Source organism: Bacillus infantis (assembly GCF_008180445.1).
Taxonomy (GTDB): domain Bacteria; phylum Bacillota; class Bacilli; order Bacillales; family Cytobacillaceae; genus Bacillus_AB; species Bacillus_AB infantis_B.
This window is the reverse complement of the sequence record NZ_VTER01000007.1, coordinates 344,344-402,014: the sequence shown is the minus strand read 5'-3', so window position 1 is coordinate 402,014 and position 57,671 is coordinate 344,344. Positions and strand designations below refer to the sequence as shown.

Here is a 57,671-nt window from a genome sequence, read left to right as displayed (position 1 = left end):
CTTCCAGAAGCTTATTTGCTTCAACACGGCTTTGTTCAGCCGCGCCGATTTCATTGGCAATATGCTCTTCACGCTGTTTCATGATGCCCATTAAAGGACCCCATGCAAATTTCTTGAGCAATGCCAACAAAATGATAAACATAGCCAGCTGGAATAAGATATCCCCGCCGTTGAATGCTGTATGTGCTGCGCCTTCTGCAGCGCCTAATACTAAATTGCTTGCTAACACCCTCGATTCACTCCCTTCAAGAGTCTTCCACTTTCCCTATCAACAAGTTAACGAATTTCATCATATGAATTCGGTTCTTTCAGATTCAAAAAGCCAGTTTGCATCCGCCTGCACAGGCTAAGCGGACCTCCAAGATTAAGGCGCATCCGCACCTGGGCATAAAGGAATGGCGAAGGGTCACATCCATGATCTTCGCCATTATGTGTTCTGCTTATAATTATTGACCAATAACCATGAACGCGATAACAACTGCGATGATCGGCACGGCCTCAACTAACGCTACCCCGATGAACATAGTTGTTTGAAGCATTCCGCGAGCTTCCGGCTGACGGGCAATCCCCTCAACTGTACGTGATACGATAAGACCGTTACCAATACCGGCACCTAGTGCTGCCAAACCAATTGCAATTGCTGCTGCTAAAAGACCCATTATAAATTTCCTCCTTAGGATTGTATAAATTAATATAGTGTTTGATGTTTTGTTCATAGAATGAACAGGTATATATTAATGGTCAGAGCTCACTTTATGAGAGAGATAAACCATTGTTAACATACAGAAAATAAATGCCTGGATTGCGCCGACAAATATTGAGAACCCTTGCCATGCAAGCATTGGTACAATCGCGGCCAGATGTCCAACCCATCCTGATGCCAGGCTTCCGGCAATCAGTGTCAGCAGGATTTCACCCGCATAGATGTTACCATAAAGACGAAGGCCGAGTGTAAGCGTGTTGGCAAACTCCTCGATGATCTTGATCGGGAACATGAACCAGAATGGACGGAAAAATTCTTTTCCGTATTCCCCTACTCCCCGAAGCTTTACACCGTAATAGTGCGATAATCCAACTACCATAACTGCCAAAGTCAGCGTTACGGCAGGGTCTGCTGTAGGCGATTTCCACCATAATTGGTCATTGATGACCACGGAGAACGGAAGCCCCAGCATATTTGAAACAAAAACATACATAATAATGGTGATTCCAAGGATATGGAATCTTCCGCCATCTTTCCAGTCCATCGTACTGTTGATGATGTTTTTTACAAAATCCATGATCCATTCGAAAAAGTTCTGCATTCCGGTTGGTTTCATGGCGAGCGTACGAGTGGAAAGAACAGCGATGATGAAAACAATGGCACTGGCAACTGTAATCATCAACATGTTTGCCAAGTTGAAGTTCAAACCAAGAAATTCAACTATAGGTGCTTCATGATGCACAGTATTCACCTCTCTTCCCGGCTATTTACGTAAAACAAAAAGTTGAAGAAAATAATCTATCATAATGACAATATATGATGTCATTAATCCCAGAACTACGCTGATCAGGTGCACCTCATCCGGGTACTTCATGCTGATCATGACGGCAAGCACTGCCGTCGCCATCCTCGACAGCATCCCGAGCGACCGCATCCTTTGGCCATTGGCTGCCGCTTCCCCAAGCTGGTCCGTCTTCCTTACCATCAGCCATAAATTGAACAGGCTCAGGCTTGTCCCCAATATCAGCCCCATAAAAATAGATTGATAAGAGGTGAACCCCCAGCCGAGCACATAGACTGACAGCAGTAGGAATATGTATTTGCACTGCCGTATAAACATTGTTTTGAGGTCTGGCATAGGCTGTTAGTCTCCTGTAAAGAAACGTCTGACCAGGTGAAGCATGGCATAAGTCCCTGCGGCCAATCCTATAAGCAATCCGACTATCAGGAATAACGGCTCGGTTCCAATCACATCATCAAGCCATCTTCCAAGGAAGATGCCGATCAGGACGGAGCCTACTAATTGGGAAAGGATGGCGGACATTAAAGCCATGGCTTGAAACGGGTGGCGGTCTTTTCGACGCATGATAACGCATCCTCCACACTGGAAATGTATTCCTTTGACGAATTTAAGTCTTGAGAATGCAGGATTTCCTGCTAGTGAAAAGAGAATGGTGTTTGAATTGAGGTAAGTGTTTTCATTGTTGATATCATGCAGATTGAGGTAATTTTCTTCCGCATGAAATCTGTGAAAACCCTATCATTTTATACCCTTTGTAAGCATACAATAGGCATCTGTCAATGTCAATGCATTCGGAGTGAAAAAGTTCACAATCTCCCGTAACGGAAAAGTCTTTGTTCACACTATTTTCGGATTTTTTTTCGAATAATAACTTGCAATTGGAGCGAGGCATTATCTCGCTCCAATCGCACCCTCATCTTCTTCTTTTTTTACCTCCAGATAGGCCTCAATCATATCCTGCCTGCCGGCTTTCCTTGCAAACACCTGAGCAATGTAGACACCGTCCGGAGGCAGATCATCGGTTGCTAATTCCTTGCGGATCTGCCCTTTGCCTGCTCCCCTCTTCCAGTCAAGGAATTGAATGAACCGGAGTGTATCAGGATCAAACAGCGCAATCCCGAATTCTTCCGCCCCGCCAGGAAGGTAGACTTCATAACGATAGCTCCCTCCGTTATCTCCCCTGCCAAAATCGAACCCCATTACTCGCGGGTAGTCCGGCTCCTCGAGGACATACAAATACGGGATGCTGACTTTCCTGCTTCCGGCGTTCAGGACAAGCCGCCCATCATGAATTTTCTGTTTGAACTCTTCCGGGTCTATTCTCATCTTGATAGCGACCTTCTTTTGCCCCCCGGGTTCAAGGCGAAAGGCGAGCGGCATCTCCCATTCAATCCCCCTTATATTAGCGGGTACAGCGAATGAATACGATTCTGTTCGACTGCCTGTATTTTCAACAGTCAGATACCGTACATGCTCATTTTCGCGGCCGGCTATCTTGAACTTGCCAAACTGAAGTGAACCAGGCGTCACTAAGGCAGGGGTCTTCACCGCTTCTTCGACCTGGATTCGGCCTGCCCCTTGTTCATAGGTCCTGTACAGCATGCCTTCTTCATTATAAAGAGGCAGAGCCGTATTCATGAGCGAAGCTTTGATTTCTTCCGGACTCCAATCAGGATGGGCCTGTTTAATCAGCGCACATGCACCTGCCACATGGGGTGAGGCCATGCTCGTTCCCTGCAATGGCAGATATCCCCCGGGAACCGTACTGCTGATAGCCACACCCGGGGCAAGTACATCTGGCTTGATTTCCCAAGTATCGGTCACAGGTCCGCGGGAGCTGAAATCGGCAAGAATATCCTTTTCTTCTATTATATATGTCCGGGCCAGCACCGTTTCTTCCTGCAGGCGCTTTCTCAACTGCTCCCCATCCTGCTTAGAGAGCGACACAACTGGCAGGCCTGCATCCTCCTCTAGATTGCCTGCAAAGCTTCCGTCTGTATTATTGTAGATAATGACTGCAATCGCGCCTGCCTGCCTGGCATTTTTGGCTTTTTGTGAAAAGGTAAGGCCTCCCCTCTGAATGAGGGCAATTTTACCTTTTGTCTGCATTAGCTCTTCTGGTTTGCCAAGCCCGCCGAATGCCAGCTCATAGGAGCGGTCTAAACTCCAGAGAGAAGAGCCTTGTAGGGGATTCAGTTTCACTTTCTTTCCGCTTCCGAAATCAAGATATGGAATCCGCAGCTTTGGTGTAGAGGCGCCTACCGATATCGCTTTGGAGGCAGTACCCGGCGAGCCGACCGTCCAGGTGTTCGGTCCTGAATTTCCAGATGAAGTGACAGCGGTAATGCCCTTATCGACTGCTTTATTCAAAGCAAGGCTGATGGGCAGATCCGGACCATTGACACTGTTGCCGAGCGATAGATTCAATATATCGACCTTATCCTTGATGGCCTGTTCAACGGCAGCAATCACCTGCTCCGTTGTACCCGCACCGCCAGGACCGAGCGCCCGGTAGGCAATGATCTTTGCATCAGGCGCCACTCCCCTCATTTTGCCATTGGCTGCAATCACTCCCGCCACATGTGTTCCGTGAAAAGTATCCTCTCCTGCCGTCCTGACCGTTTCCATCGGATCATTATCCTGGTCCACCAGGTCGCGCCCGCCGGCGTAATTCCTCCGCAGGTCTGGATGATTATAATCAATTCCCGTATCAATAACACCGATGGTGACACCCTTCCCCGACAGCCGCTCCCCCTTCTCATCAAACAGCCCCCTGACTGTATGGCTGCCAATCAGGCTGATGCCATCCTCATTTTCTGCCTGATAAGTGACCAACTGGGATATGGTCAGGACTTCCTCTTCTTCGGCAAGCCGGTCCAGCGTTTTGATTGGCCCCTTTACTGAAAAACCGTTCAATGCCTCCTGGAAACTTTGCCTAAGATGTAATTCAGGGTATTTCCGGAGAAGGATGTTCCGGTCCTGTTCGGTTTGCCCTTCTTTCATCAGGACAATCGCCACACGCTCTGCATCCTCCGGTTCAGCCGGAAGCGGCGGGATCTGCAGTGTCCTTGCATTCACTTGGGTACTGAGCATGACCGCAAACAGACTGATGATGAGGAAAATTTTTTTCATGTGAGGCTCCTTTCGGCATTTTTCCTTAGGGTTTGTTTTGCCGGGCTGGAGTATTCAAGAGGTTTTCAAGGTCCTCCCAGTTCTCTTCAGAGGGTGAGTGGTATAGGCGGTTTTTTGTGGTGCCGGAGGATTGGAAGTTGAGGGCGGATAAGAATTTATGAGTATTCTTTTTGGAACCATATAATAAGAAATTCCTGCATTTCCGGCTGGTGATCGAGTTGTCCAGCAGTAGAAAATAGTCGAGAATAGCGCGGATATGAGCGTTTTTCGACTCGCGGGCGCATGCCGGGCAAATCCATCCACCATAAATTCGGGACATGGGATACTGCGCGCACGCTGGACATTGTATTCCGCGGGTGATTTCTTTAGGTGAGATATTATAAGATTCCAGGATTGATGTATAAAGTGGCTCGTGGCTTTTTAAAAAAGTTCTTTTCACTTTGTTCAACTCTTTGCTGCTGAGAATTAGTGAGGGTGAGGATGGCAGGAGCTTTTCCAGTTTGCCAGGCAGCTGTTCTGCATGTATCACGGTTTTGTAAATATGTTCATTGCCTGGGTTGGTTTTGATGATTGTGGAATTGGAACTGATAATAACCAGCGGCTCGATCGGCAGTTCTGGAAGCTTCATCTTCTCCATCCAACCTTGCAGCTGAACTTTATGCCGCTGGACTTGCAGCAGCGGATTGGAAAACCCGTCCTCTCCTTTGCTGGACTGCCTGATTACTTGATGGGAATGTTTTTCAAAAAATAGTGTGCCGGATATGTTCTTGATTTCAGCTGCTGTGATAAATGAGGGGGCAAGTATAAGGGTATCGATCTGGAAAGGATGCAGATGCACTAAACGGAGGCCATGAAATATGAGATATTCATCCGGCAGGAAGGAAAGATGATAATCTACATTCTTTTCTCCGCGGTATCCGGTTCGGCGCTTGATAAGATCCTGCTCAATCAAGGGGATTTTGGGATGATGGGGCGGCAATCTTCTCAACAATGCTTCAAGCTGCCTGATTTTCAATGGAACGACTCTCTTTTTGGCAATCATATGGGCATTCACCTCTTCGGGATAGTATAAGTTCGAGAATGTATTCGTGTTTTTGTGGAATAAATCCTCCTTTATGCGGTGAACTCTTCTCCGAATCGTACAACACCGATGATTATTCTGCCTACCCTTTAAGTTATTCTCCCTGCTATTCTATTTTTTCTACCTGAAATTGCGGTGATTCTACCCACTTTCCGATTTAATTTTCCCTTGTTACATTTTTTGCCAACACCAGACGGTGATTCGGCCCACTTCCTGAGTTATTCTCCCTGCTATTCTATTTTTTCTACCTAAAATGGCGGTGATTCTACCCACTTTCCGGTTTAATTTTTCCTTGTTACATTTTTCGCCAGCACCAATCGGTGATTCGGCACACTTCTTGAGTTATTCTCCCTGCTATTCTATTTTTTCTACCTATAATGGCGGTGATTCCACCCACTTTCCGGTTTAATTTTTCCTTGTTACATTTTTTGCCAGCACCAATCGGTGATTCGGCACACTTCTGGAATTATTCGCCCTACTTTCCTTATTTATTCGCCCTAAATCTGCGGTAATTCCACCCACTTTCCGGTCTAATTTTTCCATCTTACATTTACCTCTAACAAAACAACTAAAAAAACCAGCCGCTCTCCGCGGCCGGTCCCATTAATTCGGATTATAATCTTCCGGTCTTTCTTCTGTCTGTTTGAAATAGTAACGGATGGCTTCTCCGATCCGGGCAGAGGCGTTTCCGTCTCCGTACGGGTTGGTGGCTTTGGCCATTTTTTCGTAGGCTGCCCGGTTGGTGAGAAGTTCTGTTGCCATTTCATAGATCGGCTGTTCTTCAACACCGGCAAGCTTTAGAGTACCGGCATCGATTCCTTCAGGCCTTTCAGTTGTATCGCGCAGGACAAGTACAGGTACGCCGAGTGATGGCGCTTCTTCCTGGACTCCGCCTGAATCGGTGAGGATCAGCTCTGCCCTGGAGGCGAAGTTATGGAAATCAATCACATCCAGCGGTTCGATCAGGTGGATGCGCGGGTCGTTTCCAAGGATTTCGTCCGCCACTTCCCTTACAGCCGGGTTCAAGTGGACAGGGTATACCACTTGGATGTCCTGCTGCTCTTCCACGATCCGCTTGATTGCCTTGAACATATTCCTCATTGGCTGACCAAGGTTTTCACGGCGGTGGGCCGTCAGGAGGACCAGTCTGTCATGGCCAAGCTTTTCAAGCACTTCATGCGAGTAGGCATCCTTGACAGTTGTTTTCAGTGCATCGATGGCTGTGTTGCCTGTCACGAAGATGCTTTCGTTTTTCTTGTTTTCCCGGAGCAGGTTTTCAGCAGACATGGCTGTAGGCGAGAAGTGGATATCTGCCATGACGCCTGTCAGCTGGCGGTTCATTTCTTCCGGGAAAGGAGAGTACTTATTCCATGTACGCAGGCCTGCTTCCACGTGGCCAACCGTGATCTGGTTGTAGAAAGCGGCAAGGCTTGCGATGAAAGTCGTCGTTGTATCACCGTGGACAAGGACGATATCAGGCTTCGCTTCCTTCATGACCTTATCAAGGCCTTCCAGCCCCCTGGTCGTTACATCGACCAGTGTCTGGCGGTCTTTCATGATATTCAGGTCATAATCAGGCGTGATGCTGAAGATACCCAGCACCTGGTCAAGCATTTGGCGGTGCTGTGCCGTAACTGTGACAATTGATTCAAAGTGCTCAGGGTGCTTCTGCAGCTCAAGGACAAGCGGGGCCATCTTGATGGCTTCCGGCCTTGTCCCGAAAATAGTCATGACTTTAATAGGACGATTCATGTAAGACACCTCTTCTTATTTAGTTCCAAACAAACGATCGCCAGCATCGCCAAGGCCTGGTACAACATAGCCTTTTTCGTTCAGCTTTTCGTCAAGTGCAGCAATGTAGATGTCTACGTCTGGATGTGCTTCTTTTACTGCTTCCACACCTTCAGGGGCAGCAACCAGGCACATGAATTTAATGTTTTTTGCGCCGCGTTTTTTCAGGGAATGCATCGCTTCAATGGCTGATCCGCCTGTCGCAAGCATCGGATCGACTACGATGAAATCCCTTTCCTCTACATCGCTTGGCAGCTTGGCATAGTATTCAACCGGCTGAAGTGTTTCCGGATCGCGGTAAAGGCCGATATGCCCAACCTTGGCAGCCGGGATCAGCTTCAGGATGCCGTCCACCATGCCGATTCCTGCACGCAGGATTGGCACAATTCCAAGCTTTTTGCCGGAAAGGACGTTTGATTTTGTTACGCTGACAGGAGTTTCAATTTCGATTTCTTCCAAAGGCATATCGCGTGTGATTTCAAAGGCCATAAGTGTTGCGACCTCATCAACCAGTTCGCGGAACTCTTTCGTGCCGGTGTTTTTTTCTCTGATGTATGTAAGCTTGTGCTGAATGAGCGGGTGATCAAAGACGTATACTTTTGCCATTGAAAATCTCTCCTTTATTCTTCGCTATGTTTCGTTTACACTTCGTCTAATTTTACAGAAAAATAAATGCAAGGGCAACTGAGAGCAGAAATTGTTAAATATTCGTAACAACCCTTCGCTGCCCTCCGCAAAAAGAGCCCCCCGTAAAGGAAGGCCCTCCATTTTAAAGCTCTTTATAAAGGGTGAATCTGCCTGTGAGTTCCTCCACACGGCTGCTTGCTTCTGCAAGCTTTGCTTCGTCTTCATGGTTCTTGAGGGTGAAGGCAATCAGGGATGCGATTTCCTTCATCTCTTTCTCGCCGAAGCCGCGGGAAGTGACTGCAGCTGTTCCGATGCGGATGCCGCTGGTAACAAACGGGCTTTCCGGATCGAATGGAATCGTGTTTTTATTAACAGTGATGCCGATTTCATCAAGCACCTTTTCTGCCACTTTGCCTGTCAGGCCGAGGGAGCGGAGATCGATCAGAAGAAGGTGATTGTCCGTACCGCCGGAAACGAGGTCGATGCCTTCCTCCTTCAGTCCTTCTCCCAGTGCTTTAGCGTTATTAACGATATTTTGCGCATAATCTTTGAAGCTGTCCTGCAGTGCTTCGCCGAATGCGACAGCCTTGGCTGCAATCACGTGCATCAATGGGCCGCCCTGGATGCCAGGGAAGATAGACTTATCGATCTTCTTAGCGAATTCTTCACGGCAAAGGATCATGCCGCCGCGCGGTCCGCGCAATGTTTTATGTGTAGTGGTTGTTACAAAGTCAGCATATGGCACAGGATTTTGGTGGAGTCCCGCTGCGACCAGGCCGGCAATATGGGCCATGTCGACCATCAGGTAAGCACCGACTTCATCGGCGATTTCCCGGAAACGCTTGAAGTCGATTTCACGCGGATAGGCGCTTGCACCGGCTACGATCAGCTTCGGCTTATGCTCGCGCGCTTTTTCAAGGACATCGTCATAATTGATGCGGTGTGTGTCTTTATCAACTCCGTACTCAACGAAGTTGTATTGGATGCCCGAGAAGTTTACAGGGCTGCCGTGGGTGAGGTGTCCGCCATGGGAAAGGTTCATGCCAAGGACAGTATCCCCTGTTTCCAGGATCGTGAAATAAACAGCCATATTCGCCTGCGCGCCTGAATGAGGCTGGACGTTGGCATGCTCTGCTCCAAAAATCTGCTTCGCACGGTCGCGCGCCAGATTTTCTGTCACATCGACATGCTCACAGCCGCCATAATAGCGTCTGCCCGGATAGCCCTCGGCGTATTTATTGGTCAATACAGACCCTTGCGCTTCCATCACCGCTTCACTCACGAAATTCTCGGAAGCTATTAATTCGATCTTCGTTCTCTGGCGCTTCAATTCATCCTGAATCGATTGAAATACCTGTTCATCCTGCTGTGCTAAATGCTTCATTGTAATCCTCCCTTTTTGAAAAACTACATATGTATGCTTTTTTTGTAAAATCCTCTTACATTCTATCATGTTTTGGTTTTAAAAAGGAACCCAACTTCAACACCCCGCCAAAAACAGGCGGGGCTTCCTTAAGCTATTCCGTCCAGTTCCAATATTCCATCTCGCCAAGCTGGGCGCCGCGCAGCTCTTTGACCTCTCTCAGCTTCAGCAGCTCCTTGACCGGACCCGTTACAACAGCTCCGTATACCTGGAAGCCATTTTCCTTCAGATAAGCATGCCTTTCTTCAAGATAGCCTAGTCCGAGGAATCTTTCATAATAGCTTTTCCGCTCATTCTTTAGTAGCTTCTCCATTTGTCCGAGCATCAGCTCCTCATTTTTGCCGAGCATTTCCGGTGTAAACTCGTATTCGCTTTCTGACATGCGGTCATCGCTGATTTCCCTTCCGCCCGTCAAACCGAAGGCCGGAATAGGTGATATAGAATTTCCGCCGCTGCCTGTGTTTCCTTTGAAAGTTTTCAATTCACCTGTGTACAAAGGCATCCAGAGGACGTCCAGATCAAATGGCTCAAGAAGTGTGAAGAGCTCCTCCGGCTCCATAAACCGGTCTGTCGAAAAAGCAGCTTCTGCCACTGTTCCCTCATGAACCTTATCCAATGCCACCCAAACGCCATTGCTGTCTTCGGCATCCAGGTTCCCTCCTGTCTTCGGGTCTTCAGGAAAGTAGAAACGGAAACCCCCTTCCTGATCTGGCTGATAATAGGAAAGCGTGCGCGCCGAATAGCTGTTCAATAGCCCTTTCCTGATCTGCATTTCACCTGCTGGCTGTTCTTCTTTGCCGACCCGCCTTGTTACAGGGTAAGAAATCTTCTGAGTGAAAAATGGTGTGATTTCCGACTGTGCGAATCCGCCAAAGTCTTTATGGATATTCGGCTGGGTCCAGTCCATCGCCAGCTGGGTGTAGAAAATATGTTTCCGATCCAGGTGCAGGCTGTCATAGCTGATTGTGACGGCCAGCATATATATCCAGAAGAAAAATAATGCAGCAATCAGCACTTTGACTACCCGGAAAGTCAGGGCAAAACGGTATTTCGTCAGGATTTTCTTTTCTTTATCAGGGCTCCAGTCTGCCATCCTTTTTCCATCCTTTCTTTTCTGCAATTGAAGCGAGCTTTTTCCTGGCACGGTGAAGATCGACCTTCACCTGGCTTTCTGTCAGGTCAAGCGCTTCCTGTATTTCCTTATAGCTGAAATGCTCATATTCTCTTAAATAGAGGACAGTCCGGTATTTTTCCGGCAGCAGCCTCAGCATGTCAGCGGCGTCCTGCTCCAGCTCGGCAGCCAGGGCTTCTTCTTCAGGCAAGCCGTAGGGGCTGAGCATTTCTTCTTTTGAAAAAAGATAGTCTGCAAACGGCACCCATTTGCGCCGCTGCCGTTTTCGCCATTCGTCCAAGTAGGCATTCCGGGCCACCTTGAACAGCCAGGCCCGCACATCCTCCTGCTGGTAAAAAGAGAGTGAAACAGTTGCACGCACGAAGGTTTCCTGCACAAGTTCTTCGGCCAGGTGGTCTGAGCCGGAAAGCTTGAGCAGGTAGTAGTACAGTGGTTTTGCGTAGTGTGAGTATAGGTCATCGAGTTTTTCTTTTCTGCGGGCGTCCAACTGCTTTTTCCCTCCTTTCTTTGAATGGCTATAATGATAACGCAGGGGGGTGCTATTTGTTACAGGTTTTTAGGAAAAATAAAAAACAGCCTTGATGAAAAGGCTGTCTATCCTAGTTTAGTATTGTGAATGGGGCTGTTGATTTCCGCTGCAGGCACTTCGCTTTCCGCGGGGCGGAGTTGAGCTTCCTCGCGCTGCGCGCTGTGGGGTCTCAACTTTTCCGCTATTTCCCACAGGAGTCTACGCGCCTTCCGCTGCAATCAACAGGTGCCTTTAAAATTTTTTGGCAGGTCAGTGGTTAAAAACAGGCTTTTAAAAAATCAAAAAGGAGTATAGGCAATTTCTACACCGTACTCCTTTTTTACAAAAAAATATCCTTAACACGATTCATTCTCCGGCAGCCTCTCATACACTGCGCGCCTTCCGCCGATGAGCTTAGGCCTTGTGGTGGCGAGGGTGACGTGGGCGCTGCCGATGCTTTTTTGTTTTGTTCTGATTGGGACTGCTACATGCTTCAGGTGCATGCCGATGAGGGTGTCGCCGATGTCGATGCCGGCGTCGGCCTTGATGAATTCGACGACGGCCGGGTCCTTGAACTGCCTGTAGGCATATGAGGCCATGGCACCCCCGGCCTGGCGCACCGGTACGACTGATACTTCTTCAAGTTTCTTCTGATCCGCTGTCTGCCTTTCCACAACGAGCGCCCTGTTCAGATGCTCGCAGCACTGGAAGGCAAGGCTTGCCCCTGTCCGTCCGGCAAACTTCTTCAGCTCTTCAAAGAGGATGGCCGCGGCTTCGTCTGTGCCGGATGTGCCGATCCTTTTGCCGATTACTTCACTGGTGCTGCAGCCGACCACAAGCACGCTGTTTTCGTTAAGCGCGACCTGTCCGCCGAACTCATCCAGGATTTCTCTCAATTCAGTCTGAATTTCTTCGAACATGGTATCACCCTTCCAGTTGCTTATAGATCTTCGTAGGTTTTGATTTTTCCAATCCGGTTCGCATGGCGTCCGCCTTCAAACTCGGTTTCAAGCCAGGTTTTCGCTATTTCCCGGGCAAGTCCGGAGCCGATCACGCGCTCGCCCATGGCAAGGATATTGCTGTCATTATGCTGGCGGGTCGCTTTGGCACTGAATACATCATGGACCAGTGCACAGCGGATGCCCTTTACCTTGTTGGCGGAAATGCTCATACCGATCCCTGTGCCGCAAATCAGGATCCCTTTATCAAATTCGCCAGCTGCCACTTTTTGCGCTACAGGGAGAGCATAATCTGGATAATCGACCGAAACGCCGCATTCGCAGCCGAAATCTTCATATTCAATGCCCATTTCTTCCATCAAATGTTTCATTTCTTCGCGGATATTCACTCCGCCATGATCTGAAGCAATTGCAACCTTCATTACAAAAACCTCCTAAATAAACACGATTCTTCCTTTATTTTGACACAAATGAGCAGAAATAGAAAGCTGGCCGGACTGTATCTGCCTTTAAAAAAGTTACAAAACAGTAACGCCCGTTCCCTGAAACTGTAAACAATGCTTAACGATTTTTTTCCCGCTGCCATTTACAATTACCAATGAAGACAAACGAAGAAAGAAGGAATTCAAATGAAAAAGAATCTATTTAAAGGCCTTGCTGCCGCTTCTGTTTTGATGGCAGGATTGTCCTTCCATTCTGCAGGTGCATCAGCTGACGTTTTCACCGATACTTTCGGGAAGCTCCAGCCGAAACTGAATGTTGAACAAAAATTAAATGTCGTTTTTGAATATGCAGATGCGCTTACCCACGCGAAAATCAAATACAAATATGGCGGCACAACTGAAAAAGGATTTGATGCCTCCGGTTTTGTGCAGCATGTGTACAGCAAAGCAGGCGTTAAGCTTCCGAGGACTTCTGCCGCTATGCAGCAAACAGGGAAAACCATTCAGAAGAAAGACCTGAAGCCGGGTGACCTAGTCTTTTTTAACACAGCCGGCGGCAGCAGCAAAAAGGCTTCCTTCGTGAGCATTTATGCCGGCCACAATCAATTCTTCGCTGTTACCGTAAAAAAAGGCGTCACCGTTGTAAAAATGACAGACTCTTATTGGGCGAAGAAATATCTGGGTGCCAAGCGGGTTATGTAACCCGGCGGCCTTTCCATCAGGAAGGGCCTATTTCTGTTCCGGCAGTTCATTAACAATTTCGATAAAATGCTGCAGGATCCGGGCCGTTAAACCCCAAATGACCTTATCCTCAAAATAATAGAAGCATTCCTCCATTGTCCTTGTCTGCCAATTATAGTTTTCGCCGCCGGCAATCCGATCAAAAGGAAATCCGTTTTCCGGCTCCAGCCTGTAATTCATTTTATAAATTTCAGGCTTGGTTTTCAGCAGGTAGGAGAGCGGCACGGTGAATACTTCGCCCACCTCTTTCGGGTTAACCTCGAAAGGCCGGGATGGCTCCAGCATTCCTGCAAAAGGATAGATGATCATGCCAAACGGGGATACCATATAGTCAAGGGGGACTGTCCCTCTGATTTCATCCATGGGGATTCCAAGCTCTTCGGTTGTTTCCCTGATTGCTGTATGCTTCACGTCCGGATCGGATCTGTCGACCCTGCCGCCCGGAAAGCAAATCTCCCCCGGCTGCCTGCGCATTTCCATGGACCGGACCTCAAAAAGGACATGGACACCGTCTTCTTTTTCAATCAGCGGTACGAGCACTGAATAGTTTATGAATTTATTGCTTCCCAGGATGGCCGGTGTCCTGCTGCCCAATCCTGCGATAATCTCCTCTATATTCATTCACCCATCCACCTCCATTAATATTTATATCTATTCCCCTATTTATCCATCAGCAAAATCACCTGCTGTGAAATAAAGAAGAATCCCCGCTTGTGCCGCAGAGATTCTTTCTTGTTGTTTAAACCCTGAACTTGGTGATCGTTTCCTTCAGCTTTTCCGCCTCATCCTTCAACTCATAGGCTAGCTTCTCCACATTGGAGATGACCATTGATTGATTTTCTGTAGCAGAGGCGACCTCCTGGGCTCCTGCGGATGTTTCCTCCGCAATGGCTGCCACTTCCTGCGACTGGGTGGCAGAATGGCGGATGCCTTCCATCTGCTGCTCCACCAGGCTCGAAATCGTTGTGACAGACGAAGCCATCTGGTTGACGGTATTCGTCATCTCGCCGATGACCTGATTGGTTTTGACTCCTTTTTTACCTTCAGCCGATGCCGTTTCGACCTGGTCCGTAATTTGCTTAACAACATTCTGGACTTCATTCTGGATGTTTTTAATCAATTCGGAAATGCCCTGGACCGCTTTGGCGCTTTCATCAGCCAGCTTCCGGACTTCCTCTGCCACGACGGCAAAGCCTTTGCCGTGCTCTCCAGCACGCGCAGCCTCAATCGAAGCGTTCAGCGCCAGCAGGTTGGTCTGGGCTGCAATATCTCCCACCAGCTGGATGATCTGCTCTACCTTCGCCGCATTATCCTCAAGGCGCTTGACGGTCTGCAATGATTCCTGATTATCTTCCGCCAGCTTGGTAATTCCAGTTACAAGAGAGTGAATGACTTTCTTTGATTCATTCAGGTCATCGACTAGCTCACCGGAAACCTGCTGGGATGTTTTCGCCTGCTGCTGCACTTCTTCAGCAATCCTTGTTGCATCCTCGACCGATTCGGCCGTCGCCTGGATCGACACAGCTGAGCTGTCGGCACCAAGGGAAATCTCGCCGATCGTTCTTGAGATGCTTGCAGCCTGCTCCGCAGCAGCTGAAGCTTCCTGTGAAATGCTGATTACTTTATCATTGGTATTTTGAAAGTTTTCATCGATTTTCGCGACCATTTCCCGGAGATTGTAAAGCATATGGTTGAACGCCGTCCCGAGGGAACGGATTTCATCATCTGATTTGGAAAGCTCCGCGTCTTCCCTGATATCGCCTTCTGCCGCTTTCAGAGCTGTCTTCTCCAGCTTTTGCAGCGGTTTCGTAATAAAGCCGGCCGCAACGAATGTCAATACACCGGACCACATGGCCCCAAGCGAAAGCGTGATAATGTTAAAAGCCGCTTCCCCGAACGGCAGATACTCCTTCACAATTGGAAAAAGACCATAAATGAACACCGCACTCGTGGTGTATGTAATGAATGCCAGTATGGTCGTTAACAGCACAAGCTTTTTTCTCAAACCGAATTTATAGCGCTTCTTCTCCATAATTGCCCCCTGGTCGTTACTTCTCTAATTTGTTGATGATCTGTTCGATATGCTTTTTCAGTTCATTAAAGGTTTCTCTGTATATTTCAAGGCTTCCGCCAAATGGATCAAGGATCTCACCGCCGTGTTCCCCTGCAAACTCTGTCAGTGTAAAGGTTTTGCCCTCTGCTCCCTCAAACATGCTGACCACATTCCATTTATGCCCGGACGTCATCGTCAAAATGACATCTGCCCATTCAACCAGCTCTGCCGTCAGTGCGCTCGAGGTATGTACATGGGCAATTCCCTGCTCCTCAAGAACCTGCTTCGCATGTGCGGAGGCCTGTCCCCCATTTGCAGCAAACACACCAGCTGACTTCACCTCAACCCCCGGAAGCTCCCTGCTCTTCAAAATCGCCTCTGCCATCGGGCTCCGGCAAGTGTTACCAGTACAAACAAACAATACGCGCCTCATCGATGCAGCCCCCTTTCCCTCCATTATAAGCCAATTGTCACACTTTCAATAGACAAGCATGGAAAAATTTATAGAAAGTTCACACGAAGTGCGGAAGGGGCTTGCTCAGATTAAGGATCGCGGACTAAAAACGCCACGTCCTGTGGCAACGTCCGCATGACCCGCATCCTGCGGGCCCAGCATAAGGCGCTTAGGAATAAAAGGCGTTCTTTGCCTTTAATTCCTAAGTGACTTATGACTCGAGGCTCTAGCCCCTGGAGCCGGACAAACCGAAATGCGGAGACGGCTTGCCCAGTAAAGGAATGCAACACAAAAAAGACACCCACCCGGATGCCTTCGTTCAACGTAATGAATGAATAGCCTCCTGCATTAAAAAAATGGCCATAACAGCTTTATGCCGAAAGCGAGGAGGATGGCTCCGCCGAGTGCTTCGCTGTAGGATCCAAGCCATCCCTGAACCTTGCGTCCGGCCAATAGCCCTGCCCAGGTCAGAATTGCCGCGGCCGCACCAAAACACACCAGGACAAGCGCTGTTTTCGCTCCATAGATTCCAAGAGAGAGACCGACCGAAAAGCTGTCCAGGCTTACACTCAACGCAAAAATGAGCAGGCCGAAACCAACGGGTGTAATCAAGCTTGAATCATCATCCTTGATGCTTGACCAAATCATCTGGGCACCGAGCAGCAGCAGCAGCCCTCCCCCGATATAGGCCGCAATAGAGCCGAACTGCTCCGACAGGAACCTCCCGGCCATCATTCCTAACAGCGGCATGAACACATGGAAAAGACCGATCGTTATTCCTATTTTAAAAATTTGCCTCAGGCGCAGCTCAAACATGCCCATGCCAAGCCCGACCGAAAAAGCATCCATCCCGAGGGCAAACGCCATTAACATCAACGTGATAAGTTCCCCAAAAAACGAAGTCATCCATTCTCCTCCTTGGACTTGCTAATTCAGCATATGCACGTCCAAAGGGAAATAGAATTAGAAAAGCGGAGGCGACTGTTCTATCGAGGAACGCGGACTAAGTACGCCACGTCCTGTGGCAACGTCCGCATGACCCGCATCCTGCGGCCTAAAAAATGCCAGGAACCTCCCCCAGACAAATCACATTGAAATGTCCACAGACGGTGCCTGGCACTAAAATTATTTAATGATTCGATGGCCTGCTGCTTTGAGAAGCCGGTTCATGATGGCTTCACCGACACCTTCTGCGGGGAAGGATTCGCTGAAGATCACATCCACTCCAGAGCTGTTGAAGCTCCGTAATGCTTCGTAAAGGGAGGCTGCCACTGTTTCCAGATTCGCTCTCCTGCCGCATATAAATGTAAAATCGCTTCCGTAAAATTTTTCATTTTCTGCCGTTGTAAGCACACCGGCTTTCAGGCCTTCCGCATGCTGTTCGTTTACCAATTCCTGAATCCGTTCCCTTGTTCCTTCTACTATATATAAGGGAGCATCAGGTGCATAATGCCGGTACTTCATGCCTGGGGAGCGCGGCGCCTCCTTCTCATCGGCAAGCGCAGGATCGGCCGCTACCTCTCCCACTACCTGCTCGAGCTGCTCTTTCGTTACACCGCCAGGTCTCAGGATGACCGGAATCTCTCCCGTACAATCCAGGACAGTGGATTCAACACCCACTCCAGTAGGACCGCCATCCACAATTCCCGCAATCCTCCCGTTCAAATCTTCCTCCACATGTCCGGCAGTAGTAGGGCTTGGCCGCCCGGATCTGTTCGCGCTCGGAGCGGCTACCGGAACGCCGCTTTCGCGGAGAATGGCGAGAGCCACCGGGTGGTCCGGCATCCTGATGCCGACCGTATTCAGCCCTGCCGTTGCTGTCTCTGAGAGCTGTCCGTCTTTTTTATTGAATATGATGGTCAGCGGACCTGGCCAAAAGGCTTCCATCAGCTTATCTGCACTAGGCGGGACACTTTCCACAATTTCCTCAAGCTGTTCCCTGTCTGCAATGTGAATGATGAGGGGATTGTCAGAAGGCCTGCCCTTCGCTTCAAATATCTTCTTGACTGCTTCGTCATTTCTTGCATTTCCACCGAGTCCATAAACCGTCTCAGTTGGAAAGGCAACCGTCTCATTTTGGGCTAAAAGAGCAGCTGCCTGTTTAATCTGTGGATAATCATTTAAACTATCCACATTTTTATCCACTGACCAAATTTCTGTCTTCATCGTTATGCCCACCTTCAATACTGTTCAAATTCTGTGTCGTATACCCTTTGTTTCGGCTTTTAAACCACAATCACTTTTGAAAGTATAAAAGAAGATGGAGGATAACTCAAGTTTTGTCCACAATTTGTGTATAACTTTTCTAGAATAGTGGATAACTTTGTGGATATATCCACAATTCATACTGAAAGCTTCAGGAATGAAAAGTTATCCACAGTTAGAATATGCTGGACATGAGCGGAACTGTACAGTTCTTCCGGCAGTTCCCCTTTTTCATCCTGAAAGCCAAGCAGTTTAAAGAACTCTGCTGCTCCTTTTTTATTTGTCGCCATATATAGTGACTCGAGCTCTCTTTCCCTTGCAAGCCGCAGAATCTGCTCCACAAGCAGCAGCAGATCTTTTTCAGATGCTCTTTCCGAAAGTACCAGTGAGCGGAGGAGGCCCACGCCTCCTAAAGGCTCGATGCCCAATGTCGCCTTAATATTTTCCTCTTCATCTTCCATAAGCAAAAAATAATTGATAGATTCTGAAATGCCTTCAGTCCCCAGATTGGCTTTTTTCAAAAATGCGGCCAGTTTCTTTTCGTCTCCCTTTTGTGCACAGCGGATCATTGTTTCCATACTCTCACCCCACTAAGAATTTGTAATCTAGTAATATATCTATGGGGCGCTGGAAAAAGTAGAACTCAAAAAGAATAAAAAACACGGCAGCCATCAGTTAACGGGCTGCCGTGCTATCTGGAATCTTTCATTTAAACTTCCTTTACATTATAAACTTAGTCGTTGTTGTTGTTTCTTGAATTTCCGCCTTTTTCACCAATTTCGCGGTAGAAGTCTTTATCATGGTTTTCAGAAGTAGCTTCTCCGCCCTTTTGGCCGATCTCCTGATAGAATTCCTTGTCATGATTTTCAGAAGTAGCTTCTCCGCCTTTTTTACCGATCTCTTGATAGAATTCCTTATCATGGCTATCAGCAGTAGCTTCTCCGCCCTTTTGGCCGATTTCCTGATAGAATTCTTTGTCGTGATTTTCAGATGTTGCTTCTCCGCCTTTTTTACCGATCTCTTGATAGAATTCTTTGTCATGGTTATTGCTGGTTGCTTCTCCGCCTTTGCGGCCTCTTTCCTCACGGGACATTTTATCGTTGTTATTGTTGTTTGCCATGTGTTCCATCTCCTTTTCAGTAATTGTTATTTTGGCTTACACTCCTTTAATATCCGCTTCTCCCAGAATCAAACATGCTCCCAGCATCTGTAAAAGGCTTGTCATGCACTTGTAACAATGGCATTAGCTTCTATTATGCCTTTTTTCCTATAAAAAGAAATGCCGCTCTATGAAAAGAGCAGCATACTATCCGAAAATTTTATCCCATAATTCTTTGATAAAAAACTTAACTTCCGGCTTTTCTTCCTCTTCTTTAACGAAGACCGGCTCTTTTTCGCCGGATGGTTCTTTAGACTTACTATCTTCCAGCACATTCCCTTCTGGTTCTTTTTTACCAACTTCTCCTATTTCCTGATTTTCCTCTTCAAATCCATCACTTACAGCTACTCCATTCGAGAAATCAAGGAAGCATAGAGGCGGAAAAAGAACACACCACCAGTTCGCTCCATCACCTTCGCCAAGTGTAATCAAAATTGCTTCATACTCGCCGGCTGGATATAAAAACTGGCCGTAGAGCTTGGTAGGAAAATCTACTTTGCCGAAATTGGCTTTGACTGTCTGGTCTGAATTTTCTTCTTCTACCACGTTCTCTGCTATCTCCTGGATTTCCGGCAGGCGCGACTTTATTAATGACCGGGCTTCTTCTATGGAAGTCAGTTCACTGACCCATTCAGTGATTTCTTTATTGACTGCGTCCCTCACCAGCCGTTTCAGTGCCTGGTCTCCTTCGCTGTCACTGTTTGCGAGGATGCGGAGGCGGATGGCTTCCTGCGGTATGACGAGCGGATCTTCCGCTGCTACCTCTGTTTTTGGTATGTATAGGCTTAGCATTGTTCCTAAGGATAAGATGATGATATATAATTTCGCTAATGATTTGGCTGTCATTTCCGACACCGTCCCTTCACTAATCCATTGTGGACAGGAAGGGGGATTCTTAAACTAGCAAAATATAATTTTGTATGTAATAAAAAAGATCCCATTGAGGAATCTTTTTAGAATGTTTGGCATATAAATGGAGTCTGTTGATTTCCGTTCCAGGCACTTCGCTTTCCGCGGGGCGGAGTTGAGCCTCCTCGCGCTGCGCGCTGCGGGGTCTCAACACTTCCGCTATTTCCCACAGGAGTCTTCGTGCCTTGCACTCCAATCAACTGGTTTTAATATAAAGATGGCAGGTTTGCATTTCATTCGTTTTCAAACGAAGAACAATAAGCTTGCTCTTTTATAAAAAAACTTAGGAATCTTTCTTCACCCCATCAAAATGCCACCCAATCTCCGCAAAAACCATCCGGTCCTTCCCATTGATGTCGTAGACTATGTCTATGTTGGCATCTGGGAATGCGGTCCGCAGCAGTTCTGATACGGCTTTGCTTTGGCCGGCGCCGACTTCGAAGCCGACGAGTGATTTTTCTTTTAGGACGAGCGGCAGTTCTTCCATGAAGCGGCGGTAGAGGTCGAGTCCGTCCTGGCCGGCGAACAGGGCACGGTGAGGCTCGTTTTCGGTGACGACTTCAGACATTCCTTCCATATCGCTGAGCGGGATATAGGGCGGATTGGAAATGATAATATCAAAATTCCGGCTTTCCTTTATGAAAGGCTGCAGCAGGTCTCCTAAAATAAACTCGATTTCAGCACCGTTCTTGTCCGCATTTTCTTTTGCCGTGTCCAACGACGGTCCGTACACATCTGTGGCAGTCACCTGGAGGTCAGGCGATTCCAATTTCAAGGTTACCGCAATCGCTCCGCTTCCGGTTCCTATATCAGCAGCCGCAGGAGCAGCCTCTCTGCCGAAAAGCTTTTCCTTCCTCTTCAGGGCTTCCAGCACCAGCTCTTCTGTTTCCGGACGGGGGATGAGGACATTTTCATTCACAATGAATGTCCGTCCATAGAATTCTTCTTTTCCGATGATATATTGGACTGGCCTGCCGTCCGCGTGCAATTGGACTGCTTCTTTGAAGGCCCCTTGTATCCTCGGATCCAGCTCTTCCCTCATCTCCGCAAGCAGGCGGGAACGGCTCATTTTCAGAAAGTGGCCCAGGAGGATTTCACCCGCGTTGGAATCCCTCCCTGCCGTTTCTAAAAAAGAAGAAGCCCACTTCAGGGCTTCATAGACTTTCATAGGCTGATCAGGCATCTGAAGCTTCCTTCAGCTTGGCTGACTGCTCTTCCATGATCAAGGCATCAATCACTTCGTCCAGCTTGCCCTGAAGGATCTGGTCAAGCTTCTGGATAGTCAGGCCGATGCGGTGATCTGTTACACGGTTTTGCGGGAAGTTGTAGGTGCGGATCCGTTCAGAACGGTCGCCGGTGCCCACTGCGGATTTCCGCTGCTGGTCGTATTCCGCCTGTGCTTCCTGCTGGAATTTATCATACACACGGGCACGAAGAACCTTCATTGCCTTTTCTTTGTTCTTGATCTGTGATTTCTCGTCCTGGCAGGAAACAACCGTCCCTGTAGGCAAGTGGGTCAGGCGCACGGCTGACATCGTCGTGTTAACGCTCTGGCCGCCCGGTCCGCTTGAAGCAAACGTATCAACACGGATATCTTTATCGTGAATCTCGATTTCAACTTCTTCCGCTTCCGGCAGAACTGCAACCGTTGCCGTCGAAGTATGGATGCGGCCGCCAGATTCAGTTTCCGGCACACGCTGGACACGGTGGGCCCCATTCTCGAACTTCAGCTTGCTGAAGGCACCGTTTCCATTGATGATAAAGATGATTTCTTTGTAGCCGCCGACACCTGTTGAGCTGGCCTCGATCACATCTGTTTTCCAGCCCTGCACCTCGGCAAAGCGGCTGTACATGCGGTAAAGATCGCCGGCAAACAGGGCAGCCTCGTCGCCGCCAGCCGCTCCGCGGATTTCCATGATAACGTTTTTATCATCGTTCGGGTCTTTCGGGATCAATAGGATCTTCAGGCGCGCTTCGAGAGCTTCCACTCTGTCTTCGAGCTCTCCTATCTCTTCCTTTACCATCTCACGCATTTCTGCATCAAGCTTCTCTTCGAGCATCGCTTTTGCATCCTGGTATTGTCCGCGGACTTCTTTATACTCGCGGTATGCCTCCACCGTTTCCTGAATGCCTGACTGCTCCTTGGAATATTCGCGCAGCTTCTTTGTGTCATTTACAATCTCAGGATCGCTCAAAAGCTCATTCAGCCTTTCGTAGCGATCTTCTACAGCTTGAAGACGATCGTACACAGTCCTTCACCTCTTTTGATTCTATTCTATATAAATCGGCTTTCACACCTAGAAAACCTCATACATTCATAAAATAAGTCCATTAAACCATCATGCCCATAACATTCTAATTATAGTATACCGCACATCCCAGGTCAAAACCTAAAAAGCCCCGGAAAACCAGGGCTGGAAGTGTATAGGCAGTGGTATAGGTGACAGGCACCCAATTCAGTACAAACCTACCCAAATCAAAGTCTTCGCGCAGAAAGATGGTACAGGTACCTGTCACCATTCCTGTCACCATTTCAACCATTTCTTCAACTTCTCCTACCGCTCACTCAACCGCACTTCAATGTTATACCGCGGAAGGGCTTTGGTGAGTGTTTTGTGCAGCTCGGCCTGAGCCTGGCGTTTTTCTTCGGCTGACAGGCTTTTGTCTGTGTGGGCCGTGACCCACATGCGGCCGCCGTTGATCCAGACTTCATCAGGCTCAAATTCTGTGTATTGATTGACGACCTGGCGCGCTTTGTCGACATCAGACTGATCGTTGACCCGCCCACCATCGATATTGAGGAAGTTCGGGTTCTGATCGCTCATCGTCCTGTCGCGGTCATCATCAGACACTTGATCTAGGCCCCTTTTTACCTGGCCCCCGCCGTCAGTTATCAGGTTTGTCCCATTCTGGTCTTCGTTCTGCTCATGGATCCCTGCCACATTATCGTCCTGTGCACATCCTCCCATTAGAGCGGCCAGTAGGACTGCTGCAGCTGCGAAAATGGATTTCATCATTTCAAACACCTCCATTACTAGGTTTTCCATACCTGGAGGTGAATCCGCAGCCAAATTCAGGCAGTTTGCAGGAGGATTCAGGACATTTCGGACAGCAAAAAACCCTGCTTTCACTAAGCAGAGCCTGAGCTTTCATCTATTAAGACAAAGTACGGGTCGTTTCCGAATCGGTAAGGACGTTCGGCGATTTCGGAACTTCGTGATGGTGGCGGCAGCGCGGCTCATAAGCCTCTGAAGCCCCGACAAGAATGACCGGATCATCGTATGAAGCCGGCTTTCCGTTAATGAGGCGCTGGGTCCTGCTGGCAGGCGAACCGCACACTGCACATACTGCCTGAAGCTTTGTCACAAGTTCTGCAATTGCCATCAAAGCCGGCATCTGCCCAAACGGCTCACCGCGGAAGTCCTGGTCGAGCCCGGCAGCGATCACCCGGTATCCGCTGTCAGCCAAATGCTGGATCACCTTCACAACTTCATCATCGAAAAATTGCACCTCATCAATGGCGATAATCTCCATATCTTCATCAATATGCTTGAAGATATCCGTTGAATGGCTGATGGGTTTGGCAATGACTGATGTTCCATTATGGGAGACAACTGCTTCCTCGCTGTAGCGGTTATCGATCTGCGGCTTGAACACAGCTATCTTCTGCTTGGCAAATTGCGCTCTTCTGACACGGCTGATAAGCTCCTCCGATTTTCCGGAAAACATGCTGCCGCAGATTACCTCAACCCAGCCGTGGTGCTTCATTACATACATGAGTGGCCTCTCCTTCCTTGCTAAAGAAAACACGGCGCCAAAGCGCCCATTCCCCTTTTACAACTTACACTTTTTGTTAAAAGTATAAACCTATCTAATCATCATATTCTTCTATCGGCAATAAAAAACAGGCAAGAAGTAAAAACTTGCCTGTTTTTTATAGTCATTATTGCTGTTGACCTTTAAGACCGTATTTTTTGTTGAAACGATCCACACGTCCGCCTGCTTCAGCGAATTTCTGACGGCCAGTATAGAATGGGTGGCATTCAGAGCAAGTCTCAACACGAACCTCATCTTTTACAGAACCAGTTTCAAACTGATTGCCGCAAGCACATGTAACCGTGATTTTCTTGTAATTAGGATGAATTCCTGCTTTCATTTCTTTCATCTCCTTTTGCCCTGAGTCTTTCGAAACAGAGTTATATAGTACGATGCTTGGACACACCGTATAATTCAAAAACACACTGTTGTTATTATAACAAGGACATCATGTTTTTGCAAGATGGGATTTACTTACTTCCCGATTGGAAACAGATCAGGATTGCGAACGCCTGCCGTTCTTCATTTCTTCGCCAAGATTGGCAAAGAATTCTTCATTGGATTTCGTCTGCTTCAGCTTGCGGAGGAATTTCTCAGCAAAATCAGGCGCATCCGACATTGACTTCCTGATCGCCCACAGCTTGTCCAGATGCTCTTTCGGTATGAGGAGTTCTTCTTTCCTTGTACCGGAACGGCGGATATCGATGGCCGGGAAAATACGGCGCTCTGCAAGCTGGCGGTCAAGGTGAAGCTCCATGTTTCCTGTTCCCTTGAACTCTTCGTAAATGACATCATCCATCCGTGAGCCGGTATCAACAAGGGCTGTTGCAAGGATGGTCAGGCTTCCGCCTTCTTCAATATTCCTCGCTGCCCCGAAGAAACGCTTCGGACGGTGGAATGCCGCAGGGTCGATACCCCCGGACAGCGTACGTCCGCTTGGCGGGATGACCAGGTTATAAGCACGCGCAAGCCTTGTGATGCTGTCCATGAGGATGATGACATCCCGTTTATGCTCCACGAGGCGCATTGCCCGGTCAAGAACAAGCTCAGCCACTTTAATATGATTTTCGGGCACTTCATCAAATGTCGAGCTGACCACATCTCCGGCAACAGAACGTTCAATATCAGTCACTTCTTCCGGGCGCTCATCAATGAGGAGAACAATCAGCTCTGCCTCAGGATGATTCGTCGTGATGCTGTTGGCGATTTCCTTTATCAGCATCGTTTTACCCGCTTTTGGCGGAGCGACGATCAGTCCGCGCTGGCCGAATCCAACCGGTGCAAGTACGTCCATGATCCTTGTGGACACATGCTTCGGCGTTGTTTCCAGCTTCATCTGCCTATCAGGATATAAAGGCGTCAAAGCCGGGAAGTGGACACGCTCCTTGGCAGATTCCGGATCGTCGCCATTGACAGCTTCAACCTGCAGGAGGCCGAAATAGCGTTCATTTTCCTTTGGCGGGCGGACTTTTCCGGATACTTTATCTCCATTCCTTAAATCAAATCTCCTGATTTGCGAAGCAGAAATGTAGATATCCTCTGAGCTTGGCGAGTAATTGATCGGCCTTAGGAAGCCAAAGCCTTCAGACTGGATGATCTCCAGCACGCCTTCCATGAAAAAGTAGCCTTCCTGCTCAGCACGGGCTTTCAGGATGGCAAAAATCAGCTCTTTCTTTGTCAGCTTGCTGTAGTAGGAAACTTTATACTCCCTGGCAAGTTCATAGAGCTCTTTTAACTTCATATTTTCTAAACTGGATATATTTAATCCCATATTGACACCACTCTTTTGAATTTTAAATCATTTTCCCCATATAAAATGACAATATCGTACTGTATTAAGAATATGAAAGGAAAAAGGAAAGAAAGCGTTTGAGGTTCATCGAAGCATTGGAAGGATGATTCAGTATGTTAAAAAGGATAGAATCTTTGGTATGTTCCTGGCACTCAGGTTTAAAACAGACCATATCTGCACTGCATAATCATCATAACAGATTTCAAAAACAATCTCTATTTTACCCCTATACCTGAAAGTTAATCAATATAATTTTTTCGTTCCTTCATAGATTGCCTTGTTTCGGGGAATATATAAAGGGACCAGCTTCAGCCGGCAAGCCAGGTCCCTTCTCTTATATTATTTTTCTGCAGGCCGTTTCAGGATCCGATTTTTGAAAGGGTTTGCACCGGCATGCAAAAAAAATCTTTATTTCATGACTAGATGCGGCTTCTTCTTCAGGCTGTGGCGCCCGTCGATGAAGCGGACCGTTCCTGATTTGGCGCGCATGACAAGTGAGTGTGTAGAACCGTAGGAGCCTTTGAACTGGACCCCTCTCAACAGCTCGCCGTCAGTGACACCTGTTGCTGCAAAGATGGCATCATCACCTTTGACAAGGTCTTCCATGCGAAGAATCTTTCCTAGGTCAAGGCCCATGCTTTGGCATCTTTCAACTTCGGCATCGCTCTGCGGAACCAGCTTGCCCTGGATTTCGCCGCCCAGGCATTTCAGCGCTACTGCAGCGAGCACCCCTTCCGGCGCACCGCCGGATCCGAACAGAATATCTACACCCGTATGGTCAAACGCGGTATTGATGGCACCTGCAACATCACCATCATTGATCAGCTTGATCCTTGCCCCTGCTTCACGCAGCTGGCTGATGATATGCTGATGGCGCTCCCGGTTCAGCACGGTTGCCACAACATCTTCAATATCTTTGTTTTTTGCCCTGGCGACAGCCCTCAAGTTATCGATAACAGAAGCATTGATATCAATTTCACCGACCGCTTCGGGACCGACTGCAATTTTATCCATATACATATCCGGTGCGTGAAGGAGATTTCCGTGATCAGCAACAGCCAGCACAGCCAGCGCGTTCCAGCCTCCGGAGGCCACGATATTGGTGCCCTCAAGCGGATCTACCGCTACATCGACGCGGGGGCCATAGCCTGTCCCAAGCTTTTCACCGATATAAAGCATTGGCGCCTCATCCATTTCCCCTTCCCCGATTACAACGGTACCCTTCATTGGCACCGTGTCGAACACATCCCTCATGGCAGAGGTAGCAGCATCATCAGCTTCATCCTTCACGCCCCTTCCCATCCAGCGGGCTGAAGCAAGTGCTGCTGCTTCTGTAACACGGATAAGCTCCATCGATAAACTTCTTTCCATTCTGTTTTCCTCCCCGGGTTGTTTTCTCTATCTGTACTCAGGCGTTTTTCATCTGCTCCATTTCTTCCTTGGTCAGATTCTCGCGCCAGATGGTCGCACCCAGTCCATTAAGTTTTTCAACAAGATGGCTGTAGCCGCGGTCAATATGCTCAAGTCCTGTCACTTCCGTTATACCTTCGGCTTTCAGCCCGGCAATGACAAGGGCGGCTCCCGCTCTGAGATCGCTCGCCTTCACCTTGGCCCCCTGCAGACGGATCGGGCCATTGATGATCGCTGAACGGCCTTCGACTTTAATGCCGGCATTCATTCTCCTCAGCTCATCAATATGCTTGAAGCGGGCACCGTAGATGGTGTCAGTCACCATGCTTGTCCCTTCGGCCCCTGTCAGCAGAGAAGTGAAAGGCTGCTGCAAATCGGTCGGGAATCCCGGATACACTAGCGTTTTAATATCAACGGCCTTCATTTTTTCAGCTGGGCTGACAAAGATCTGGTCATCTCCCGCCTCTATGTTCACGCCCATTTCACGCAGCTTGGCAATCAGTGATTCCAAATGCTGGGGAATGACATTATCGATCAGGATCCCTTCACCCGCGGCAGCACCGAGGATCAGATATGTCCCGGCTTCAATCCGGTCCGGAATGATGGTGTGGCGGCAGCCGTGCAGCTGGTCCACTCCTTCTATTCTGATGACATCTGTACCCGCTCCCTTGATTTTCGCACCCATATTGGTGAGGAGCGTTGCCACATCGATGATTTCCGGCTCTTTCGCCGCATTTTCAATAATCGTCTTCCCTTTGGCCCTGACCGCAGCCAGCATGATATTGATCGTGGCACCGACACTGACGACATCCAGGTAAATCCTTGCGCCTTTCAGCTCATCTGCGCGGAGATAAATGGCACCCTGCTCATTTGTCACGCTGGCACCGAGCGCTTCAAAGCCTTTAATATGCTGGTCGATCGGGCGCGGTCCCAGATGGCATCCGCCAGGCAGGCCGATCACCGCTTTTTTAAATCGTCCGAGCATCGCCCCCATCAAATAATAAGAGGCACGCAGCTTTTTAACTTTTCCATTGGGCAAGGGCATGGAAATCATCGAAGAAGGATCAACGGTCATATCGTTATCAGCAAAATCGACACTTCCGCCAATTTCCTCCAAAAGCCCTTTCAGTATTTGAACGTCAGAAATATCCGGCAAACCTTCAATTGTTACGGGGGAATCTGCGAGAATCGTAGCAGGGATCAATGCTACTGCACTGTTCTTGGCTCCGCTGATCCTTACAGTTCCTTTTAAAGGGTAGCCGCCCGCAATCATAAGCTTTTCCATTTTCGACTTCCTTTCCTGCCCTTAAGTGCCTTTGCAAATCTCTGAACATTGATTGCCAGCCTGCCGCTGCAGGCGAAAGTTTAGCACCGTTGGACTTTTCATTCTCAGTATGGGATAGCTTGTCCATTATATCAAAAGCTACCGTATAGGGATAATTTTCCATGAGCAAAAGACGAATTCCGACATTATCCTCACCATCTAGTTTACACGAAAATTTAAACTTCATGTATGAGAATTGAAAAAAGTTAAATTTTTGAAGTATGCACTTACATTTCCGCCTATTCAGATAATTCCCGGTAGAGCAGTGCTCTCTTCGGGGTTATTCAGAACGCTTGTCCCAATCAGCCAAAAATGCTTCAATCCCTTTGTCAGTCAGAGGGTGATTGAACATTTGGTTGATGACCTTAAGCGGGACGGTGGCAATATGGGCGCCTCTCAAGGCTGAATCCGTAACATGCTGCGGATGGCGGACTGAAGCTGCAATGATTTCTGTCTCGATTCCGTGGATATCAAAGATTTCCCTTATGGAAGTTACAAGGTCAAGGCCATTATGGCCAATATCATCAAGCCTGCCAAGGAATGGAGAAACATAGGAAGCACCGGCCCTTGCTGCAAGCAAAGCCTGATTGGCGCTGAAGATGAGGGTTACATTCGTTTTGATCCCTTCTTTTGAAAAAGCATGGACAGCCTTCAGTCCATCCGGTGTCATTGGGACCTTGATGGTGATATTAGGGGCGATTGCCGCCAGTTCCTTCCCTTCTTTGATCATGCCTTCTGCATCAAGTGCGATGACCTCTGCACTGACAGAGCCGGGTACAAGCTCGGCAATTTCCTTCAGCCTGTCATGGAATGAGATATTTTTTTCTTTTGCGACTAAAGAAGGATTAGTCGTTACTCCTGCCAGTATTCCCAGAGCATGGGCCTCTTTAATCTCTTCCAGGTTTGCCGTATCGATAAAAAATTTCATTTCGCTTCCCCCTAAGATTATTCGACTTATTTTTTAAAATCGACATAAATGAATTGAAACCGCCTTTGAGAAAGGCGGTTTCAATTCTATTTTAACATACTGGATCTGTATTAAGCTTTGTTAGAAGAACCGAATTCGCGCATTTTGCCGATTACTGTTTCTTTAATCGCCTCACGTGCAGGTCCTAAGTATTTGCGCGGATCGTACACTTCTGTGTCAGCCGCCAATACTTCGCGCACGCGCTTCGCGGAAGCAATCTGGTTCTCAGTGTTTACGTTGATTTTCGCTGTTCCAAGGGAGACAGCTTTCTGGATGTCTTTAGTAGGGATGCCTGTACCGCCATGAAGGACTAAAGGCATGCCTGTAAGCTTCCCGATCTCTTCCATTTCAGCAAAGCCAAGGTTTGGCTCGCCTTTGTAAGGACCGTGGACAGAGCCAAGTGCAGGAGCAAGGCAGTCAATGCCAGTGCGCTTGACAAGCTCGTCACATTCTTTAGCATCAGCATAGATGACGCCGTCAGCTACTACATCGTCTTCCTGTCCGCCGACAGTTCCAAGCTCGGCTTCAACAGAAACACCTTTTGAGTGTGCGTATTCTACCACTTTAGAAGTGATTTCCACGTTTTCCTCGAAAGGACCGTGTGAAGCATCGATCATGACAGACGTGAAGCCTGCATCGATTGCTTCTTTACATTTATCGTAGCTTGAACCGTGGTCAAGGTGGATGGCAACAGGAACGGTGATCTTATAGTCCTCAAGAAGCCCTTCTACCATTTTCACAGTTGTCTTGAAGCCGCCCATATAACGAGCTGCACCTTCAGAAACACCAAGGATAACAGGTGATTTCTCTTCTTCTGCAGCTTGAAGGATCGCTTGAGTGAACTCAAGGTTATTTAAGTTAAATTGACCTACAGCATAGCCTTCTGATTTAGCTTTTTTGAGCATATCAGTCATGGAAACTAAAGGCATATTTCTTCCTCCTTATTAATGATTGCATCGTTCTTTGCAGGGATTCACATAAAGTTTTTCCCAGCAGGCCCATGAATATGTACCCTATCTTGCAATAGGCAAAACGGACGCAATCCTTTGGAATTCATTTGTATCATACCAAAAGAGAATCAGAAATTCCATTAATCCAGCGCTATTTTTCGCTGCAGGACAGAATATTTTAAAGCAAACGCTATCATTTTAAATATTCATTTTTTTGGACCGGACCAGCATGTTTTTTTTACCAGCTGCATTTAATATTAAAATTTACCCGGACTCTCCTAAAATGAATTCGTGATAGGGACATACTTTTTGACAGCGGCCCTGATGTCATCGATATCAAATGGCTTGGCAAAATGGGTCAAAGCCCCCAGGTCCTTTGCCTCCTGAATCATGTCGAGCTCGCCATAGGCAGTCATGATGATCACACGGATATCCTGGTCGATGACTTTCATTCTCTTCAGGATTTCAATGCCGTCCATGCCGGGAATTTTCATATCGAGCAGGACAAGATCCGGAGAATGTTTTGTAACGATTTCGAGGGCCTGGACGCCATTTGCAGCCTGATAGGTGTCATAGCCTTCCTTTTGCAGCACTTCATTCAATAGAATGCGGATGCCGAACTGATCGTCTACTATTAATATTTTCCCTTTCATACAGCCACCTCTTCCCTAAAATAGTTACATCTGATGCTGATAGACAGAAAGCGGAATTCTTATGTCCTGCCGGGCTCAGATAACCCTTCTATTTTTTTGACAGCACATAAGAATTCCCGCTTTCCCGGTAAGATAAGAAGCTCACTGCTACACTTGCCCGCTTCCCGCTCGGAAGCCATGCCGGCTGCTGTTATGCGGGATTCCAGCGCCAGTGAAATCAAACTCCTGCTTTTTTAAAAATGACCATTGGTCATAGAAAATATATCCACTTCTCAACATTCTCCCTTTCCCGTCTGAATTCCTGCTTCTTTTTGTGCAATTCTGCCGAATATTTTACCTTTAGCTTTCATTTCACTATAATAAGACCACAAATAGTGTTCATGATCCTGCCGGGTTTATGGCCTGCAGATTGATTATTGCACCAATTAGGAGGAAGTTCACATTGCTAAAAATGTTTTCAACCCAGCTAACGGGAATTTTCAAAAAGCTGATGGATAAAGAAGAATTCAGCATTGAGGACGCAGCCCGGCTGCTGGCCCAGGCCCCTGCAGGCGAGGGCAGGATCCAGATTTATGCCACACGCGAAATGAAGGCTGCTGTCCTGGAGGCCACGGAAGGAGCAGAACCGCTCGCATCCGCTGCCCATTGGACTGATGCTCATTCAGAAAATGATATCGCTGATACAGACCGCTTTCTGATCATCTCCCGCCACTCTAATGATGAACAGGCAGTCGCCCTGGCAAAAGCGCTTTCTGAAAAAATGATTCCGTTTGCCGCCATTTCCACTGCTGTGGAAGGAGAAGGCCCTTCCCTAGCTGAGCTTGCGGATGTCCATATCGACCTGAAATTGACAAGGGGACTGCTTCCCGATGAAGAAGGAAACCGCTTCGGCTACCCTTCTGCCATTGCTGCCCTCTTTGTATACCATGGTCTGAAGTTCACGATAGATGAGATATTGAGTGAGTATGAATAACAGAACAGGAATGGCACGGAAGTCCACCGGTGATGCCGCACACCTGCCCGACTAATTTTAAAAGCCCTGTTGATTGCAGTGGAAGGAACGCAGACTCCTGCGGGAAATAGCGGCAATGCTGAGACCCCGCAGCGCGCATGCGTGAGGAGGCTCAGCGTCGCCCCGCGGAAAGCGAAGTGCCTGGAACGGAAATCAACAGCTTAATTAGTGACGCAAACCTGCCCAACTAATTTTGAAAAGCCCTGTTGATTGCAGTGGAAGGCACGCAGACTCCTGCGGGAAATAGCGGCAATGCTGAGACCCCGCAGCGCGCAAGCGTGAGGAGGCTCAGCGTCGTCACGCGGAAAGCGAAGTGCCTGGAACGGAAATCAACAGCCCCATTAAAGCACAAACCGCAAAAAACTAAGCCCCCTCAAATCCAGAGGGGGCTTTTGCATAATTAGTTATTTTCCTGATGCTTCAAGGATGCACCAACGAAGTCGCGGAACAGCGGCTGCGGGCGGTTTGGCCTTGAGATGAACTCAGGGTGGAACTGAGAAGCGACAAACCAAGGGTGATCCTTCACTTCAATGATCTCAACAAGACGGCCGTCCGGGCTTGTACCAGAGAAGACAAAGCCTTTCTCCTCCATTGCCTGGCGGTAATGGTTGTTAAACTCATAGCGGTGGCGGTGGCGCTCATAGACAACCTCATCCTGGTATGCTGCATATGCATTTGTTTCTTCGTTCAGCTTGCACGCCTGCAGGCCAAGGCGGAGCGTCCCTCCGAGGTCTTCAATGTCCTTCTGCTCAGGCAGCAGGTCAATGATCGGATGCGGTGTAGAAGGATCGATTTCCGCTGAATGCGCTCCTTCCAATGAAAGGACATTGCGTGCAAATTCAATGGAAGCGAGCTGCATGCCAAGGCAGATGCCAAGGAATGGGCGCTTCTGCTCGCGCGCATACTGGATGGCAAGGATCTTCCCATCAATGCCGCGGTCGCCGAATCCGCCCGGAACAAGGATTCCGTCAGCATCCTGAAGAAGCTCCTCCACGTTTCCTTCTGTTACTTCTTCTGAATTGACCCATTTGATTTCAATATCAGAATCATAAGAATAGCCGGCATGCTTCAATGCTTCCACGACAGAAATATAAGCATCCTGCAGCTCAACATACTTCCCGACAAGGGCAATCTTCGTTGTCTTGGACAGGTTGCGGACCTTGTTCAAGAGCTCTGTCCATTCAGCCATATCTGCCTGTCCGCAATCCAGCTTCAGGTGATCGCAGACGATCTGGTCAAAATTCTGCTCCTGCAGAGCAAGAGGGACTGCATATAATGTATCGGCATCACGGCACTCGATGACAGCCTTCGGATCAAGGTCACAGAACAGGCCGATTTTATCCTTCATATCCTGGGAAACCGGCATTTCTGTGCGAACGACAATGACATTTGGCTGGATACCGAGGCTTCGCAGTTCTTTAACGCTGTGCTGTGTCGGCTTTGTTTTCATTTCGCCTGCAGCTTTGATGTAAGGAATCAAGGTACAGTGGATGTACATAACGTTATCGCGGCCAATATCACTCTTGATCTGGCGGATTGCCTCAAGGAATGGCAGGGATTCGATATCCCCTACTGTACCGCCGATTTCAGTGATGACTACATCGGCATTGGTCTCATGGCCTGCACGCATGACTCTTTCTTTGATTTCATTGGTGATATGCGGGATGACCTGGACCGTTCCGCCCAGATAGTCGCCGCGGCGCTCTTTTTTCAGGACAGTGGAATAGATTTTTCCAGTTGTCACATTATTGAATTTAGTCAGGTTGATATCGATAAAGCGCTCATAGTGGCCAAGATCCAAATCCGTTTCGGCGCCATCGCCTGTAACGAAAACTTCACCGTGCTGATATGGGCTCATGGTTCCCGGGTCAACGTTGATATAGGGGTCAAACTTCTGAATGGTGACATTCAAGCCTCTGTTTTTCAGCAAGCGGCCCAAAGACGCAGCGGTGATCCCTTTTCCCAATGACGACACAACGCCGCCTGTTACAAAAATATACTTTGTCATGTTATTTCCCCCTCATATTCAGTTTGTGCATTTTCTGCATCCTTTAGGTAAGGCTTTTCCTAAAAAAAATTTGCTGTTCCTGGTTGCAGCCAAGAACAGCTAAAAATAAAAAGCGCTCCCTACCAAACAGTAAGGGAGCGCTATTGCATATACATTCATATGGTCCTTTTTTAAGGAGCCCAAAAATGATTCTACAAGCCTGGCATGGAAAAGTCAAGGAATTATAAATCTTCCTCGTCGTCTTCAAGTTCTTCATCTTCCTCAAGGTCTTCGTCATCCTCGTCGAGGTCATCCTCCAGAATCTCATCGTCGTCTTCAAAATCGTCATCGTCGTCTGAGTCCTCATCAAGATCGTCTTCAAGAAGATCGTCGTCATCCTCGTCCAGATCATCATCGTCATCAAGGTCATCGTATTCGATGTCTTCCTCGTCGAGCTCATCATACTCGTCCAGATCAAGATCGATGTCTTCAGTCTTCGCTGCTTTCTTCGCCTTTTTCTTCTTCGGCTTCGCAGCTGTCATTGTATCTTCTTCCATTGTATCGACAGGGTACCAGCTGCGAAGGCCCCAGCGGTTTTCTCCCATTGCAATGAAGCGGCCGTCAAGGTTCAGGTCTGTATAGAACTGGGCGATCCTTGAGCGGATTTCCTCATCTGATACTTCAAGACGCGTTTTATATTCGTTCATAATGTCGGTAAAAGAAACCTGCTGCTTTGTGCCTTTAAGCAGTTCGTAGGCGATATCGATAAAGGACATTTCCTGCAGCTCTTCTTTTGTGTATTGGTCTAGACTCACTATACGCACTTCCTTTCCCTATATAACACTCGCTATCGGAGCGCAAAATACTGTGAAAAACACCGGGGCTTCCCGGATATGCATTGCTTTTAAAAAGGCATAGGATTCAGCCGCTTCAAAAGCATCCCTAGATGAATAAAAGGCATAAGAATGCCCTTTTGCAAGCTGGATAGACAGCTTATGTAAAATACATATTCTTCATTATAAACAAATTGCTGGTGTTTATGCTAGTTCTATCTCCAGTTTCCTTGCATTTTTGCTGTGAGACAAACTTTTGGAAGGCTTGCTGCTGCAGGTCTCCCGGATGGCCTTCTTCATTTGGACAGGGAAAGCTTCTATCCGGGTACCCTTTCAGGTCTTTTTCCCCCTCCCCGGCTTCCTGCCTTTTCTGCCGGAAATCTGGCCCATGGCCAGGTACAGAAAGTAGATCGACAGCAAAAAGAAAGCGACTGCACCAAGCTGCCTCTGGTATAAGAAGTAGAAGGCCGCTATCGCAGCAGCAAAAGCGCCTATTGAAAATATCTGTCTCAATCCGTTCACATCCTGCATATCAATATCACTTAGGACTGCATTCCCTTTCATTATAGCGGAGAAAAGCCTTTTATCCTAAACACATTATGATGTTTTCCAGAAAAATATATCTTTTTTCCGAATACAAGACAGAGCCATGGGCAATAATCTGCCCCTGGCTCTATCCTTGCTACATATTGCGGCGGTATTGTCCGCCCACCTCATACAGCGCCCTCGTGATCTGTCCGAGGCTTGCATATTTAACGGTTTCCATCAGCTCCGCAAAAATATTGCCGTCTGTCACCGCTGCTTCTTTCAGGCGGGACAGGGCTTCATCTGCATGGTCCTTGTTCCGTTCCTGGAAGCTCCTGAGATTCCTGATTTGTGTTTCCTTTTCTTCCTTCGTCGCCCTGGCGATTTCCATGCTGTCCATCTGCTCTTCTGACGGAGGATTTGGATTCAGATACGTGTTCACGCCGATGATCGGGAGCTCGCCGGTATGCTTCTTCATTTCATAATACATAGATTCGTCCTGGATCTTGCCCCGCTGGTACTGCATTTCCATGGCGCCGAGCACGCCGCCCCTGTCGTTGATCCGTTCGAACTCCTGCAGGACCGCTTCTTCCACAAGGTCTGTCAGTTCATCGATGATGAAGGCACCCTGCAGAGGATTTTCATTCTTTGTAAGGCCATGTTCTTTTGTAATGATCATCTGGATGGCCATCGCCCGGCGGACCGATTCCTCCGTAGGCGTGGTGATCGCTTCATCATAGGCATTCGTGTGCAGGGAGTTGCAGTTGTCCTGCAGCGCCATCAATGCCTGCAATGTTGTCCGGATATCATTGAAATCAATTTCCTGCGCATGGAGCGAGCGCCCTGAAGTCTGGATATGGTACTTCAGCTTCTGGCTCCGCTCATTGGCTCCATATTTATCTCTCATCACAGTTGCCCAGATACGGCGGGCTACCCTGCCGATGACCGTGTATTCCGGATCAAGCCCGTTTGAGAAAAAGAAGGAAAGATTCGGCGCAAAGTCGTCGATTTTCATGCCTCTGCTCAAATAGTACTCAACATATGTGAAGCCATTCGCCAGCGTAAAGGCCAGCTGTGACAGCGGGTTTGCCCCTGCCTCGGCAATATGGTAGCCGGAAATGGAGACAGAATAATAATTTCGTACCTTTTTATCGATAAAATACTGCTGGATATCGCCCATCATCCTGAGGGCAAATTCTGTGGAGAAGATGCAAGTATTCTGTCCCTGGTCTTCCTTCAGGATATCCGCCTGGACAGTACCGCGCACCGTCTGCAGAGTCGCAGCCCTTACTTCTTCATGCTCCGCTTCGTTCAGCTTCCTGCCAAGCTCTCCTTCTTTCTTTTCCACCTGCTGCTCGACCGCCGTGTTCATGAACATGGCCAAAATGATCGGCGCCGGTCCGTTAATGGTCATAGAAACAGATGTGGACGGATGGCAAAGGTCAAAGCCGGCATATAATTTTTTCATATCATCAAGCGTACAGATGCTGACACCGCTCTCCCCAACCTTGCCGTAAATATCCGGGCGGTAGTCCGGATCCTCGCCGTATAAGGTGACGGAATCAAACGCAGTGCTGAGGCGCTTTGCCGCATCGTCCTTTGATAGGTAATGGAAGCGGCGGTTCGTCCGTTCCGGTGTCCCTTCCCCGGCGAACTGGCGCTTCGGATCCTCTCCCTCCCGCTTGAACGGGAAGACGCCTGCGGTATACGGGAAGGCACCCGGCACATTCTCCCTGTAGACCCAGCGTATGATCTCGCCGTAGTCCCTGTATTTCGGAAGCGCCACCTTTGGGATCTGCAGGCCTGAAAGGCTCTTCGTCTTCAGAATCGTGATAATTTCTTTATCGCGGATCCTTGTTGTGAACTGCTCCCCGGAGTACTTCTCCTTGAGGTCATCCCAGCTTTCCAGGATCTTTTTCGATTCGGCTGTCAGCTTTTCTTTTGTTTCCGCAGCCAGGTTCTCTAAGGAAGCCAGAGTCCCTTCATTTCCGCCGGACTCTTTTACGGCCTGGATTGCTCCTTCAAACTGGAACAGCTTCCTGGCAAGGGCTGCCTGCTCTTCCGCTTTTTTATGGTAATTGCGGACCGTTTCCGATACTTCGCGAAGATAATAGCGCTGTTCATTTGGAATGATGACATTCTGCTTTTCAACCACTTCATCTTTGGAAAAAGAAGTGCTCCAGCCGAGGCCCGCTTTTTCATTCATTTTTTCGACCAGGGCGGCAAATAAAGCATTGGTGCCCGGATCATTGAACTGGCTGGCGATCGTGCCGTAGACCGGCATCTCTTCCAGCTCTTTCTCGAAAAGCATATGGTTGCGCTGATACTGCTTCTGCACCTGGCGGCGGGCATCTTCTGAGCCTTTGCGCTCGAATTTATTGATGACGATCAGGTCAGCATAATCGAGCATATCAATTTTTTCAAGCTGGGAAGGCGCCCCGAATTCACTTGTCATCACATACATGGACAGATCGCAGATTTCCGCGATTTCAGCATCACCCTGCCCAATCCCGCTCGTTTCGACGACAACCAGGTCAAAGCCGGCCGCCTTTACGACAGAGATGGCATCCTTGATGGCCAGCGACAGTTCGCTCTTGGACTTCCGTGTCGCAAGGCTCCGCATATAGACGCGCGGCGAAAAGATGCTATTCATGCGGATCCGGTCGCCAAGCAGCGCCCCGCCTGTTTTCTGCTTTGTCGGATCGACGGAAAGGATGGCTACTTTCTTTTCAGGGAGTTCATTAATGAAGCGGCGGATCAGCTCATCCGTCAATGAGCTCTTTCCTGCTCCGCCAGTCCCGGTGATTCCGATAACCGGTGCCGTTTTTTCCAGTGTCTTGATTCTTTCCATGAGCGATTCAGCCGCAGCTGCCGCTTCTTTTTCAAGCCCGACGCCATGCTCGGCAAGCGTGATCAGCCTGGCGATGCTGTTCACTTCGCCTGCTTCCAGCTTTTCAAGCTCTGCTGCATTCTCCACTGAAACGGTCGGATAGTCGCACTCAGCGAGCATTTCATTGATCATGCCCTGCAGACCCTTCTGGCGGCCGTCTTCAGGAGAAAAGATCCGGGCAATCCCGTATTCATGCAGCTCTTTTATTTCACGCGGGATGATGACCCCGCCGCCTCCGCCATAGATGCGGATATGAGAGACCCCCCTTTCCTTCAGCAAATCATACATATATTTAAAATATTCAACATGGCCTCCCTGATAGGAGGAAATCGCGATTCCCTGGACATCCTCCTGGATCGCCGCATTCACGACCTCTTCCACCGACCGGTTATGGCCAAGATGGATGACCTCTGCCCCGCTCGCCTGGATGATTCTTCTCATGATATTGATGGAAGCATCATGCCCGTCAAAAAGGCTTGAGGCGGTAACGAATCGCAAGTGATGCTTCGGCCTGTAAATTTCTGCTGTACTCATTCGTCTGACTCCCCCTGTTCCTGGATTTTACTGCCGGCAGGCACTTTTGCCTGATCATGCTTTATCCCTTGAATCAGAAGCTCTGTCTGCAGTTCAATATATTCATCAAGACTGTACACCCTTTGCAGCGCCCAGCGGCGGAAGCCCCACATCTGGCCCTGCACAAAAATATTGTGGGCGATCATTTTGACCTCTTTTTCAGTCAGATGGAGCTCTCCGTTATCGACACAGCGCTGGATGACATCTTCAAACATGGAGACCATTTCAATCTCTTTTCTCAGTACATATGGAAGGGCATCCTTTGACAGGGATTTTGCTTCCTGGTACATGACCAGGACTTCATCCTGCATATCATCCACAACCCGGAAGTAATAGGCAATCCCGAGCTTCAGGCTATCGAGCGTCCCCCTGTTGGCATTAAGGGCCTCCTGCAGCCTGTCGCGGACCGAATCATAGATGCTGTCACAGACAAGGTACAGCACATCCTCCTTTGTGCGGATGTACTCGTAGAGCGTCCCGATGCTGAATCCGGAGGCCTTTGCAATCTCCCTTGTCGTGGTGCGGTGAAAGCCTTTTTGCTTAAAAAGATTCACCGCGCCCTTGATCATTTCATCCCGCCGCTTTTTCACCAGCTTTTCATCTTTTACAGAAGCATGGACTTCCCGTTTTTTCATAAATTAGCACTGCCCTCCTCTTGGCCGCTCTTTATGAGGCAAAAGTGGATCTTTCCCTACTGGTGGCTGTTTTCGCGGAGGCTGTTTATTTTAAATCAGGAAAGAGCCCTATCCTCTTATCTTCTATTTGGTTATCATCCTGGAAATGACAAGGCGCTGGATTTCCTGTGTGCCTTCATAGATCTGCGTAATCTTGGCGTCACGCATATATCGTTCGACCGGATAGTCCTTGGTGTAGCCATAGCCGCCGAACACCTGGACAGCCTCTGTTGTCACCTTCATGGCCGCATCGCCTGCGAACAGTTTGGACATGGCGGATTCCTTGCCGTACGGCAGGCCTTCCGACTCAAGCCAGGCAGCCTGATAAGTCAGGAGCCTTGCCGCCTCTACACTTGTCGCCATATCGGCCAGCTTGAAGCCGATTCCCTGCTGAAGGGCGATCGGCTTGCCGAACTGCTCCCGCTCTTTCGCATAATCGACTGCAGCGTCCAATGCTCCCTGGGCAATGCCGACCGCCTGGGCTGCAATGCCGTTCCTGCCGCCATCAAGTGTCATCATAGCAATCTTAAAGCCTTCGCCTTCTTTGCCAAGCATGTTTTCCTTTGGCACGCGGCAGTCTTCAAAGATGATTTCGGTTGTCGGCGAAGACCTGATGCCCAGTTTCTTTTCCTTTTTGCCGACAGAGAATCCAGGAAAATCACTCTCAATGATAAAGGCTGTGGTGCCTTTCTGCCTGCTCTCCGGATCCGTCAGGGCAAACACGACATAGATGTCGGCGATTCCGCCGTTTGTGATAAAAATCTTTGAACCGTTCAGCACATAATCGTCGCCGTCAAGGCGGGCCGTCGTCCTCATGCCGCCCGCATCGGAGCCGCTTCCCGGCTCTGTCAGGCCGTATGCACCGATCTTTTCACCCTGCGCCATCGGCTTCAAGTATTTCTGCTTCTGTTCTTCGCTGCCGAATTTATAGATCGGCCAGCCTGCAAGCGACGTATGGGCAGACAAAGTCACCCCTGTGGATGCACAAACCCTTGAAAGTTCCTCGACTGCAATGCAGTATGCCAGATAGTCGCTGCCGATGCCTCCGTACTCTTCAGGCCAAGGGATTCCTGTCAGCCCGAGCTCGGCCATCTTATCAAAGATTTCACGGTCAAAGCGCTCTTCCTCATCGCGCTCTGCGGCGCTCGGCGCCACTTCATTCTTTGCAAAATCGCGGACCATTTTCCTGATCATTTCATGTTCTTCCGTCAGTCGGAAATTCATCGTATTTTCCCCCGTCCATTTCAATATTGGATTGCCTCTTGCTTACAGGTTTTTGCTGATGACAATTCTCTGAATCTCGCTTGTGCCTTCATAGATTTCGGTTATTTTACTGTCGCGGAAATACCGCTCCACAGGGTAATCTTCTGTATATCCATAGCCGCCGAACACCTGGACAGCTTCTATGCTCGTTTCAACAGCTGTTTTCGAGGCAAAAAGCTTTGCCATGCTGGCCTGCATCCCGGAGCGCTCGCCATTCTGGCGCATCATCGCTGCCTGGTAGACCAGCAGTCTTGAGGCTTCCACATTTACGGCCATATCAGCCAGCTTGAAGCCGATGCCCTGCTGATGGCTGATCGGCTTCCCGAATTGGCTTCGTTCCTTCGAGTAGGCAACCGCTGCTTCCAATGCCGCCTCTGCGATGCCAAGGGCCTGGGCTGCAATGCCGATGCGCCCGGCGTCCAGGTTGGCCATGGCAATTTTGAATCCTTCCCCTTCAGCATCAAGGAGATTTTCTGCCGGAACCTTCATATCTTCAAAGCTGAGCTGGACAGTACGGGAGCCGTGAAGCCCCATCTTCTCCTCGTCCTTGCCGATCACAAGGCCAGGCGTCCCTTTTTCAACAATGAAGGCAGAAACGCCCTTTGTCCCAAGCTCAGGGCTTGTGGATGCGAAGACGATATACACATCCGCTTCGCCCCCGTTTGTAATGAATACCTTCGAGCCGTTGAGGATGTACTCCTCCCCGTTTCTGACCGCCTTTGTTTTTAAGCTGCCTGCATCTGAGCCTGCCCCGGCCTCTGTCAGGCAGAATGCGCCGAGATATTCGCCCGCAGCAAGTTTCGGGACATACTTCTGCTTCTGCTCCTCTGTCCCGAAATACAGGATCGGGTTGGTGCCGACCGATGTATGGACAGACAGGATGACCCCGACGGTTGCGGATACCTTTGACAGCTCATTGATGGCAATGATGTAGGAGGTGAAGTCCATTTCTGCCCCGCCATATTTTTCAGGCACAGGAATTCCCATCAGCCCGAGTCCGCCCATCTTTTTCAATATGTCACGGGGAAACTCCCCTTGCTCCATTTTTTCAATGAATGGCGAAATCTCGCTCTGGGCGAAGTCACGGACCATTTTCCTCATCATTTCCTGTTCTTCTGTAAACCGTAAATTCATGGCTAATCCCTCCTGGTGTCCATTCTGGGCTTTCCAGTTCAGCTGTACTGATAAAAGCCGCGGCCTGACTTCTTCCCGAGCCAGCCGGCCTTCACATATTTGCGGAGCAGCGGGCATGGGCGGTACTTATCATCGCCGAACCCTTCATGAAGCGTTTCCATAATGTACAGGCAGGTATCAAGACCAATGAAATCCGCCAAAGTGAGCGGCCCCATCGGATGGTTCATGCCAAGCTTCATGACTTCATCGATCGCTTCCTTTTCTGCAACACCTTCATAGAGGGTATAAATGGCCTCATTGATCATCGGCATCAGGATGCGGTTTGAGACAAATCCCGGAAAGTCATTTACCTCGACCGGCACCTTGCCGAGCTTATGGGTCATTTCCTCGATCGCTGTGTATACCTCATCGGCTGTAGCAAGCCCGCGTATGATTTCAACAAGTTTCATTACCGGGACCGGATTCATGAAGTGCATCCCGATCACCTTTTCCGGACGCTTTGTCGCCGCAGCAATTTCCGTGATGGGCAGTGATGAAGTATTGCTTGCCAGGATTGCATGATCAGGGGCAATACCATCCAGCCGTTTGAAGATATCGGCTTTAATTTCAATATTTTCTACGGCAGCCTCGATTACCAGGTCCACCTTGCCGGCGTCTTCCAGATTGTCAGAAGGCTGCAGGCGGCGGAGCACCTCTTCCATCTCCGCCTCGGTCATGCGGTCCTTGGATACCTGACGGGACAAGTTCTTCTTGATCACACCAAGCCCCCGCTCAATATATTCAGCCTTCAAATCATTCAGCAGCACCTCATATCCTGCCTGTGCACATACCTGCGCGATTCCAGAGCCCATCTGCCCTGCACCGATGACCATTACTTTTTTCACTTCCACGGTTACTCCTCCATTTCTCTTCCAGTCTTCTAATCTATTATTTCACCGGAACTTCGATCATGATGGCATCTCCCTGGCCGCCGCCGCTGCAGATTGCCGCGATGCCGACTCCTCCGCCCCTGCGCTTCAGCTCATATATCAGCGTCAGGATAATCCTCGCGCCGCTTGCCCCGATCGGATGTCCGATGGCAACGGCCCCGCCGTTCACATTCACTTTATTTTCATCCAGATTGGCAATCTTTCCGCTCGTCAGGGCAACTGCAGCGAATGCTTCGTTTATTTCAAACAGGTCAATATCATCGATGGACTTGCCTGTTTTTTTCAAAAGCTCGTTGATGACAAGTCCTGGTGTTTTCGGAAAATCCTTTGCCTCAACAGCGATTGCCGTGTGGGCCAGGATATATGCCTGAACTTCCTTGCCTTCCCGTTCAGCCCGCTCCTCGCTCATCAGTACAAGTGCGGCTGCGCCGTCATTCACTCCCGGAGCATTCCCGGCAGTGATCGTTCCATCCCCATTGAATACAGGGGCAAGCTTTGCCAGCTTTTCAATGGAAGTATCCTTGCGCGGTGCTTCATCCTGCTCCACGACAAGCGGATCACCTTTGCGCTGCGGCACCTCTACTAGCACAATCTCTTCAGCCAGCCTGCCGCTTTCGATCGCTTCGACAGCCCGCTGGTGGCTTCTGTACGCCCATTGGTCCTGTTCTTCCCGCGAAATTTCCATTTCCTTTGCCGTTGAATTTCCGTAAGTCCCCATATGGACGCCTGTAAAGCTGCAGCTGAGGCCGTCATGGATCATCAGGTCCTTTACAGTCGAATCGCCCATCCGCAGGCCCCATCTTGCTTTAGGCAGAAGATATGGCGCATTGCTCATCGATTCCATCCCGCCGGCCACAATCACTTCTTCATCACCGGCCCTGATGATCTGGTCGCCAAGCGTCACACTCCTCATTCCTGAGGCGCAGACTTTGTTGATCGTTTCTGTTTTAACTTCCCATGGAAGACCGGCTTTATTGCCTGCCTGCCGGGATGGTATCTGTCCCTGGCCTCCCTGAAGGACCGATCCAAGAATCAGCTCCCCAACCTCTTCAGGACGGACATCGGCACGCTTCAATGCTTCCTTCACAGCAACAGCCCCTAAATCAGAAGCAGTCAGGCTGCTTAAAGCCCCTCCCATTTTTCCAAAAGGTGTCCGTGCTCCGCTAATAATGACTGTTCTTCCCATCTGTATCCTCTCCTCAAAGCAAATTTGGTTTTTGATTTTCTGGGCAAATTTGGTTTTTGACTTTCTGGGCAAATTTGATTTTTGTCTGCCATTTGCTGTTCTGTTTTGACTGAACGCTCGCTCGAAATGAAATCAAAGCCTGCTGAACATCAGCCTGTCTTCTAAGTTTTAGATTGAATAAGGACAAAAAGGAGACCATTCGAAAAGGTTCTCCATCTTTGTAAGCGCTTTATTTATATTTCCATCTTACTCCATCCGCAGCGAAAATAAAAATATTTTCCTGAAGATTCTTAATAATCACTGCATTATTTTTCTAAGAAAGGCCCGGTATGCCAGGCCTTTCTCCAGTTTCAGCTCAGGATACAAGAGTCTGCGGCTCGCCGATCACGGCTTTTTCAAGCAGCTCTGCCACATCATAGGTTTGGACTGTGTCTTCCGCTTCTTTAGCCTTCGTGCCATCTGACAGCATGGTCAGGCAGTACGGGCAGCCGGAAGAAATGACTGAAGGATTGACAGCCAGTGCCTGCTCTGTGCGGGCAACGTTGACGCGGTGTCCTGTTTCTTCTTCCATCCACATAAGGCCGCCGCCGGCTCCGCAGCACATGCCTGTTTCCCGGTTTCTTTCCATCTCCACCAGCTTTACGCCAGGAATGGACTTAAGGATTTCGCGCGGCGGATCATACACCTCGTTATAGCGGCCGAGGTAGCAGGAGTCATGGAAGGTGATCGTTTCATTCACATCAAATTGCGGCTTCAGCCTGCCCTCTTTCACCAGCTCGGCAAGCAGCTCGGTATGGTGATACACCTCTGCCTCGAGTCCGAAATCCGGATACTCATTTTTGAAAATGTTATAGGCATGAGGGTCGATCGTTACAATTTTTTTGACTTCATTTTTCTCGAATTCTTCAATGTTCTTTGCTGCAAGCTCCTGGAACAGGAATTCATTGCCGAGGCGCCTTGGCGTATCTCCGGAGTTTTTCTCCTTATTGCCAAGGATCGCAAATTTCACGCCGGCTTCATTAAGGAGCCTTGCAAATGACAGCGCGATTTTCTGGCTTCGGTTATCATATGAACCCATGCTGCCGACCCAGAAGAGATATTCGAATTCTTCTCCGGATTTCTTCATTTCCTTCACAGTCGGGACGGATACATCTTCTCTTGCCTCGCGCCAGTCCTCACGCTCTTTCCTGTTCAAGCCCCATGGATTGCCCTGGCGTTCAATATTGGTCATCGCACGCTGTGCATCCGCATCCATTTTTCCTTCTGTGAGAACAAGATAACGGCGCAGGTCGATGATTTTGTCCACATGCTCATTCATGACCGGACATTGGTCTTCACAGTTCCGGCAAGTCGTGCAGGCCCAGATTTCTTCTTCTGTGATAACATCGCCGATCAGGCTTGGGCTGTATGCAAGGCCGGCTGCCGCTTCTTCGGCGCCTTTCCCTGCAGCTGCCAGTGCAAGCTGGTTGCCTTTCGTATTAGAGAAAGCAAAGGTCGGAACCCACGGCTGCCTGGATGTTACGGCGGCCCCATGGTTTGTCAGATGGTCGCGCAGCTTCAGGATCAGATCCATTGGCGACAGCATCTTGCCTGTCCCTGTTGCAGGGCACATATTCGTACAGCGGCCGCATTCCACACATGCGTAGAAGTCGATCATCTGCAGCTGGTTGAAATCCTCGATTTTGCCGACTCCGAATGATTCCTGTGACTCATCTTCAAAGTCGATTTTCTTCAGCTTCCCGGCATTCTCGGTCCGGTCAAAATACACATTTGCAGGCCCGGCAATCAAATGCGCGTGCTTGGACTGCGGTACATAGACCAGGAAAGCGAGAAGGAACAGCAGGTGGATCCACCAGGAAATATAGAAGATGACAATGCTGGCTGTCTCCCCGATCCCTGAGAAAGCTCCTGCTATCAGAGAAGCAACCGGCTCTGTCCATGTCCCCTCATGGCCGTGCCAGATCATGCTCATTCCGTTCCCAAGGAGAACGGACAGCATCAGTCCGCCGATGAAGATGAGAACAAGCCCTGCCTTGAAGTTGCGTTTCAGACGGACAAGCTTCTCCACATAGCGGCGGTAGAAAGCCCAAAGAACGGCGACAAGGATCATCAGCGTCACAATTTCCTGGAAGAAAGTGAAGCCGGGATACAGCGGCCCAAGCGGCAGATGCGCCCCGGGCTTGATTCCTTTGATGATAAAATCGATCGCCCCGAATTGGACAAGGATGAATCCATAGAAGAACATAACGTGGATGGCCCCGCTCTTCTTGTCCTTCAGGAGTTTTTTCTGGCCAAAGACATTCACCCATATTTTCCCCAGGCGTTCTTTGACGTTTTTATCAAACTCCGCTTTCCTGCCGAGCTTAATATATTCAATTCTGGTCTTAACCACATAGACAAACAGGCTGACTGCGTAAGCGGTTACAAGCAGGAACGCAATTAAGTTGATCCATAGTAATCCATTCATAGCTGATAATCTCCTTTCGTCCTTTTTCCACCAGAAAATTTACAACCAACCAAATTTTCTGAAAAGATTCTTAGTACCATTATATAATGAATGAGCATTCAGTCAATAATTTTTTCTGCATTTTCCCACTTTTCCCAGTCTGCTCTCCTATTTCATAGAAACCGGCTTCAAAGGGGATGCTATCAGGAAAAGATCCGAGGGGGACATGCGACTTGAAAACTGCCATTATCATACTTGCCATAGTGATGCTGCTGCTGCTTTGGGTATCATGCGATATGGCGCTCGGCCGGCGGAAGCAGCTGTCAAAGGTCCATAGAAAGAGCTATCCGGTCAGGCAGAGCAGAATCGATTTGATCACGGCCGGTCCGGACTTATTTGAGAAGCTGTTCCTTGATATTAAACATGCTAAAAAGCATATCCATATTTTATTTTATATTGTAAAAAATGATAAAATCTCAGGCGAGTTCCTTTCCCTGCTGAAGAAAAAGGCCGAGGAAGGCGTCGAGGTCCGGCTGCTGCTTGATTGGGCAGGCAGCCTGCGTGTAAAAAGGAAGCTGATCACCGGCCTGAAGGAAGCCGGGGTCCGTTTTGCTTTCTGCCATGTACCAAAGCTCCCCTACCTGTTCTATTCCTCCCAATCGAGGAACCACCGGAAAATAACTGTCATAGATGGGAGTATCGGCTATTTGGGCGGGTATAACATTGGCAAGGAATACGTCAACCTGGATTCGAAGCTGTGTCCATGGCGGGATTATCACCTCAGGATGACAGGCGAAGGGGTCAATGATCTTCAAAGCGAATTTCTTTGTGATTGGCGGGATGCATCCGGAACAGACCTGCTCAGGGATGCGGCCTATTTTCCCAGGCTTCCACAGGGAGGCCTCCGGCACCAGCATATCCCATCAGAGGCCGGTTATCTGGAAGAAACCTTCCTCGCCATTATCCGGAATTCCAGGAGGAAGATCATCATCGGCACTCCGTACTTCATTCCGAGCCCCGCTCTATTCCAGGAGCTGCGGCGGGCATTGGACAGAGGTGTAAGGCTGAGCATTATCGTCCCTTCAAAAACAGACCATCCCCTAGTAAAGGAAGCTTCCTATCCTTATCTCAGGGTGCTGCTGAAGGAAGGGGCACGGATCTACCAATACATGAACGGCTTCTACCATGCAAAGATCCTTCTATCGGATGATACAGTATGCGATATCGGGACGGCCAATTTTGATAAAAGAAGCTTGTATTTAAACCATGAACTCAACTGTTATATATATGACAAAGCATTCATCCAGAAAGCTGAGAAAGTCCTTGAGCAGGATATGAAGGACTCAAAACTGCTTATGCTCAAAAATATTTCGGGCTTTAATGCAATCCGGTGGCTGCGGGAAGGAGTGGCGAAATCTGTATCGTACTTTCTCTGAGTGCTGGCGACTTTCCTCCCTTCAGTGCCGGACCCAGGCCATTTTTTAAAGGAGTAATTATGAAAATACGATTCGGCTATGTTTCCCAGGCGGTAAGCCTATGGGAGGCATCCCCTGCGAGAACACTGACATTTACGAGATACAAGCAGATGACAAAGGAAGAAGGCATGCAGAAGCTGCTGGCTGCAACGGCAGAAAATCTGCGGAGCACGAGAAGGATGCTTTATTATAACCTCGCCCACGATATTGAATTGTACCGGCTCTCAAGCTCTATCGCCCCCTTGGCCACCCACCCGGAGGTCATGTGGGATTTTGTCTCCCCCTTCCGCGATGAATGGCAGGAGATCGGCAGACTGGTAAAGGATAATGGCCTGCGGGTCAGCTTCCATCCGAACCAGTTCACCCTTTTTACCTCTCCCCGCAGCGAAGTCACAGCAAATGCGGTAATTGATATGGAGTACCATTACCGCATGCTCGAGGCAATGGGACTTGAAAACCAGGCACTGATCAATATCCATATCGGCGGGGCCTATGGCGATAAAGAGACATCCATTGAACGTTTTTACCAGAACTTGAAGACCCTTCCTGCACATATAAAAGCGGTTATGACCCTTGAAAATGACGATAAAACCTATAACGCCGAAGAAACGCTCGCCGCCTGCCAGCGGGAGCAGATACCGCTGATCTTCGATTATCACCATCATATGGCGAACTTGAGCGAAAGGCCGCTTGAGGATATGCTCCCGGACATTTTCCGGACCTGGGATCATTTCGGCATGAAGCCGAAGATCCATGTGTCTTCGCCTAAATCGGAAAAAGCCTTCAGGTCGCATGCTGACTATGTGGACGCCGAATTCCTGAAGCCTCTGCTGGATCACCTTCATGCCATCGGCGAGGATGTGGATTTTATGATAGAAGCAAAGATGAAGGACAAAGCTTTATTGAAGCTTGTTGAGGATATCAGCCGGATCCGCGGCGTGAAGCGGATCAGCGGCGGGGCGGTTGAGTGGAAATAGGGCTTTTAGGATACACAAGGTGGGGTTTTTCGGCCGGGTCGTGTACCTGTGGCTGCTTTTGGAATACATGAGCTGCGATTTTTCGCCGGGTCATGTATCTCAGACTTCTTTTGGGGTACATGAGGTAAGGCTTTTTCGCCGGGTCATGTATCCCAGACTGCTTTTGGGATACATGAGTCGGGCTTTTTTCGCCGGGTCATGTATCTCAGGCTGCTTTTGGGATACATGAGTCGGGCTTTTTTCGCCGGGTCATGTATCTCAGACTGCTTTTGGGATACATGAGTTAGGCTTTTTTCGCTGGGTCATGTATCTCAGACTGGTTATGGGGTACATGACTCCCCCGTTTACACAAATTTTATGTACTACAGCGGCCACCCTGGCCACATGCTCACTCTTTTCCGGCCGGTCATCGCCCCCTGCCTCTCCTCGCCTACAGTATTCTGCACTCTCCCTGCATCTCCACTACCTTATTTTAAAAAGCTTTCAAACCAAGGGCTCACTTGTTCAAACGCCTTAAATCCCAAATAGATGCCGATGATCCCCACTACTCCGGCCAGTGCTGGCGGGGCGGGTATTGGGAGCTTGAACAGGGCAAAAATAAAGCCGACCGCAAAGCCTGTTATAAGTGACAGCAGAACAATTTTCATCGTATTCCTCCTAAGGCAAGCTCATGTGTTCCAGAAATATCCTTTATTATGTGCAAAAAAAGCTCTATCATTCCACCGCCACTAAAACAGAAAAAACCCCGCTTCCGGGAAGCGGGGCATGAGTCTTACATTTTTTCAGGTGCGGATACACCAATTAATTGAAGTGCGTTTCTTAATGCTGTTTGTACAGCCTTGATCAAGCCGAGGCGGGCTTTTGTTTTTTCCGGATTGTCACTATCAAGCACTTTTTCAGCATTGTAGAAGCTGTGGAAGGCAGATGCAAGCTCGAAAATATAGTTGGTGATGCGGTGCGGCATCCGTTTTTCTGCAGCCTCAGCAACCGCCTGCGGGAATTCGCCAAGCTTTTTCAGCAGGTCGATTTCCTTCTCGGCAGAAATGAGGGAGAAATCAGCGTCAGAGCTTAATGCCATCCCCTGCTCCTCTCCCTGGCGGAGGATGCTCGAGATGCGCGCATGTGCATACTGGGCATAATAAACGGGATTATCATTGGATTGGGACACAGCTAAATCAAGGTCGAAATCCATATGAGTATCAGCACTTCTCATCGCGAAGAAATAGCGGACTGCATCAAGTCCAACCTCGTCCACAAGGTCGCGCATAGTGACAGCTTTTCCTGTCCGTTTACTCATCTTCATCTTTTCGCCGTTCTTGTACAGGTGTACGAGCTGGATGATTTCGACTTCAAGGGCATCCTTGCCATAGCCAAGCGCCTGGATGGCAGCCTTCATACGCGGGATATAGCCGTGGTGATCAGCGCCCCAGACATTGATAAGCTTTTCGAAGCCGCGCTCAAGCTTGTCTTTATGGTAGGCGATATCAGGCGTCAGATACGTGTAAGATCCGTCATTCTTGATAAGCACGCGGTCTTTATCATCGCCGAATTCGGTTGAGCGGAACCAGGTTGCGCCTTCTTCTTCATATACATGCCCGTTCTCTTTAAGTGCTTTCAAAGCATTATCAATCTTTCCGTTCTGGTAAAGGGAAGTTTCTGAGTACCAGACATCAAAAGGCACGCGGAAATCTTCCAAATCCTCTTTCAGCTTTTCCATTTCGTATTTAAGGCCGTATTCGCGGAATGCATCAAAGCGTTCCTTTTCATCGGCGTTCACATACTTATCGCCGAATTCCTCAGCAAGCTTGTGGCCGATTCCGATGATATCAGCTCCGTGGTAGCCGTCAGCCGGCATTTCTTTTTCCATGCCAAGTGCCTGGAAATAGCGGGCCTCAACGGACAATGCGAGATTATTGATCTGGTTTCCGGCATCATTGATATAATATTCGCGGGATACTTCATAGCCTGCTTTGGCCAGGATGCTGCTTAGGGAATCGCCGACTGCTGCACCGCGGGCATGTCCCAGGTGAAGGTCGCCTGTCGGGTTGGCGGAAACAAACTCGATCTGCACCTTCTGGCCATTGCCTGTATTCGTTTCTCCGTACTGATCTCCTGCGTCGAGCACGGTCGGGATCAGGTTCGTCAGGTAGCTGTTGTTCATGTAAAAATTGATGAAGCCTGGCCCTGCGATTTCAATTTTTTCAATGGATGCTTTGCTGCTGTCAAAGTTCTCGATCAGCTGCTCGGCAATCATGCGCGGCGCCTTTTTGGCTACACGTGCAAGCTGCATCGCCATATTGGTAGAATAATCGCCATGTGCCTTCTCTTTAGGCGTTTCCAGGATGACATCCGGGATCTGCTCTTCTGCAGCAAGGCCTGCTTTAATGACCGCCTGCTTGATTTCCTCTTTTAGATTGCTTTGCACTTGTTCGACTATATTCATTTTTCTTCCTCCTCAAACGTAATCGCCAAATGATATGTACCTGCCTGTGATCCCTGCATTTTCATTTCATATAGAAGGTCAAAGGCCCCTGTTCCGCTGCCGTCATCAAAGGACTGTGAGAGCCCTTTGGTCAGAGTCAGCATTTCCATGGTTCCGAAGGGCATTTCGTAGCTTCCCCTCATCTTTTTGTTCAACCGGAAGGGCAGCCTCATTTTCACGGCTCCTGAACGGAGGATCAGGGCTTCCCCCTCTGCCATTTTTACAATCGTTTTAACTGTCCCCGCTTCATTTTCTTCATCATATTGAAGAAAGCGGGAGCCGTTTTTTTTATAGTATCGGCCAAACGCAGTCAATTCAAAAGTTTCTTTGCTGCCTCCGCTGCGAATATCCGTTTTTACTTTTATTTTAACAGGTGTCTGTTCCGCTGGGCTATTGGACAACGGGCACACTTCCTTTTCGTTTAACTCTTTAGTATAACTTTTTAATTATAATTTTTTTGGGGTTGAAGTGCAAATGAAGTTGGGCAGTGACAGGGATTGGTTTAATTATGGGGGCTGTTGATTTCCGTTCCAGGCACTTCGCTTTCCGTGGGGCGACGCTGAGCCTCCTCACGCTGCGCGCTGCGGGGTCTCAGCATTGCCGCTATCTCCCACAGGAGCTTTCGTGCCTTCCACTGCAATCAACAGGGCTTATTAAAATTTTCAAGCGTATAACCAACAGAAAAATCTTAAAAATCTCATGCAAGCTTTTTAAAAAACTTCGATATTGGTTTAATCATAGGGCTGTTGATTTCCGTTCCAGGCACTTCGCTTTCCGCGGGGCGACGCTGAGCCTCCTCACGCTGCGCGCTGCGGGGTCTCAGCATTGCCGCTATCTCCCACAGGAGTCTTCGTGCCTTCCACTGCAATCAACAGGGCTTATTTAACTTTTTTCAGCGGTAAAACCAAGCTTCTAGGAAAAAGGACTTTAAAGACTCTAATTGATCAATTCACTTATGAAAAATCAAAAGGGATACAGTATTCTGTACCCCTTTTGTCTTGTGTGAAAAAGGCAAGTTGCCTCCGCTTTTCTATTTCACCCAGCCCAAAATCATTTCACGAATGAGTTTGCTGGCTGTGTTGGCTGTTTGTTCGGATGGGTCGTAGATTGGCGCTACTTCCACTAGGTCGGCTCCGACGACTTTTACTTGTGAGCGGGCGATTTCGTGGATGGAGGCCAGGAGCTCCTTGGATGTGATTCCGCCGGCGTCGACTGTGCCTGTGCCTGGTGCGTGGGCCGGGTCGAGGACGTCGATGTCGATGGTTACGTATACCGGGCGGCCTGCCAGCTTAGGAAGGATTTCCTTGAGCGGCTGGTGCACATCGAATTTTGAGATATGCATTCCGACTTTTTTTGCCCATTCGAATTCTTCCTTCATTCCTGAGCGGATGCCGAAGGAGAAGATATTCTGAGGGCCGATCAGGTCTGCGGCCTTGCGGATCGGCGTTGAGTGGGATAATGGCTCCCCTTCATAGTTCTCGCGCAGATCTGTATGGGCGTCCATATGGATGATGGCCAGATCCGGGTATTTCTTATACATCGCCTTGAAGACCGGCAATGAAACAAGATGCTCCCCGCCCATGCCCAGCGGGAACTTGCCGGCAGCCAATAGCTTATCGACAAACTCCTCGATCAGATCAAGGCTTTTCTGCGGATTCCCGAAAGGAAGCGGAATATCGCCGGCATCGTAATATTTAACCTCCGCAAGCTCGCGGTCAAGATACGCGCTGTATTCTTCAAGTCCGATTGACACTTCCCTGATGCGGGTCGGGCCGAAGCGTGAGCCCGGACGGTAGCTGACTGTCCAGTCCATCGGCATTCCGTAAAGGACCGCCTGGCTTTCCATAAAATTCGGATGGCTTCCGATGAATACATTTCCTGAATAAGCTTCATCAAATCTAACCAAAATGACTCCCTCGCTTTACATGCTGGTGCCTGGCACCAAAAATTATTTCACTAGATCCTGAACAAATTTAGGCAGTACAAACGCTGCTTTGTGCAGTTCTTTTGTGTAGTACTTTGTGTCGATTTCGTGGAAGCGCTCTTCGCTCACTTCAAGCGGATTGTGCTTCTTGCTTCCGATTGTAAATGCCCACAGTCCGCTTGGGTATGTCGGGATGTTGGCCACATATAAGCTTGTGATCGGGAAGATTTCTTTTACATCCTTCTGGACGGTGCGGATCAGGTCTGCCTTGAACCAAGGGTTGTCAGACTGCGCAACAAAGATGCCGTCTTCCTTCAGAGCCTTGGAAATTCCGGCATAGAAGCCTTTAGTGAACAGGTTTACAGCTGGCCCGACCGGCTCAGTGGAATCTACCATGATGACGTCATATTCATTCTCGCTGTTGGCGATATGCATGAAGCCGTCGTCAACCTTCACTTCTACTCTTTCATCGTCAAGCATGCCTGCGATTTCAGGAAGATACTTCTTGCTGTATTCGATTACCTTGCCATCGATTTCAACCAGTGTTGCTTTCTTAACGCTTGGGTGTTTCAGCACTTCGCGGATAACGCCGCCGTCGCCGCCGCCCACTACAAGGACGTTTTCAGGGTTCGGATGCGTGAATAACGGCACATGGGCCACCATTTCATGGTATACAAACTCATCCTTGATGGATGTCATGACCATATCATCCAAGAGGAGCATATTGCCCCATTCTTCTGTCTCTACCATATCAAGCTTTTGAAATTCAGTTTGCTCTGTATGTAAAGTCTGCTTCACTTTCATAGTGATGCCAAAGTTCTCTGTCTGTTTCTCTGTAAACCAAAGTCCCATCCTGAACATCCTTCCATTTTAAAAATTTGTATAGTGCGCATAAAACGCTCTCAAAACTTTTTAAAAGTTGTGCGGTTATCTTTATGCTTCCCTAACTGTTTAATTACAAACATGAGAAAAAGTATAGATGAATCTAGCAAAATTGCAAGAAAAAAATGAAACTCGCGAATAAATTCCTTCTCTTATTTCAATACTAGGAATAAAGACCAAATTTGGGTGCCGGGAACCATTGCGGGCACTGTTTATAAAAAGGGGTGAATAATGATGGAAGTCATGGCCGATCAGCGGTACAAGAGAGCGAAGAAATATGTGCGGGCAGCCGCTGTCATCAGTTTAATAGGAATGATTGCTGCCGGGCTTGCCATCGGCGCTGTCCTGATATATGCCAAGATCCTTGGCCCTCCTCTGCTGGCCGTACCGCAGTCGACCTTGTATTACTCGGAGGACGGTGAAGTGATCGGGGAAAGCAGCAATGGACAGAAGCGGTATTGGGTGACGCTTGACCATATTTCTCCTCATCTGATTGATGCAACGGTTTCAGTCGAGGACCAGAATTTTCATTCCCACCACGGCTTTGACTATAAGCGGATTGCCGGGGCTGCGCTTGCTGATCTAAAAGCGATGGCGAAGGTCCAGGGAGCCAGCACCATCAGCCAGCAGTATGCCCGGAACTTGTTCCTCGCACACGAGAAGACATGGAAACGGAAAATGATGGAGGCCTTCTACACAATCAGGCTTGAGATGAATTATTCGAAAGACGAGATTCTGGAAGGCTATATCAATACGATTTATTATGGCTATGGCGCTTATGGGGTACAGGCGGCGAGCCAGTACTATTTTGGGAAAGATGCTGAGGAGCTTAATCTTGCCGAGGCTTCCATGCTTGCCGGGATACCAAAGGGACCTGGCGTCTATTCCCCGCTCGCTTCTTTGGAAAGGGCAAGGGACCGCCAGCGGATCATTCTGGATACAATGGCCATGCAGGGGAAAATTACCGCGGAGGAAGCTGATGAGGCTTTTGGGGCAGCGCTCAAGCTTGTCGGCGAGTTTCCGCATAAAGCAATCGAAAAGGCGCCGTATTTTCAGGATGCGGTCAAAAATGCGCTGAAAAATCAGCTGCAGCTTGATGACCGCACAATAGAGCTTGGCGGCCTGAAGGTATACACAACACTTGATACAAAAATCCAGGCTGCCGCTGAAAAAGCGGTATCCGGCAATATCAGCAAAGATTCGGAAATCCAGGTCGGGCTTGTGTCAGTCAACCCGAAAAACGGACATGTAAAGGCAATGGTCGGAGGAAGGGATTATAGCGAGAGCCCGTTCAACCGGGCGGTGCAGGCAGTCCGCCAGCCTGGCTCGACGATTAAGCCGCTGCTTTATTATGCTGCCCTCGAACAGGGATTCACTCCGGCAACCATGATGAGGAGCGAACAGACCACCTTCCGTTTTGATGACGGCAGGCAGGAATATACACCGCATAATTTTAACAGCCAATATGCGAATGGTGATATCACCATGGCACAGGCACTCGCTTTGTCGGACAATGTGTATGCTGTAAAAACCCATCTCTTTTTAGGAGAAAAAACGCTGGCGGAAACAGCGAAAAAATTCGGCATCACTTCCAAAATGGCAGAGGTTCCTTCCCTGGCGCTTGGGACATCGGGTATCAGGGTCATTGAACTGGCCAATGCGTACAGCCTTTTTGCCAATGGAGGAAAAAAGGTTTCCCCTGTCCTGGTGACAAAGGTTGAAAACCATAAAGGCGAAGTGATTTATGAGGAAAAGAAAGAGCCTCTGCCGGTGCTGAAGCCGGAGGATGCATATGTTATGACGCAAATGATGACCGGCATGTTCGACCATAAGCTTGACGGCTATTCCAGCGTTACGGGCAGCACCATCATCAGCAGGATGACAAGGCCATATGCCGGCAAATCAGGATCCACCGATACAGACAGCTGGATGGCCGGGTTCACGCCCCAGCTCGTTTCCGCCGTCTGGACCGGATATGACCAGGGCAAGCCTATCACATTGACGGCAGATAAAGCTTATGCGAAGAATATTTGGATACAGTTTATGGAGGATGCCCATAAAGATTTGCCCGTCAAACGGTTCAAAGGTCCAAAAGGAACGGTTGGCGTGTATATCAATCCGGAGAACGGAAAAATCGCCACCGAGCATTGTCCGGTTCAGCGCCTGACCTATTTCACCGCCGGAACAGAGCCGACCGAATATTGCACCGATCATCTGGAGCATATGGAAGAAGAGCCGGAACAGCCTGTGAAAAAGCCCAAGGAGAAGAAAACCTGGTATAAAAAGCTGTTTCAGTGGGGATCTTAGCATAGCCAGTAAAAGGAAAAACCCCGGGTTTCCGCCCGGGGTTTTTCGTGTCCTAGTTCTATACAGTGCATCAACACTGTAAATAAGTTTACTTTTTTTATCGCCGCTCGGCAAGTAGGTTGGAATTTAAGTTCGAAAATCTGTCACAATTTCGTCAAAAATTTTAACTGGAAGCCAAATCTTTTTTCAGCTGGTCTTCTGCCCTTTCCCACATGCCCATATCATGCTTCTTCAGGAAATCTGCAAGGATTCCTTTAGACTTTTCATCCATATGATCGACGATGATATGGCGCTTGATACTTTTATCAAGCCTGTTGACATGCTCAGGCAGCAATTTATAGCCGCGGCGGATTTCCCGGTCCACCGTCATAAAGCAGGCAGTGACACCGGCATAATAAGGGCCTTCCTGCTTGCGGTCGATCGTCACCCATACGAGCCAGTAAGGCTTTCCGTTCGGAACGTCCTCCTGGTTTGACAGGAACTTGATTCCTTTTTCTACAGTGCTTCTTGCATGCATGGCACCGATATCAACATGGGCATCGCCCGCCTCCACATCCACAAAGACCGGTGACACATTATCAAGGCTGAGGGAGCCTCCCCCAAAGCCGCCATGCCCGTCTGTCGGGTCGCTCTTTATGATGTTGAAGCCAATACTTTTTTTCTTCTTTTCTTCCATTTGATTTATCCTCCTTTTAAAAAGGTCAGTTATCTTAGTGTAATTCAGGCCCTGATTCCCGGGCTGTCAGCCGCGCAGGAACAGGCCAGAGAAGAAGTCGTGCATCCCGTTGATCAGAACCGGCAGCACGGTGCCGAAGATCGGCTGGATCGTATACTGATCGAGCGGTGTGATGACAAGAATCAGGAATATAATAGAACCATATGCCTCAAACTGCGTCAGCTTCGGCCTGATACCCGCCGGGGCGAGATCCTCAATGATCCTGTATCCGTCAAGAGGCGGAAACGGCAGCAGGTTAAACACAAACAGCATAAGATTCAAGTAAATGAACAAATCCAGGAACTCGGGCACAAAATCAGGCAGGCCCGCTGCTGCCCCGGCCGCGGCCAGTCCGTACCAGATGCCGAGGCCCAGGCCAGCCATCAGCAGATTGCTGAGCGGTCCGGCAAGCGAAACCGATAT

General features: G+C 48.9%; 56 protein-coding genes (2 of these 56 only partly in view). 5 read left to right on the top strand and 51 right to left on the bottom strand.

The features are described from left to right. The 14 genes from atpF to rpiB form a co-directional block, all read right to left on the bottom strand. Positions 1-229: the beginning of a F0F1 ATP synthase subunit B gene (gene atpF, locus FZD51_RS16070; RefSeq protein ID WP_009792632.1), read on the bottom strand. 305 nt of this gene lie to the left of the window's left edge; the window shows 229 of its 534 coding nt (coding positions 1-229); it begins with the start codon at positions 227-229; its stop codon lies off the left edge, out of view. A gap of 217 nt (positions 230-446) precedes the next feature. Beyond that, positions 447-659, bottom strand: coding sequence for a F0F1 ATP synthase subunit C (gene atpE / locus FZD51_RS16065; RefSeq protein WP_009792631.1), 213 nt, complete (start codon positions 657-659; stop codon positions 447-449). Between the two features lie 75 nt (positions 660-734). Beyond that, positions 735-1,445 carry a F0F1 ATP synthase subunit A gene (atpB, locus tag FZD51_RS16060; RefSeq protein WP_148975689.1) on the bottom strand — a complete coding sequence of 237 codons (711 nt, stop codon included), beginning with the start codon at positions 1,443-1,445 and terminating at the stop codon, positions 735-737. Between the two features lie 21 nt (positions 1,446-1,466). Continuing rightward, positions 1,467-1,841, bottom strand: a complete 375-nt coding sequence (locus FZD51_RS16055) for an ATP synthase subunit I (RefSeq protein WP_148975688.1) — start codon at positions 1,839-1,841, stop codon at positions 1,467-1,469. 6 nt (positions 1,842-1,847) lie between these two features. Next, entirely contained in the window at positions 1,848-2,069 is a 222-nt protein-coding gene (locus FZD51_RS16050) for an AtpZ/AtpI family protein (RefSeq protein WP_022544500.1), read from the bottom strand. Between the two features lie 327 nt (positions 2,070-2,396). Further along, complete coding sequence (locus FZD51_RS16045; RefSeq protein ID WP_148975687.1) at positions 2,397-4,637, bottom strand: S8 family serine peptidase; 2,241 nt, start codon at positions 4,635-4,637, stop codon at positions 2,397-2,399. Positions 4,638-4,662: 25 nt separating this feature from the next. Next, positions 4,663-5,679, bottom strand: coding sequence for a nuclease-related domain-containing protein (locus FZD51_RS16040; protein WP_148975686.1), 1,017 nt, complete (start codon positions 5,677-5,679; stop codon positions 4,663-4,665). A gap of 642 nt (positions 5,680-6,321) precedes the next feature. After that, on the bottom strand, positions 6,322-7,470 hold the full coding sequence (gene wecB / locus FZD51_RS16035) for a non-hydrolyzing UDP-N-acetylglucosamine 2-epimerase (RefSeq protein ID WP_022544502.1): 1,149 nt from the start codon (positions 7,468-7,470) through the stop codon (positions 6,322-6,324). A gap of 15 nt (positions 7,471-7,485) precedes the next feature. Then, a complete protein-coding gene (gene upp, locus FZD51_RS16030; RefSeq protein WP_009792624.1) occupies positions 7,486-8,115 on the bottom strand; it encodes a uracil phosphoribosyltransferase in 630 nt (209 codons plus the stop codon). A 163-nt stretch (positions 8,116-8,278) separates the two neighbouring features. Beyond that, positions 8,279-9,520 carry a serine hydroxymethyltransferase gene (locus FZD51_RS16025; protein ID WP_148975685.1) on the bottom strand — a complete coding sequence of 414 codons (1,242 nt, stop codon included), beginning with the start codon at positions 9,518-9,520 and terminating at the stop codon, positions 8,279-8,281. 133 nt (positions 9,521-9,653) lie between these two features. Next, positions 9,654-10,652 (bottom strand): anti-sigma factor, encoded by a 999-nt coding sequence (locus FZD51_RS16020; RefSeq protein ID WP_148975684.1) that lies wholly within the window; start codon positions 10,650-10,652, stop codon positions 9,654-9,656. After that, a complete protein-coding gene (locus FZD51_RS16015; protein WP_148975683.1) occupies positions 10,633-11,178 on the bottom strand; it encodes a sigma-70 family RNA polymerase sigma factor in 546 nt (181 codons plus the stop codon). Before FZD51_RS16015 ends, FZD51_RS16020 begins: the two co-directional genes overlap by 20 nt. A 377-nt stretch (positions 11,179-11,555) precedes the next feature. Beyond that, positions 11,556-12,119, bottom strand: coding sequence for a TIGR01440 family protein (locus FZD51_RS16010; protein WP_148975682.1), 564 nt, complete (start codon positions 12,117-12,119; stop codon positions 11,556-11,558). A gap of 20 nt (positions 12,120-12,139) precedes the next feature. Beyond that, positions 12,140-12,580: a ribose 5-phosphate isomerase B gene (rpiB, locus tag FZD51_RS16005; protein ID WP_148975681.1), complete on the bottom strand. Its 441-nt coding sequence runs from the start codon at positions 12,578-12,580 to the stop codon at positions 12,140-12,142. Between the two features lie 207 nt (positions 12,581-12,787). Between rpiB and FZD51_RS16000 the strand changes: the two genes are divergently transcribed. Further along, positions 12,788-13,303, top strand: coding sequence for a C40 family peptidase (locus FZD51_RS16000; protein WP_148975680.1), 516 nt, complete (start codon positions 12,788-12,790; stop codon positions 13,301-13,303). Positions 13,304-13,330: 27 nt separating this feature from the next. On the opposite strand, the gene FZD51_RS15995 is transcribed toward FZD51_RS16000, so the two are convergent. The 20 genes from FZD51_RS15995 to FZD51_RS15900 form a co-directional block, all read right to left on the bottom strand. Then, the gene (locus tag FZD51_RS15995) at positions 13,331-13,963 is read right to left on the bottom strand and encodes an NUDIX hydrolase (protein WP_148975679.1); all 633 of its coding nucleotides are present in this window, start codon (positions 13,961-13,963) and stop codon (positions 13,331-13,333) included. Positions 13,964-14,081: 118 nt separating this feature from the next. Beyond that, positions 14,082-15,374: a methyl-accepting chemotaxis protein gene (locus FZD51_RS15990; protein ID WP_187445788.1), complete on the bottom strand. Its 1,293-nt coding sequence runs from the start codon at positions 15,372-15,374 to the stop codon at positions 14,082-14,084. A gap of 16 nt (positions 15,375-15,390) precedes the next feature. Then, positions 15,391-15,828: a low molecular weight protein arginine phosphatase gene (locus FZD51_RS15985; protein ID WP_148975677.1), complete on the bottom strand. Its 438-nt coding sequence runs from the start codon at positions 15,826-15,828 to the stop codon at positions 15,391-15,393. Positions 15,829-16,197: 369 nt separating this feature from the next. Beyond that, positions 16,198-16,755 carry a manganese efflux pump MntP gene (locus FZD51_RS15980; RefSeq protein WP_148975676.1) on the bottom strand — a complete coding sequence of 186 codons (558 nt, stop codon included), beginning with the start codon at positions 16,753-16,755 and terminating at the stop codon, positions 16,198-16,200. Positions 16,756-16,974: 219 nt separating this feature from the next. Beyond that, the gene (locus tag FZD51_RS15975) at positions 16,975-18,015 is read right to left on the bottom strand and encodes an L-threonylcarbamoyladenylate synthase (protein ID WP_148975675.1); all 1,041 of its coding nucleotides are present in this window, start codon (positions 18,013-18,015) and stop codon (positions 16,975-16,977) included. A gap of 176 nt (positions 18,016-18,191) precedes the next feature. After that, positions 18,192-18,632 carry a GNAT family N-acetyltransferase gene (locus tag FZD51_RS15970; RefSeq protein WP_148975674.1) on the bottom strand — a complete coding sequence of 147 codons (441 nt, stop codon included), beginning with the start codon at positions 18,630-18,632 and terminating at the stop codon, positions 18,192-18,194. Positions 18,633-18,787: 155 nt separating this feature from the next. Continuing rightward, entirely contained in the window at positions 18,788-19,174 is a 387-nt protein-coding gene (gsiB, locus tag FZD51_RS15965) for a glucose starvation-inducible protein GsiB (RefSeq protein ID WP_129613010.1), read from the bottom strand. 186 nt (positions 19,175-19,360) lie between these two features. Next, a complete protein-coding gene (spoIIR, locus tag FZD51_RS15960; RefSeq protein ID WP_148975673.1) occupies positions 19,361-20,059 on the bottom strand; it encodes a stage II sporulation protein R in 699 nt (232 codons plus the stop codon). A gap of 346 nt (positions 20,060-20,405) precedes the next feature. Beyond that, positions 20,406-21,305: a peptide chain release factor N(5)-glutamine methyltransferase gene (gene prmC / locus FZD51_RS15955; protein ID WP_276528731.1), complete on the bottom strand. Its 900-nt coding sequence runs from the start codon at positions 21,303-21,305 to the stop codon at positions 20,406-20,408. Further along, positions 21,298-22,371, bottom strand: coding sequence for a peptide chain release factor 1 (gene prfA / locus FZD51_RS15950; RefSeq protein WP_009792606.1), 1,074 nt, complete (start codon positions 22,369-22,371; stop codon positions 21,298-21,300). Before prfA ends, prmC begins: the two co-directional genes overlap by 8 nt. Before the next feature lie 106 nt (positions 22,372-22,477). Continuing rightward, on the bottom strand, positions 22,478-22,663 hold the full coding sequence (locus FZD51_RS15945; protein ID WP_148975672.1) for a hypothetical protein: 186 nt from the start codon (positions 22,661-22,663) through the stop codon (positions 22,478-22,480). Positions 22,664-22,677: 14 nt separating this feature from the next. Then, complete coding sequence (locus tag FZD51_RS15940; RefSeq protein WP_148975671.1) at positions 22,678-23,139, bottom strand: hypothetical protein; 462 nt, start codon at positions 23,137-23,139, stop codon at positions 22,678-22,680. A gap of 139 nt (positions 23,140-23,278) precedes the next feature. Further along, the gene (locus FZD51_RS15935) at positions 23,279-23,899 is read right to left on the bottom strand and encodes a thymidine kinase (RefSeq protein WP_148975670.1); all 621 of its coding nucleotides are present in this window, start codon (positions 23,897-23,899) and stop codon (positions 23,279-23,281) included. A 166-nt stretch (positions 23,900-24,065) separates the two neighbouring features. After that, a complete protein-coding gene (gene rpmE / locus FZD51_RS15930; protein WP_009792603.1) occupies positions 24,066-24,278 on the bottom strand; it encodes a 50S ribosomal protein L31 in 213 nt (70 codons plus the stop codon). Positions 24,279-24,434: 156 nt separating this feature from the next. Then, positions 24,435-25,709, bottom strand: a complete 1,275-nt coding sequence (rho, locus tag FZD51_RS15925; protein WP_009792602.1) for a transcription termination factor Rho — start codon at positions 25,707-25,709, stop codon at positions 24,435-24,437. 429 nt (positions 25,710-26,138) lie between these two features. Continuing rightward, a complete protein-coding gene (gene glpX, locus FZD51_RS15920; protein ID WP_148975669.1) occupies positions 26,139-27,101 on the bottom strand; it encodes a class II fructose-bisphosphatase in 963 nt (320 codons plus the stop codon). Positions 27,102-27,138: 37 nt separating this feature from the next. Next, positions 27,139-28,425 (bottom strand): UDP-N-acetylglucosamine 1-carboxyvinyltransferase, encoded by a 1,287-nt coding sequence (locus tag FZD51_RS15915; protein WP_148975668.1) that lies wholly within the window; start codon positions 28,423-28,425, stop codon positions 27,139-27,141. Between the two features lie 319 nt (positions 28,426-28,744). Next, positions 28,745-29,392, bottom strand: coding sequence for a fructose-6-phosphate aldolase (fsa, locus tag FZD51_RS15910; RefSeq protein WP_009792597.1), 648 nt, complete (start codon positions 29,390-29,392; stop codon positions 28,745-28,747). Positions 29,393-29,502: 110 nt separating this feature from the next. After that, positions 29,503-30,360, bottom strand: a complete 858-nt coding sequence (locus FZD51_RS15905; RefSeq protein WP_148975667.1) for a class II fructose-bisphosphate aldolase — start codon at positions 30,358-30,360, stop codon at positions 29,503-29,505. A 299-nt stretch (positions 30,361-30,659) separates the two neighbouring features. Beyond that, positions 30,660-31,034, bottom strand: coding sequence for a response regulator (locus FZD51_RS15900; protein WP_009792595.1), 375 nt, complete (start codon positions 31,032-31,034; stop codon positions 30,660-30,662). A 442-nt stretch (positions 31,035-31,476) separates the two neighbouring features. On the opposite strand from FZD51_RS15900, the gene FZD51_RS15895 reads away from it, so the two are divergent. Further along, complete coding sequence (locus tag FZD51_RS15895) at positions 31,477-32,007, top strand: DUF2529 domain-containing protein (protein WP_148975666.1); 531 nt, start codon at positions 31,477-31,479, stop codon at positions 32,005-32,007. A 439-nt stretch (positions 32,008-32,446) separates the two neighbouring features. Here the strand turns inward: FZD51_RS15895 and FZD51_RS15885 are convergent, their stop codons facing one another. The 10 genes from FZD51_RS15885 to FZD51_RS15840 form a co-directional block, all read right to left on the bottom strand. Beyond that, positions 32,447-34,054, bottom strand: a complete 1,608-nt coding sequence (locus FZD51_RS15885; protein WP_094769141.1) for a CTP synthase — start codon at positions 34,052-34,054, stop codon at positions 32,447-32,449. 221 nt (positions 34,055-34,275) lie between these two features. Then, entirely contained in the window at positions 34,276-34,848 is a 573-nt protein-coding gene (rpoE, locus tag FZD51_RS15880) for a DNA-directed RNA polymerase subunit delta (RefSeq protein ID WP_148975664.1), read from the bottom strand. 351 nt (positions 34,849-35,199) lie between these two features. Continuing rightward, positions 35,200-35,379, bottom strand: coding sequence for a hypothetical protein (locus FZD51_RS15875; protein WP_262380936.1), 180 nt, complete (start codon positions 35,377-35,379; stop codon positions 35,200-35,202). Between the two features lie 169 nt (positions 35,380-35,548). Further along, positions 35,549-38,815, bottom strand: a complete 3,267-nt coding sequence (gene icmF, locus FZD51_RS15870) for a fused isobutyryl-CoA mutase/GTPase IcmF (RefSeq protein ID WP_148975662.1) — start codon at positions 38,813-38,815, stop codon at positions 35,549-35,551. Continuing rightward, on the bottom strand, positions 38,812-39,489 hold the full coding sequence (locus tag FZD51_RS15865) for a TetR/AcrR family transcriptional regulator (RefSeq protein ID WP_148975661.1): 678 nt from the start codon (positions 39,487-39,489) through the stop codon (positions 38,812-38,814). Before FZD51_RS15865 ends, icmF begins: the two co-directional genes overlap by 4 nt. A 123-nt stretch (positions 39,490-39,612) precedes the next feature. After that, positions 39,613-40,752: an acyl-CoA dehydrogenase gene (locus FZD51_RS15860; protein WP_148975660.1), complete on the bottom strand. Its 1,140-nt coding sequence runs from the start codon at positions 40,750-40,752 to the stop codon at positions 39,613-39,615. Positions 40,753-40,794: 42 nt separating this feature from the next. Continuing rightward, positions 40,795-41,925 (bottom strand): acyl-CoA dehydrogenase, encoded by a 1,131-nt coding sequence (locus FZD51_RS15855; protein ID WP_148975659.1) that lies wholly within the window; start codon positions 41,923-41,925, stop codon positions 40,795-40,797. Between the two features lie 38 nt (positions 41,926-41,963). After that, a complete protein-coding gene (locus tag FZD51_RS15850) occupies positions 41,964-42,815 on the bottom strand; it encodes a 3-hydroxybutyryl-CoA dehydrogenase (protein ID WP_148975658.1) in 852 nt (283 codons plus the stop codon). A 37-nt stretch (positions 42,816-42,852) separates the two neighbouring features. Then, positions 42,853-44,040 carry an acetyl-CoA C-acetyltransferase gene (locus FZD51_RS15845; RefSeq protein ID WP_148975657.1) on the bottom strand — a complete coding sequence of 396 codons (1,188 nt, stop codon included), beginning with the start codon at positions 44,038-44,040 and terminating at the stop codon, positions 42,853-42,855. Between the two features lie 355 nt (positions 44,041-44,395). Beyond that, positions 44,396-46,507 carry a (Fe-S)-binding protein gene (locus FZD51_RS15840; RefSeq protein WP_148975656.1) on the bottom strand — a complete coding sequence of 704 codons (2,112 nt, stop codon included), beginning with the start codon at positions 46,505-46,507 and terminating at the stop codon, positions 44,396-44,398. A 275-nt stretch (positions 46,508-46,782) separates the two neighbouring features. Between FZD51_RS15840 and cls the strand changes: the two genes are divergently transcribed. Together cls and uvsE are read left to right on the top strand one after the other, a co-directional pair. Next, positions 46,783-47,922, top strand: a complete 1,140-nt coding sequence (gene cls, locus FZD51_RS15835) for a cardiolipin synthase (protein ID WP_148975779.1) — start codon at positions 46,783-46,785, stop codon at positions 47,920-47,922. A gap of 59 nt (positions 47,923-47,981) precedes the next feature. Beyond that, positions 47,982-48,938 carry a UV DNA damage repair endonuclease UvsE gene (gene uvsE / locus FZD51_RS15830; protein ID WP_148975655.1) on the top strand — a complete coding sequence of 319 codons (957 nt, stop codon included), beginning with the start codon at positions 47,982-47,984 and terminating at the stop codon, positions 48,936-48,938. A gap of 467 nt (positions 48,939-49,405) precedes the next feature. On the opposite strand, the gene FZD51_RS15825 is transcribed toward uvsE, so the two are convergent. The 5 genes from FZD51_RS15825 to speE all read right to left on the bottom strand — a co-directional run bounded on the left by FZD51_RS15825 (position 49,406) and on the right by speE (position 54,196). Continuing rightward, positions 49,406-49,585 (bottom strand): XapX domain-containing protein, encoded by a 180-nt coding sequence (locus FZD51_RS15825; RefSeq protein ID WP_148975654.1) that lies wholly within the window; start codon positions 49,583-49,585, stop codon positions 49,406-49,408. A 125-nt stretch (positions 49,586-49,710) separates the two neighbouring features. Next, the gene (argS, locus tag FZD51_RS15820) at positions 49,711-51,381 is read right to left on the bottom strand and encodes an arginine--tRNA ligase (RefSeq protein ID WP_148975653.1); all 1,671 of its coding nucleotides are present in this window, start codon (positions 51,379-51,381) and stop codon (positions 49,711-49,713) included. Beyond that, positions 51,378-51,830 (bottom strand): YwiB family protein, encoded by a 453-nt coding sequence (locus FZD51_RS15815; RefSeq protein ID WP_338120384.1) that lies wholly within the window; start codon positions 51,828-51,830, stop codon positions 51,378-51,380. The genes argS and FZD51_RS15815 overlap by 4 nt, the downstream gene beginning before the upstream one ends. A 620-nt stretch (positions 51,831-52,450) precedes the next feature. Next, positions 52,451-53,326 (bottom strand): agmatinase, encoded by an 876-nt coding sequence (gene speB / locus FZD51_RS15810; protein WP_094769437.1) that lies wholly within the window; start codon positions 53,324-53,326, stop codon positions 52,451-52,453. Positions 53,327-53,368: 42 nt separating this feature from the next. Next, on the bottom strand, positions 53,369-54,196 hold the full coding sequence (gene speE / locus FZD51_RS15805) for a spermidine synthase (protein ID WP_148975651.1): 828 nt from the start codon (positions 54,194-54,196) through the stop codon (positions 53,369-53,371). A gap of 264 nt (positions 54,197-54,460) precedes the next feature. On the opposite strand from speE, the gene FZD51_RS15800 reads away from it, so the two are divergent. Then, the gene (locus FZD51_RS15800) at positions 54,461-56,533 is read left to right on the top strand and encodes a transglycosylase domain-containing protein (protein ID WP_148975778.1); all 2,073 of its coding nucleotides are present in this window, start codon (positions 54,461-54,463) and stop codon (positions 56,531-56,533) included. Between the two features lie 163 nt (positions 56,534-56,696). On the opposite strand, the gene FZD51_RS15795 is transcribed toward FZD51_RS15800, so the two are convergent. After that, positions 56,697-57,209: a YwhD family protein gene (locus FZD51_RS15795; protein WP_148975650.1), complete on the bottom strand. Its 513-nt coding sequence runs from the start codon at positions 57,207-57,209 to the stop codon at positions 56,697-56,699. A 66-nt stretch (positions 57,210-57,275) separates the two neighbouring features. Continuing rightward, positions 57,276-57,671, bottom strand: the 3' portion of a protein-coding gene (locus FZD51_RS15790) for a site-2 protease family protein (RefSeq protein ID WP_094769435.1). It continues 267 nt past the right edge of the window; 396 of the gene's 663 nt are visible here — the last part of the coding sequence; its start codon lies off the right edge, out of view; the stop codon is at positions 57,276-57,278.

Coding starts and splice junctions, on each gene's coding strand:
- atpE (WP_009792631.1), bottom strand. CDS start 659: ATGGGTCTTTTAGCAGCAGCAATTGCAATTGGTTTGGCAGCACTAGGT.
- FZD51_RS16055 (WP_148975688.1), bottom strand. CDS start 1,841: ATGCCAGACCTCAAAACAATGTTTATACGGCAGTGCAAATACATATTC.
- FZD51_RS16050 (WP_022544500.1), bottom strand. CDS start 2,069: ATGCGTCGAAAAGACCGCCACCCGTTTCAAGCCATGGCTTTAATGTCC.
- FZD51_RS16045 (WP_148975687.1), bottom strand. CDS start 4,637: ATGAAAAAAATTTTCCTCATCATCAGTCTGTTTGCGGTCATGCTCAGT.
- FZD51_RS16040 (WP_148975686.1), bottom strand. CDS start 5,679: ATGATTGCCAAAAAGAGAGTCGTTCCATTGAAAATCAGGCAGCTTGAA.
- wecB (WP_022544502.1), bottom strand. CDS start 7,470: ATGAATCGTCCTATTAAAGTCATGACTATTTTCGGGACAAGGCCGGAA.
- upp (WP_009792624.1), bottom strand. CDS start 8,115: ATGGCAAAAGTATACGTCTTTGATCACCCGCTCATTCAGCACAAGCTT.
- FZD51_RS16025 (WP_148975685.1), bottom strand. CDS start 9,520: ATGAAGCATTTAGCACAGCAGGATGAACAGGTATTTCAATCGATTCAG.
- FZD51_RS16020 (WP_148975684.1), bottom strand. CDS start 10,652: ATGGCAGACTGGAGCCCTGATAAAGAAAAGAAAATCCTGACGAAATAC.
- FZD51_RS16010 (WP_148975682.1), bottom strand. CDS start 12,119: ATGTTCGAAGAAATTCAGACTGAATTGAGAGAAATCCTGGATGAGTTC.
- rpiB (WP_148975681.1), bottom strand. CDS start 12,580: ATGAAGGTTGCAATTGCTTCAGATCATGGCGGAGTGAATATCCGCGAA.
- FZD51_RS16000 (WP_148975680.1), top strand. CDS start 12,788: ATGAAAAAGAATCTATTTAAAGGCCTTGCTGCCGCTTCTGTTTTGATG.
- FZD51_RS15995 (WP_148975679.1), bottom strand. CDS start 13,963: ATGAATATAGAGGAGATTATCGCAGGATTGGGCAGCAGGACACCGGCC.
- FZD51_RS15990 (WP_187445788.1), bottom strand. CDS start 15,374: ATGGAGAAGAAGCGCTATAAATTCGGTTTGAGAAAAAAGCTTGTGCTG.
- FZD51_RS15985 (WP_148975677.1), bottom strand. CDS start 15,828: ATGAGGCGCGTATTGTTTGTTTGTACTGGTAACACTTGCCGGAGCCCG.
- FZD51_RS15980 (WP_148975676.1), bottom strand. CDS start 16,755: ATGACTTCGTTTTTTGGGGAACTTATCACGTTGATGTTAATGGCGTTT.
- FZD51_RS15975 (WP_148975675.1), bottom strand. CDS start 18,015: ATGAAGACAGAAATTTGGTCAGTGGATAAAAATGTGGATAGTTTAAAT.
- FZD51_RS15970 (WP_148975674.1), bottom strand. CDS start 18,632: ATGGAAACAATGATCCGCTGTGCACAAAAGGGAGACGAAAAGAAACTG.
- gsiB (WP_129613010.1), bottom strand. CDS start 19,174: ATGGCAAACAACAATAACAACGATAAAATGTCCCGTGAGGAAAGAGGC.
- spoIIR (WP_148975673.1), bottom strand. CDS start 20,059: ATGACAGCCAAATCATTAGCGAAATTATATATCATCATCTTATCCTTA.
- prmC (WP_276528731.1), bottom strand. CDS start 21,305: ATGCCTGATCAGCCTATGAAAGTCTATGAAGCCCTGAAGTGGGCTTCT.
- FZD51_RS15945 (WP_148975672.1), bottom strand. CDS start 22,663: ATGGTTGAAATGGTGACAGGAATGGTGACAGGTACCTGTACCATCTTT.
- FZD51_RS15940 (WP_148975671.1), bottom strand. CDS start 23,139: ATGATGAAATCCATTTTCGCAGCTGCAGCAGTCCTACTGGCCGCTCTA.
- FZD51_RS15935 (WP_148975670.1), bottom strand. CDS start 23,899: ATGTATGTAATGAAGCACCACGGCTGGGTTGAGGTAATCTGCGGCAGC.
- rpmE (WP_009792603.1), bottom strand. CDS start 24,278: ATGAAAGCAGGAATTCATCCTAATTACAAGAAAATCACGGTTACATGT.
- rho (WP_009792602.1), bottom strand. CDS start 25,709: ATGGGATTAAATATATCCAGTTTAGAAAATATGAAGTTAAAAGAGCTC.
- glpX (WP_148975669.1), bottom strand. CDS start 27,101: ATGGAAAGAAGTTTATCGATGGAGCTTATCCGTGTTACAGAAGCAGCA.
- FZD51_RS15915 (WP_148975668.1), bottom strand. CDS start 28,425: ATGGAAAAGCTTATGATTGCGGGCGGCTACCCTTTAAAAGGAACTGTA.
- fsa (WP_009792597.1), bottom strand. CDS start 29,392: ATGAAATTTTTTATCGATACGGCAAACCTGGAAGAGATTAAAGAGGCC.
- FZD51_RS15905 (WP_148975667.1), bottom strand. CDS start 30,360: ATGCCTTTAGTTTCCATGACTGATATGCTCAAAAAAGCTAAATCAGAA.
- FZD51_RS15900 (WP_009792595.1), bottom strand. CDS start 31,034: ATGAAAGGGAAAATATTAATAGTAGACGATCAGTTCGGCATCCGCATT.
- FZD51_RS15885 (WP_094769141.1), bottom strand. CDS start 34,054: ATGACAAAGTATATTTTTGTAACAGGCGGCGTTGTGTCGTCATTGGGA.
- icmF (WP_148975662.1), bottom strand. CDS start 38,815: ATGAGTACAGCAGAAATTTACAGGCCGAAGCATCACTTGCGATTCGTT.
- FZD51_RS15865 (WP_148975661.1), bottom strand. CDS start 39,489: ATGAAAAAACGGGAAGTCCATGCTTCTGTAAAAGATGAAAAGCTGGTG.
- FZD51_RS15860 (WP_148975660.1), bottom strand. CDS start 40,752: ATGAATTTCCGACTGACGGAAGAACATGAAATGATCAGGAAAATGGTC.
- FZD51_RS15855 (WP_148975659.1), bottom strand. CDS start 41,925: ATGAATTTACGGTTTACAGAAGAACAGGAAATGATGAGGAAAATGGTC.
- FZD51_RS15845 (WP_148975657.1), bottom strand. CDS start 44,040: ATGGGAAGAACAGTCATTATTAGCGGAGCACGGACACCTTTTGGAAAA.
- FZD51_RS15840 (WP_148975656.1), bottom strand. CDS start 46,507: ATGAATGGATTACTATGGATCAACTTAATTGCGTTCCTGCTTGTAACC.
- cls (WP_148975779.1), top strand. CDS start 46,783: ATGGCGCTCGGCCGGCGGAAGCAGCTGTCAAAGGTCCATAGAAAGAGC.
- uvsE (WP_148975655.1), top strand. CDS start 47,982: ATGAAAATACGATTCGGCTATGTTTCCCAGGCGGTAAGCCTATGGGAG.
- FZD51_RS15825 (WP_148975654.1), bottom strand. CDS start 49,585: ATGAAAATTGTTCTGCTGTCACTTATAACAGGCTTTGCGGTCGGCTTT.
- argS (WP_148975653.1), bottom strand. CDS start 51,381: ATGAATATAGTCGAACAAGTGCAAAGCAATCTAAAAGAGGAAATCAAG.
- speE (WP_148975651.1), bottom strand. CDS start 54,196: ATGGGACTTTGGTTTACAGAGAAACAGACAGAGAACTTTGGCATCACT.
- FZD51_RS15800 (WP_148975778.1), top strand. CDS start 54,461: ATGGAAGTCATGGCCGATCAGCGGTACAAGAGAGCGAAGAAATATGTG.
- FZD51_RS15795 (WP_148975650.1), bottom strand. CDS start 57,209: ATGGAAGAAAAGAAGAAAAAAAGTATTGGCTTCAACATCATAAAGAGC.